At 63.7% G+C, this 55,818-nt stretch carries 56 protein-coding genes and 1 tRNA gene (2 of these 57 only partly in view); 37 read left to right on the forward strand and 20 right to left on the reverse strand.

Annotation, left to right across the window (positions count from 1 at the left end; genetic code table 11):
- The 9 genes from KUV86_RS13160 to KUV86_RS13200 all read left to right on the forward strand — a co-directional run.
- Positions 1–214, forward strand: the final stretch of a protein-coding gene (locus tag KUV86_RS13160) for a CoA transferase subunit A (RefSeq protein ID WP_206940583.1). 605 nt of this gene lie to the left of the window's left edge; the window shows 214 of its 819 coding nt (coding positions 606–819); its start codon lies beyond the left edge, outside the window; it ends in the stop codon at positions 212–214.
- On the forward strand, positions 214–993 hold the full coding sequence (locus KUV86_RS13165; protein ID WP_206940581.1) for a CoA-transferase subunit beta: 780 nt from the start codon (positions 214–216) through the stop codon (positions 991–993). Before KUV86_RS13160 ends, KUV86_RS13165 begins: the two co-directional genes overlap by 1 nt.
- A gap of 68 nt (positions 994–1,061) precedes the next feature.
- A complete protein-coding gene (gene pcaF, locus KUV86_RS13170; protein ID WP_222485125.1) occupies positions 1,062–2,267 on the forward strand; it encodes a 3-oxoadipyl-CoA thiolase in 1,206 nt (401 codons plus the stop codon).
- A 20-nt stretch (positions 2,268–2,287) separates the two neighbouring features.
- A complete protein-coding gene (locus KUV86_RS13175) occupies positions 2,288–3,499 on the forward strand; it encodes an alpha/beta fold hydrolase (protein ID WP_222485126.1) in 1,212 nt (403 codons plus the stop codon).
- 280 nt (positions 3,500–3,779) lie between these two features.
- Entirely contained in the window at positions 3,780–4,217 is a 438-nt protein-coding gene (locus KUV86_RS13180) for a hypothetical protein (protein WP_222163977.1), read from the forward strand.
- A 76-nt stretch (positions 4,218–4,293) separates the two neighbouring features.
- A complete protein-coding gene (gene pcaQ, locus KUV86_RS13185) occupies positions 4,294–5,217 on the forward strand; it encodes a pca operon transcription factor PcaQ (protein WP_222485127.1) in 924 nt (307 codons plus the stop codon).
- Between the two features lie 176 nt (positions 5,218–5,393).
- On the forward strand, positions 5,394–6,119 hold the full coding sequence (pcaH, locus tag KUV86_RS13190) for a protocatechuate 3,4-dioxygenase subunit beta (RefSeq protein WP_206940569.1): 726 nt from the start codon (positions 5,394–5,396) through the stop codon (positions 6,117–6,119).
- Between the two features lie 85 nt (positions 6,120–6,204).
- The gene (gene pcaG / locus KUV86_RS13195; RefSeq protein WP_222485128.1) at positions 6,205–6,840 is read left to right on the forward strand and encodes a protocatechuate 3,4-dioxygenase subunit alpha; all 636 of its coding nucleotides are present in this window, start codon (positions 6,205–6,207) and stop codon (positions 6,838–6,840) included.
- Between the two features lie 131 nt (positions 6,841–6,971).
- Positions 6,972–7,334: a RidA family protein gene (locus KUV86_RS13200; protein ID WP_222238853.1), complete on the forward strand. Its 363-nt coding sequence runs from the start codon at positions 6,972–6,974 to the stop codon at positions 7,332–7,334.
- 61 nt (positions 7,335–7,395) lie between these two features.
- Here the strand turns inward: KUV86_RS13200 and KUV86_RS13205 are convergent, their stop codons facing one another.
- Positions 7,396–8,298 (reverse strand): LysR family transcriptional regulator, encoded by a 903-nt coding sequence (locus KUV86_RS13205; RefSeq protein WP_222238854.1) that lies wholly within the window; start codon positions 8,296–8,298, stop codon positions 7,396–7,398.
- Positions 8,299–8,506: 208 nt separating this feature from the next.
- On the opposite strand from KUV86_RS13205, the gene KUV86_RS13210 reads away from it, so the two are divergent.
- The 14 genes from KUV86_RS13210 to KUV86_RS13275 all read left to right on the forward strand — a co-directional run bounded on the left by KUV86_RS13210 (position 8,507) and on the right by KUV86_RS13275 (position 21,856).
- Positions 8,507–9,625 carry a muconate cycloisomerase family protein gene (locus KUV86_RS13210; protein WP_222485129.1) on the forward strand — a complete coding sequence of 373 codons (1,119 nt, stop codon included), beginning with the start codon at positions 8,507–8,509 and terminating at the stop codon, positions 9,623–9,625.
- 35 nt (positions 9,626–9,660) lie between these two features.
- The gene (catC, locus tag KUV86_RS13215; RefSeq protein WP_206940560.1) at positions 9,661–9,951 is read left to right on the forward strand and encodes a muconolactone Delta-isomerase; all 291 of its coding nucleotides are present in this window, start codon (positions 9,661–9,663) and stop codon (positions 9,949–9,951) included.
- Positions 9,952–10,115: 164 nt separating this feature from the next.
- Positions 10,116–11,072: a catechol 1,2-dioxygenase gene (gene catA, locus KUV86_RS13220; RefSeq protein ID WP_222485130.1), complete on the forward strand. Its 957-nt coding sequence runs from the start codon at positions 10,116–10,118 to the stop codon at positions 11,070–11,072.
- 170 nt (positions 11,073–11,242) lie between these two features.
- The gene (locus tag KUV86_RS13225; RefSeq protein ID WP_206940556.1) at positions 11,243–12,616 is read left to right on the forward strand and encodes a Rieske 2Fe-2S domain-containing protein; all 1,374 of its coding nucleotides are present in this window, start codon (positions 11,243–11,245) and stop codon (positions 12,614–12,616) included.
- A gap of 23 nt (positions 12,617–12,639) precedes the next feature.
- A complete protein-coding gene (benB, locus tag KUV86_RS13230) occupies positions 12,640–13,128 on the forward strand; it encodes a benzoate 1,2-dioxygenase small subunit (RefSeq protein ID WP_315900989.1) in 489 nt (162 codons plus the stop codon).
- Positions 13,129–13,148: 20 nt separating this feature from the next.
- On the forward strand, positions 13,149–14,168 hold the full coding sequence (gene benC, locus KUV86_RS13235; RefSeq protein WP_222485131.1) for a benzoate 1,2-dioxygenase electron transfer component BenC: 1,020 nt from the start codon (positions 13,149–13,151) through the stop codon (positions 14,166–14,168).
- 83 nt (positions 14,169–14,251) lie between these two features.
- Complete coding sequence (locus tag KUV86_RS13240) at positions 14,252–15,469, forward strand: ABC transporter substrate-binding protein (RefSeq protein ID WP_222485132.1); 1,218 nt, start codon at positions 14,252–14,254, stop codon at positions 15,467–15,469.
- 66 nt (positions 15,470–15,535) lie between these two features.
- The gene (locus KUV86_RS13245) at positions 15,536–16,396 is read left to right on the forward strand and encodes a branched-chain amino acid ABC transporter permease (RefSeq protein WP_222238860.1); all 861 of its coding nucleotides are present in this window, start codon (positions 15,536–15,538) and stop codon (positions 16,394–16,396) included.
- Positions 16,397–16,455: 59 nt separating this feature from the next.
- Positions 16,456–17,541 (forward strand): branched-chain amino acid ABC transporter permease, encoded by a 1,086-nt coding sequence (locus tag KUV86_RS13250; RefSeq protein WP_222485133.1) that lies wholly within the window; start codon positions 16,456–16,458, stop codon positions 17,539–17,541.
- Positions 17,538–18,347 (forward strand): ABC transporter ATP-binding protein, encoded by an 810-nt coding sequence (locus KUV86_RS13255; protein WP_222485135.1) that lies wholly within the window; start codon positions 17,538–17,540, stop codon positions 18,345–18,347. Before KUV86_RS13250 ends, KUV86_RS13255 begins: the two co-directional genes overlap by 4 nt.
- Entirely contained in the window at positions 18,344–19,126 is a 783-nt protein-coding gene (locus KUV86_RS13260; protein ID WP_261397643.1) for an ABC transporter ATP-binding protein, read from the forward strand. Before KUV86_RS13255 ends, KUV86_RS13260 begins: the two co-directional genes overlap by 4 nt.
- Before the next feature lie 81 nt (positions 19,127–19,207).
- Positions 19,208–19,981 (forward strand): benzoate diol dehydrogenase BenD, encoded by a 774-nt coding sequence (benD, locus tag KUV86_RS13265; protein ID WP_222485136.1) that lies wholly within the window; start codon positions 19,208–19,210, stop codon positions 19,979–19,981.
- Between the two features lie 15 nt (positions 19,982–19,996).
- Positions 19,997–21,223: a benzoate/H(+) symporter BenE family transporter gene (locus tag KUV86_RS13270; protein WP_222485137.1), complete on the forward strand. Its 1,227-nt coding sequence runs from the start codon at positions 19,997–19,999 to the stop codon at positions 21,221–21,223.
- Between the two features lie 168 nt (positions 21,224–21,391).
- Positions 21,392–21,856 (forward strand): hypothetical protein, encoded by a 465-nt coding sequence (locus tag KUV86_RS13275; RefSeq protein ID WP_222485138.1) that lies wholly within the window; start codon positions 21,392–21,394, stop codon positions 21,854–21,856.
- A 27-nt stretch (positions 21,857–21,883) separates the two neighbouring features.
- Here KUV86_RS13275 and KUV86_RS13280 read toward each other — a convergent pair whose 3' ends face one another.
- The 4 genes from KUV86_RS13280 to adhE all read right to left on the reverse strand — a co-directional run bounded on the left by KUV86_RS13280 (position 21,884) and on the right by adhE (position 27,848).
- On the reverse strand, positions 21,884–22,255 hold the full coding sequence (locus KUV86_RS13280) for a DnaJ family domain-containing protein (RefSeq protein ID WP_222485139.1): 372 nt from the start codon (positions 22,253–22,255) through the stop codon (positions 21,884–21,886).
- Positions 22,256–22,324: 69 nt separating this feature from the next.
- The gene (locus tag KUV86_RS13285; protein WP_222485140.1) at positions 22,325–23,770 is read right to left on the reverse strand and encodes an amidase; all 1,446 of its coding nucleotides are present in this window, start codon (positions 23,768–23,770) and stop codon (positions 22,325–22,327) included.
- Positions 23,771–23,888: 118 nt separating this feature from the next.
- Positions 23,889–24,827: a helix-turn-helix domain-containing protein gene (locus KUV86_RS13290; protein WP_222485141.1), complete on the reverse strand. Its 939-nt coding sequence runs from the start codon at positions 24,825–24,827 to the stop codon at positions 23,889–23,891.
- Between the two features lie 261 nt (positions 24,828–25,088).
- On the reverse strand, positions 25,089–27,848 hold the full coding sequence (adhE, locus tag KUV86_RS13295; RefSeq protein WP_222485142.1) for a bifunctional acetaldehyde-CoA/alcohol dehydrogenase: 2,760 nt from the start codon (positions 27,846–27,848) through the stop codon (positions 25,089–25,091).
- 518 nt (positions 27,849–28,366) lie between these two features.
- On the opposite strand from adhE, the gene KUV86_RS13300 reads away from it, so the two are divergent.
- The 4 genes from KUV86_RS13300 (at position 28,367) to KUV86_RS13315 (ending at position 31,852) form a co-directional block, all read left to right on the forward strand.
- Positions 28,367–29,830 carry an aldehyde dehydrogenase family protein gene (locus KUV86_RS13300; RefSeq protein WP_222485143.1) on the forward strand — a complete coding sequence of 488 codons (1,464 nt, stop codon included), beginning with the start codon at positions 28,367–28,369 and terminating at the stop codon, positions 29,828–29,830.
- Positions 29,831–29,979: 149 nt separating this feature from the next.
- Entirely contained in the window at positions 29,980–30,177 is a 198-nt protein-coding gene (locus tag KUV86_RS13305) for a hypothetical protein (protein WP_206940522.1), read from the forward strand.
- 234 nt (positions 30,178–30,411) lie between these two features.
- The gene (locus KUV86_RS13310) at positions 30,412–31,155 is read left to right on the forward strand and encodes a carbonic anhydrase (RefSeq protein WP_222485144.1); all 744 of its coding nucleotides are present in this window, start codon (positions 30,412–30,414) and stop codon (positions 31,153–31,155) included.
- A 175-nt stretch (positions 31,156–31,330) separates the two neighbouring features.
- The gene (locus tag KUV86_RS13315) at positions 31,331–31,852 is read left to right on the forward strand and encodes a hypothetical protein (protein WP_222485145.1); all 522 of its coding nucleotides are present in this window, start codon (positions 31,331–31,333) and stop codon (positions 31,850–31,852) included.
- Positions 31,853–32,080: 228 nt separating this feature from the next.
- On the opposite strand, the gene KUV86_RS13320 is transcribed toward KUV86_RS13315, so the two are convergent.
- On the reverse strand, positions 32,081–32,911 hold the full coding sequence (locus KUV86_RS13320; protein ID WP_222164003.1) for a Tim44 domain-containing protein: 831 nt from the start codon (positions 32,909–32,911) through the stop codon (positions 32,081–32,083).
- Between the two features lie 137 nt (positions 32,912–33,048).
- Here KUV86_RS13320 and KUV86_RS13325 point away from each other — a divergent pair, with 137 nt between their 5' ends.
- Positions 33,049–33,630 carry an isochorismatase family protein gene (locus KUV86_RS13325; protein ID WP_222485146.1) on the forward strand — a complete coding sequence of 194 codons (582 nt, stop codon included), beginning with the start codon at positions 33,049–33,051 and terminating at the stop codon, positions 33,628–33,630.
- Positions 33,631–33,833: 203 nt separating this feature from the next.
- On the opposite strand, the gene yaaA is transcribed toward KUV86_RS13325, so the two are convergent.
- Positions 33,834–34,610 carry a peroxide stress protein YaaA gene (gene yaaA / locus KUV86_RS13330; RefSeq protein ID WP_206940511.1) on the reverse strand — a complete coding sequence of 259 codons (777 nt, stop codon included), beginning with the start codon at positions 34,608–34,610 and terminating at the stop codon, positions 33,834–33,836.
- A 205-nt stretch (positions 34,611–34,815) separates the two neighbouring features.
- Entirely contained in the window at positions 34,816–35,847 is a 1,032-nt protein-coding gene (locus KUV86_RS13335) for an NADP(H)-dependent aldo-keto reductase (protein WP_222485147.1), read from the reverse strand.
- A 248-nt stretch (positions 35,848–36,095) separates the two neighbouring features.
- Between KUV86_RS13335 and KUV86_RS13340 the strand changes: the two genes are divergently transcribed.
- Positions 36,096–36,641 (forward strand): tetratricopeptide repeat protein, encoded by a 546-nt coding sequence (locus KUV86_RS13340; RefSeq protein WP_224852123.1) that lies wholly within the window; start codon positions 36,096–36,098, stop codon positions 36,639–36,641.
- Positions 36,642–36,811: 170 nt separating this feature from the next.
- Positions 36,812–37,312, forward strand: a complete 501-nt coding sequence (locus tag KUV86_RS13345; protein ID WP_206940507.1) for a hypothetical protein — start codon at positions 36,812–36,814, stop codon at positions 37,310–37,312.
- A 64-nt stretch (positions 37,313–37,376) separates the two neighbouring features.
- On the opposite strand, the gene KUV86_RS13350 is transcribed toward KUV86_RS13345, so the two are convergent.
- The 7 genes from KUV86_RS13350 to KUV86_RS13380 all read right to left on the reverse strand — a co-directional run bounded on the left by KUV86_RS13350 (position 37,377) and on the right by KUV86_RS13380 (position 41,873).
- Positions 37,377–38,345 (reverse strand): NAD(P)H-quinone oxidoreductase, encoded by a 969-nt coding sequence (locus tag KUV86_RS13350; protein ID WP_206940505.1) that lies wholly within the window; start codon positions 38,343–38,345, stop codon positions 37,377–37,379.
- Between the two features lie 61 nt (positions 38,346–38,406).
- On the reverse strand, positions 38,407–38,964 hold the full coding sequence (locus tag KUV86_RS13355; RefSeq protein WP_206940503.1) for a TIGR00730 family Rossman fold protein: 558 nt from the start codon (positions 38,962–38,964) through the stop codon (positions 38,407–38,409).
- A 66-nt stretch (positions 38,965–39,030) separates the two neighbouring features.
- A complete protein-coding gene (locus tag KUV86_RS13360) occupies positions 39,031–39,552 on the reverse strand; it encodes a DUF501 domain-containing protein (RefSeq protein ID WP_206940501.1) in 522 nt (173 codons plus the stop codon).
- Complete coding sequence (locus KUV86_RS13365) at positions 39,536–39,850, reverse strand: hypothetical protein (protein WP_206940499.1); 315 nt, start codon at positions 39,848–39,850, stop codon at positions 39,536–39,538. The genes KUV86_RS13360 and KUV86_RS13365 overlap by 17 nt, the downstream gene beginning before the upstream one ends.
- A 133-nt stretch (positions 39,851–39,983) precedes the next feature.
- Positions 39,984–40,451, reverse strand: a complete 468-nt coding sequence (gene ybaK, locus KUV86_RS13370) for a Cys-tRNA(Pro) deacylase (RefSeq protein WP_206940497.1) — start codon at positions 40,449–40,451, stop codon at positions 39,984–39,986.
- Positions 40,452–40,561: 110 nt separating this feature from the next.
- Complete coding sequence (locus tag KUV86_RS13375) at positions 40,562–40,972, reverse strand: acyl-CoA thioesterase (RefSeq protein ID WP_206940486.1); 411 nt, start codon at positions 40,970–40,972, stop codon at positions 40,562–40,564.
- Positions 40,973–41,045: 73 nt separating this feature from the next.
- Positions 41,046–41,873, reverse strand: a complete 828-nt coding sequence (locus KUV86_RS13380) for a hypothetical protein (RefSeq protein ID WP_222485148.1) — start codon at positions 41,871–41,873, stop codon at positions 41,046–41,048.
- 58 nt (positions 41,874–41,931) lie between these two features.
- Between KUV86_RS13380 and KUV86_RS13385 the strand changes: the two genes are divergently transcribed.
- Positions 41,932–42,267 (forward strand): hypothetical protein, encoded by a 336-nt coding sequence (locus KUV86_RS13385; protein ID WP_206940481.1) that lies wholly within the window; start codon positions 41,932–41,934, stop codon positions 42,265–42,267.
- A gap of 27 nt (positions 42,268–42,294) precedes the next feature.
- Here the strand turns inward: KUV86_RS13385 and KUV86_RS13390 are convergent, their stop codons facing one another.
- Complete coding sequence (locus KUV86_RS13390; RefSeq protein ID WP_206940852.1) at positions 42,295–42,729, reverse strand: hypothetical protein; 435 nt, start codon at positions 42,727–42,729, stop codon at positions 42,295–42,297.
- 83 nt (positions 42,730–42,812) lie between these two features.
- Here KUV86_RS13390 and KUV86_RS13395 point away from each other — a divergent pair, with 83 nt between their 5' ends.
- Complete coding sequence (locus tag KUV86_RS13395; RefSeq protein ID WP_222485150.1) at positions 42,813–43,997, forward strand: MalY/PatB family protein; 1,185 nt, start codon at positions 42,813–42,815, stop codon at positions 43,995–43,997.
- Positions 43,998–44,102: 105 nt separating this feature from the next.
- Here KUV86_RS13395 and KUV86_RS13400 read toward each other — a convergent pair whose 3' ends face one another.
- Both KUV86_RS13400 and KUV86_RS13405 read right to left on the reverse strand, forming a co-directional pair.
- Complete coding sequence (locus tag KUV86_RS13400; RefSeq protein WP_222485151.1) at positions 44,103–45,047, reverse strand: thioredoxin family protein; 945 nt, start codon at positions 45,045–45,047, stop codon at positions 44,103–44,105.
- A gap of 307 nt (positions 45,048–45,354) precedes the next feature.
- A tRNA-Met gene (locus KUV86_RS13405) sits at positions 45,355–45,431 on the reverse strand.
- A 393-nt stretch (positions 45,432–45,824) separates the two neighbouring features.
- Between KUV86_RS13405 and phbB the strand changes: the two genes are divergently transcribed.
- Complete coding sequence (gene phbB, locus KUV86_RS13410; RefSeq protein WP_206940469.1) at positions 45,825–46,571, forward strand: acetoacetyl-CoA reductase; 747 nt, start codon at positions 45,825–45,827, stop codon at positions 46,569–46,571.
- 194 nt (positions 46,572–46,765) lie between these two features.
- Here phbB and KUV86_RS13415 read toward each other — a convergent pair whose 3' ends face one another.
- On the reverse strand, positions 46,766–49,540 hold the full coding sequence (locus KUV86_RS13415; protein ID WP_222485152.1) for a DUF349 domain-containing protein: 2,775 nt from the start codon (positions 49,538–49,540) through the stop codon (positions 46,766–46,768).
- 275 nt (positions 49,541–49,815) lie between these two features.
- Here KUV86_RS13415 and minC point away from each other — a divergent pair, with 275 nt between their 5' ends.
- The 4 genes from minC to sbcB all read left to right on the forward strand — a co-directional run bounded on the left by minC (position 49,816) and on the right by sbcB (position 53,435).
- Positions 49,816–50,580: a septum site-determining protein MinC gene (gene minC, locus KUV86_RS13420; RefSeq protein WP_222238887.1), complete on the forward strand. Its 765-nt coding sequence runs from the start codon at positions 49,816–49,818 to the stop codon at positions 50,578–50,580.
- 85 nt (positions 50,581–50,665) lie between these two features.
- Complete coding sequence (gene minD / locus KUV86_RS13425; protein WP_206940463.1) at positions 50,666–51,487, forward strand: septum site-determining protein MinD; 822 nt, start codon at positions 50,666–50,668, stop codon at positions 51,485–51,487.
- On the forward strand, positions 51,484–51,735 hold the full coding sequence (minE, locus tag KUV86_RS13430) for a cell division topological specificity factor MinE (RefSeq protein WP_206940461.1): 252 nt from the start codon (positions 51,484–51,486) through the stop codon (positions 51,733–51,735). Before minD ends, minE begins: the two co-directional genes overlap by 4 nt.
- 209 nt (positions 51,736–51,944) lie before the next feature.
- Positions 51,945–53,435 carry an exodeoxyribonuclease I gene (gene sbcB, locus KUV86_RS13435; protein ID WP_222164012.1) on the forward strand — a complete coding sequence of 497 codons (1,491 nt, stop codon included), beginning with the start codon at positions 51,945–51,947 and terminating at the stop codon, positions 53,433–53,435.
- A gap of 149 nt (positions 53,436–53,584) precedes the next feature.
- On the opposite strand, the gene KUV86_RS13440 is transcribed toward sbcB, so the two are convergent.
- Positions 53,585–55,818: the 3' portion of an insulinase family protein gene (locus KUV86_RS13440; protein WP_261397644.1), read on the reverse strand. Its footprint extends 703 nt past the window's final position; the window shows 2,234 of its 2,937 coding nt (coding positions 704–2,937); its start codon lies beyond the right edge, outside the window — the gene reads right to left on this strand; the stop codon is at positions 53,585–53,587.

Below are 55,818 nucleotides of genomic sequence, written 5' to 3' on the forward strand. Positions count from 1 at the left end.
CGACCTGGGAGCCCACCCCAATGCCTGCGTGATCCCTGGCTGGGCCATCGACGCCATCGCCGTGGCGGAAAAGGGCTCGCTGCCGTCCTACGCCCACGGTTACTACCCCCGGGACAACCGCTTCTACAAGGAGTGGGACGCCATTGCACGGGACCGGGATGCCTTTACCCGGTGGATCGACGACAACATCATCCAGACAGGGGGGCACGCCTGATGAACACCGCTACCGACTACACCTCCGCCGAGATGATGACGGTGACCGCCGCCCGCGCGCTGGAGAACGGCATGACCTGCTTTGTCGGCATTGGTCTGCCCTCCGAAGCCGCCAACCTGGCACGCCTGACCCACGCTCCCGAGGTAGTGCTGATCTACGAATCCGGCACCCTGCAGACCAAGCCCGATGTGCTGCCGCTGTCGATTGGCGACGGTGAGCTGTGTGAGTCGGCGCTGACCACCGTGTCCGTGCCCGAGATGTTTCGCTACTGGCTGCAGGGCGGCAAGGTCAGCGTCGGCTTTCTGGGCACGGCGCAGATCGATCGCTACGCCAACCTCAATACCACGCTGATCGGTGACTACACCGCGCCCAAGGTACGCCTGCCGGGCGGTGGCGGGGCGCCGGAAATCGCCACCAACGCCGGCGAGGTGTTCATCACCTTGAAGCATTCGCCACGCGCCTTCGTGCGCGACGTGGACTTCATCACCACCCTGGGCTTCGGCCGCGACGGCAAGGGACGCGATGGCGTGCCCAACATCGGCAAGGGGCCGACCCGGGTGATTACCGATCTGTGCGTGATGAAGCCCGATCCCGTCGATCGCGAGCTCACCGTCGTCTCGCTGCACCCTGGGGTGAGCCGCGAGCAGGTGCAGGAAGCGACGGGCTGGGATATCCGCTTTGCCCCCGAGCTTGCCGCGACGCCCGAGCCCAGCGACCACGAACTGGCTGTGCTGCGCGAACTGAAGGCCCGCACCGAGCGCGCCCATAGCGGCCAGTAAGGGCCCCGGTTTTCCGTCTATTTCCGACAAGCCCCGCGCCGATGCGCGGGGACAGCAAGGAGTCCGCCATGAGCGACGTCTATCTCTGCCATCCTCGCCGCAGTGCCATTGGCCGCTTCGGCGGTACCCTGTCCAGCGTGCGCCCTGATGATCTGGCGGCCGATATCTTCAAGGCAGTGCTGGCTCAGGCGCCCGATCTTGACCCTGCGGCCATCGAAGAAGTCTTCATGGGCTGCGCCAATCAGGCCGGTGAGGACAATCGCAACGTGGCGCGCATGTCGTCGCTGCTGGCGGGGCTTCCCACCTCGGTACCGGGTACTACCATGAACCGGCTGTGTGGTTCCGGCATGGATGCGGTGGGGACCGCCATGCGTGCGATCAAGGCCGGCGAGATGGATCTGGCCCTGGCCGGTGGCGTCGAGTCCATGTCGCGGGCGCCTTACGTCATGGGCAAGGCGGAGGGGGCGTTCTCCCGCGGACAGACGATCGAGGACACCACCATCGGCTGGCGCTTCGTCAATCCACTGATGAAGAAGGTCTACGAGACCCACTCGATGCCGGAAACCGCCGAGAACGTGGCCGAACAGTTCGCTATCTCGCGGGCCGACCAGGATGCCTTCGCCGTGCGCTCCCAGGAGAAGACCGCGCGGGCTCAGCAGCAAGGGCGTTTTGCCCTGGAAATCACGCCCATCGAGATTCCCCGGCGCAAGCAGCCGCCGCTGGTCTTCGACAGCGATGAGCACCCGCGAGCCGGCACCACCCTGGACAAGCTGGCGAGCCTGCCGACACCCTTCAAGCAGGATGGCAGCGTCACCGCCGGCAATGCGTCGGGGGTCAACGATGGCGCCTGTGCGATGCTGGTGGCCAGTCAGGCCGCGGTGGAGCGCCACGGCCTGACGCCGATGGCGCGCATCCTAGGAATGGCCACCGGCGGGGTCGAGCCGCGTATCATGGGCTACGGCCCGGTGCCCGCGGTACGCCGCCTGCTGGCGCGTACCGGGGTAAGTATCGATGAGATCGACGTGATCGAGCTCAACGAAGCCTTCGCCGCTCAGGCGCTGGCCTGCATGCGGGACCTGGGCATTGCCGACGATGACCCCCGGGTCAATCCCAATGGCGGCGCCATCGCCCTGGGGCACCCCCTGGGGATGTCCGGTGCGCGGCTATTGATGACCGCCGCCCACGAACTGCACCAGCAGCAAAAGCGCTATGCCCTGTGCACCATGTGTGTGGGTGTGGGTCAGGGGATTGCCACCCTGATCGAGCGCGTTTGATCCCGCCAACGGAGACCGCCATGAGCTTTGCCACGATCCACCACCGCACCCTGAGCTATCGCCTGCTGGGCAGTGAGGCGCTGCCATTACTGGTGTTGGCCCATCCGCTGGGCATGAATCAGTCGGTCTGGGATGAGCTGCTGCCGCGCCTGATCTCACGCTATCGGGTGCTGACCTGGGACCTGCCGGGGCACGGGGCCAGTGGGCCATTGGAGCCCGGCGGCGCGATCACCCCGCAGGACCTGGCGGATGAGCTGCTGGCGCTGCTGGCCGAGGTGGGGATTGCTGACACCACGCGCCTGCATTTCGTCGGCACCTCCATCGGTGGTGTCATTGGCCAGGCGTTGATCGCGCATCATCCCGAGCGACTGGCCTCGGCCAGCCTGACCAATACCGGGGCGCAGATCGGCAATCTCGAACTATGGTCGACCCGCGCCGGACGCGTGCGCGCTGAGGGGCTTGCCGCCATGTCCGGTGAGATCGTACCGCGCTGGTTCGCCGCCAGGGCGTTTGAGGCCAACCCGGCGCTGGCGCCAGGCTGGCAGCTGGCCATGGGCCGTGGCGATGATGAGTCCTACGCCCAGCTGTGCGAGATGCTGGGGCAGGCGGATTTCCGGGGCCGCCTCGGCGACGCGGGTCATCACCATCCAGCGCTCAAGGTCAACCTGCTGGCGAGCAGTGAGGATCTGGCGACGCCTCCCGCCTCGCTAGAGGCCTTGGCCGAACACATCCCCGGTGCTGAGCTGACGGTATTCGATGGCGTCGGCCATGTGCCCTCGGTGGAGGCACCCCAGCGCTTGTGCGACTGGCTGCTCGATGCGCTGGCGCCGGAGCTGGGCGATGTGGCCGAGCACGGTGTTGCCTATTCGGTCGGGATAGAGACGCGCAAGCAGGTGCTGGGGGAGGCGCATGTGGCGCGCTCCACCGCCAAGGCCACGTCGCTGGACGCGCCGTTCCAACAGATGATCACCCGGCTGGCCTGGGGCGAGCTGTGGTCCAATGACGACCTGACGAGACGCGAGCGCAGCATGATCACCACCGGCATTCTCGCCGCCCTGGGGCGCGAGGAGCTGACCCTGCACTTGAACACCGCCAAGCGCATCGGGCTGAGTGAGGCGGAACTGCGTCAGGTACTGATGCATGTCGCCATCTACGCTGGCGTACCGGCGGCCAACCACGCCTTTGCCCTGGCCAAGGAACTGGGCTGGGGCGCCTGTGAAGGTGAGGGCTAGGAAGGGTAGGGCAGGGATAATCTGCATCTGCCGCACGGTTGTCGCCGCAGGGGAAGAGTGATACATAGCTGTCACACAATGGCAGCGCTGAATGTTCCAGTAGGGAGTGCCGAGTCCTTGCTGTCTGCTTCCCTCTATTCCGTCGTTCACTACATGGCCGAGTGCCCGTGATAGTGGCCTAACGTTTCGGGCCGTTGCTAGACTGGAACGGGGACGGATGCTGGGCATGAGGGCGCGGCCCGGTGCATGCCCTTATTTGGCGGCAAGAGGTAACTCCTAGATGCGGTTCATGACGTGTGTGGCAGCGTTGCTCGGTGGGCTGATGGCCCACTCGGCGGCGGCCGATTGGCGTTTCACCCAGGCCCACCAGATGTTTGGCGATGCGCCGGCGGCCAAGGTAGAAGATGGCGACGGTCATTCGCTGGCGCTGGTGTGCTTCAATGGGGTGCCCATGGTGTCGGTGGCGGGTTACGCCTCCGGCATGGGTGCAGACCGGCGTAAGCCTCTGGATGTGCTGGTGGATGGCATCGGCTATCGCCTGGAGTCTCGTCATTCACCCAAGGATGGCGTCTGGTTCGCGCCTTCGCCGGCTCGCCTGACGCGCACTCTGCAGTCAGGCAACGTCGCCGTGATCACTCCCCAGGACACGCTTCCAGCGCGCTTCTCGCTGATGGGATCTGGCGAGCCCATCGAACGCGTGCTCGCTGCTTGCCAGTGAGCCCTGTCATCCCTCGTCGCCGAGATGGCCAACGCCCTCACGCTCAACGCCCTGACGCTCAAAGCCATGACGTTTTATGCTCAATCACCGTATCAAGCTGCGTCATCTCAACGCCTTTCTTGAGGTCTCTCGGCGCCGCAGCTTTGCGCGGGCTGCCGACTCCCTGGCGATCACCCAGCCGGGCATTTCCAAGGCCATCCGCGAACTCGAGGAGATCGTCGGTGCCACGCTGTTCGAGCGTAGCGCCCAGGGCGTCAGTCTGACCCAGGCCGGGCTCACCCTGTTAAGGCACGCCGGCCCCGCGCTGAAGGCCCTCGAGGAGGGCGTGGGTGCTCTGGCGGATGTCCATGGTGGCCATGCCTGGTTGAGGATCGGTGCGCTATCCACGGTGGAGTCACGGCTGATGCCTGCGGCTCTCGGCCGTTTCCAGACATCGCCTCACGGCCGCACTACCAGCGTCACGGTGGTCACGGGCGCCAGCGCCTATTTGCTGTCTCGACTGTCACTTGGCGAGCTGGACATGGTGGTCGGACGGATGACAGAAGCCCGCGAGATTCGTGACCTGGCCTTTGAGCACCTCTACTACGAGTCACTGCGGCTGGTGGTACGTCCCGGCCATGCGCTGGCCGGACACGCGCTTGAGGATACCGCCCCCCTGGGGGAGTGCCGCTGGGTACTGCCGCCCCAGCAGACGACCCTGCGACAGCAGGTCGACAGCTTCTGTGTGCGTCACGCCATCAGCCTGTCGTCGCCCTGTCTCGAGACCCTGTCGCTGACGCTTAGCCGTCGCTACACCCTGGAGAATGACGCCATCTGGGTGGCGCCCTTCGATGCCGTGGATGACGACCTGCAGGCAGGCCGTCTGGTGGAGCTGTCGCTGGCCTTCGAGCACCAGGGGGGATCGGTGGGGCTCTGTACCAACGCGTCAGTGGACACTAGCCTGGCGCTGGATGATTTCGCCGAGTCACTGCGCCAGGCCGCCGCCGAGCGCCAGCACTGAACGTTAGGCCATAGTGATCGGTGCCAGGATCGGCTGGCCATAACCTCTGGGTTATGGACGCTCGTCAAGGTCTCAATTGGCAGTCCGCGAGGGCCTGGTCACACTGGCGTCATCGCCTTGCCGGCGAGACGTGTCTGAACAACCAATAATCATCCCTTACGTCAGGACCTGGCCCTATGACTCTTCGTCGTCGTTTTGTCGAGCGCGATCGCCAATCGCATCCGCCCGCCTATGCTCCCGGTTACAAGACCACGGTGCCGCGCTCTCCTTCCCAGGCCTTGGTCAGCCTGCAGACTCCCAGCGTGTCGGAATTGACCGGCCCGGACTTTCAAAAGCTGCGCATGGGACCCCATGACAACGACCTGTTGCTCAACTTCCGCGATGGCACCGCCCCCGGCCTGCCAGTGGGAGAGCGGGTCATCATGTTCGGGCGGGTCATCGACCAGTTCGGCAAGCCCGTGCCCCACACCCTGGTTGAAATGTGGCAGGCCAACGCGGGCGGCCGTTACCGCCACAAGAAAGATAGCTACCTGGCCCCGCTGGACCCCAACTTCGGCGGCGTGGGGCGCTGCCTGACCGATGAGGACGGCTGGTATCACTTCCGCACCATCAAGCCAGGCCCTTACCCCTGGCCCAACGGCATCAACACCTGGCGTCCGGCGCATATCCACGTCAGCGTCATGGGGCCTGCCATCTCCACTCGCTTGATCACCCAGATGTACTTCGAGGGCGATCCACTGATTCCGATCTGTCCGATCGTGCAGACACTCAACGACAAGGAAGCCGTCGGCACCATGATCGGACGTCTCGACATGGCGCGCTCGCGTCCGATGGACGCGCTGGCCTATCGCTTTGACCTGGTCGTACGCGGCGAGCTGCAGACCTATTTCGAGAATCAGTGACACGCTCGGCAGCAATGCTTCCGGCAACCAACAGTGATATGCCCTGCGGACGTGTGGCTATGGCGTCCGACGGCAAGGAGATTCCATGCAACAGCCCAATTTCACCCCCACCGCCAATCTGATGCTGCGTGAGACGGCCTCCCAGACAGCGGGCCCCTACGTGCATATCGGTCTGGCACTGGCCGTCGCCGGCCTGCCCGAGCGCGACGAAGAAATCTGGAACGAACTGGCCAAGGACAGTGCCAGCGGCGAGCGCATCGAAGTGGTAGGACGGGTCATCGACGGCAACGGCGACCTGGTCCGCGATGCCTTGCTTGAGGCGTGGCAGGCCGACAGCAGCGGCCACTATCAACCCGCCTTCGACCTCAAGGCGCCGTTCAACAGTTTCGGGCGCACCGCGACCACCGCCGAGGGTGATAGTGAATGGCGTTTTGTGACCGTCAAGCCCGGTGCCATCGCCCGTCCCGACGGCCGCACCATGGCCCCTCACATCAACCTGGCGATCTTTGCCCGGGGCGTGAATATCCATCTGCAGACCCGCCTGTACTTTGACGACGAAAGCGAGGCCAATGCCGACTGCCCCGTGCTGGGCGCGATTGAGTCACCCAGCCGTCGTCAGACCCTGATCGCTCGTCGTGAAGACAGTGAAGGCGGACTGCCGCGCTATCGCCTGGATATCGTGCTGCAGGGGGAGGGGGAAACGGTGTTCTTCGACTTCTGATCGTGTTCGCTTGACCACACGGACGTCGCGGCCTGAACCGCGACGTCCGTGTCGCTATTTGCCCGCGTTTGCAGCGACGCTCCCATGGCCTATGCTAGCGATCCTTTCCTCCCAGGCATCGAGGCTTCTCCATGGATATCCATCGCATCAACCCCACTCCCCGCTGGTCCGACATCACCGTGTTCAACGGCATGGCTCACTTCGTCGAAGTCGCCGAAGCAGACACCAGCGCCGACATCACCGGTCAGGTCGAGCAGATCTTCGCGCAGGCCGAGGAGTCGCTGGCCAAGGTGGCCAGTGACAAGACTCGGATCATCTCGGTGACCATCTACCTGACCGACTTCGCCAACTTCGATGCGCTGAACGTCGCCTGGGAGCGCTGGTTCGAGCCCGGCACCGCCCCCAGCCGTGCCTGCGTCAAGGCCGAGCTGGCCAACCCCGAGCTGCTGGTCGAAATGGCCTTCGTGGCAGCGGCGGGGGATGATTTTCGGTAACACCTAAGCGTTAGCCACCCGCCACAGGCAGGGCCTTGGCCCTGCCGCCCCGCGACGTTTTTCACGGATACTTCCCCGTTCTGCGATTCTCCACCAGTACCTCGAGGATGGCGTTGGCCGCCTGCATCGTCTCGCTGGGCGCTTCGCCACGTCGGCGGCTGCACACGATCGGTGAAGTGATGTGCTTTTCGGCCAGGTAGAGGTAGCGGATACCGTCGCGGTTCTGTCGCTTGACCTGTTCCGGTACCAGGGTGATGCCGAAGTCCGATACCACCAGGCCCAGCGCCGTCTGCATCTCGTTGGCCTCCTGGGCCACCGTGACCTTGAGGCCGCGCCGGCGAAACAGCCCCAGCACGATATCGGCAAGGCTGGGGCGTGGGCTTGCCGGGTACAGCACCAGCGGATAACTCGCCAGCTCGGCCATGGTCGGGGTGGTGCCCACCAGCGGGTGTCCTTCCGGCACCGCCGCCATCATCGGCTCCTCGAACAGGACTTCCTGTTCCACATCCGGGTCGTCGAGACGCAGACGCCCAAAGCCGATGTCGATCCTGCCTGCCTTCAGCGCCTGCACCTGCTCCACCGTGGTCAGTTCGGCCAGGGTCAGCTCTACCTCGTCCTTTTGTCGCAACTCCCTCACCAGCAGCGGCAGCTGTCCATAGAACAGCGATGGCACGAAGCCGATACCGAATAATTCCTTGTGGCTGCGGGACATGCGGCGCACGGCGGCCACGGTGGTGTCCAGCTTCTCAAGCATCTGCAGGGCATGCTCATGGAAGAACTTGCCGGTGGGCGTCAGGGCCAGGCCACGGGGTCCACGGATAAACAGCTGGGCCCCCAGCTCTTCCTCCAACTGATTGATCTGCCGCGTCAATGGGGGCTGCGCCATATGCAGCCGAGCGGCGGCCCGGGTGATATTCAGCTCTTCTGCTGCAGCGCAGAAATAGCGTAGGTGTCGAAGCTCCATAATACCTCCAGGGTATGCCTGCTTACCCAGACCATATTGGTTCCGCGGTCCGTAGACAACCAGAATTCGTGAAGACGCCGTAAACAGGGGGTTTCGCATCATGGGCCACAAGAGATGGCGTGTGAGAGAAGTCGCCTCTAAGTAAGAAAAAACTTACTCAGGTATGGCTTGTTCACCCGTTTCCGTTCTGTCACGTGCCGGAGTTCCTATGAGCATCACCATTGCATCCATCGAGACGTTGCTGGTCGATCTTCCGACCATCCGGCCGCACAAGCTGTCGATGGCCACCATGGCCACCCAGACCCTGGTGATTGTGCGATTGCGATGCTCCGACGGCATCGAGGGGCTGGGTGAAGCCACCACCATTGGTGGTCTGGCCTATGGCCCGGAAAGCCCCGAGAGCATGAAGGTCAACATCGATACCTATCTGGCGCCGGCGCTCGAGGGCCTGCCAGCAGACAACATCAATCTGGCCATGGCGCGACTGGACAAGCTGGCCAAGGGCAACGTCATCGCCAAGTCGGCGCTGGAGACCGCGCTGCTGGACGCCAAGGGCAAGCGCCTCGGGGTGTCGCTGGCATCGCTGCTGGGCGGCCCTCGCCATGACCACCTGCCGGTGCTGTGGACGCTGGCCAGCGGTGACACCGATAAGGACATCGAGGAGGCCGAGCGGCGCCTGGAGCAGCGTCGCCATCGCGACTTCAAGCTCAAGATCGGTGCCAATCCGGTGGCGCGTGACGTCAAGCACGTGGCCGCGATCAAGGCCGTGCTGGGAGATCGCGCCAGTGTCAGAGTCGACGTCAACCAGGCCTGGGACGAAGCCACCGCGGTGCGGGCGATTGCCGAGCTCGAGGCCGCCGGCGTCGAGCTGATCGAGCAGCCCATTCCCGCCCACGAGCGGGCCGGACTGGCGCGTCTGTCCAGCCGTTTCGAGGTGACCATGCTGGCCGATGAAGGCGTTCAGGACCTGCGCTGTGGCCTGGCGCTGATCGACTCCGGCTTCAGCGGCGCCTTTGCCCTGAAGATTGCCAAGAGCGCCGGGCCCCGGGGGGCACTGCGCCTGGCCCACCTGGCCGAAGCGGGCGGAATCGGGCTCTACGGCGGCACCATGCTCGAAGGCAGCATCGGCACCGCCGCCTCGCTGCATGCCTGGGCCACCCTGCCCGAGATGGCCTGGGGCACCGAGATGTTCGGCCCCTTGCTGCTGACCGACGACATCGTCACCCGACCGCTGCACTACACCGACTTTGGCGTTGCCTTGCCGGATGGCCCCGGCCTTGGCCTTGAGCTGGACGAAGACAAGCTGCGCGAGTACGCCCGCCGTTAAGGGCGCCTTACCCCACGATCACCAGGAGACACGCCGTGCTATTTCACGTCGAAATGACCGTCAAGCTGCCGCCGGACATGGACCCCAGCCGGGCCGCCGAGATCAAGGCCACCGAGAAGGCCTATTCCCAGGAACTGCAGCGCGCCGGCAAGTGGCGCCACCTGTGGCGAGTGGCGGGCAGCTACTCCAACGTCAGCATCTTCGATGTGGAGGACAACGCCGAACTGCAGGAGCTGGTCGCGAATCTGCCGCTGTTTCCCTACATGGAGATCCGCGTCAAACCGCTGTGCCGCCACCCGTCCTCGGTACGCGAGGACGATCGCTGAATCACGTCGGGAAGGGCGTAACGCTCCCTTCCTGGTCATCCCCGAGCCCGGCCGGCCCCCTGACGAGCCTACGGCAGATGCCGTCCCGGCCAGCTCACCCCGCGCCAATGTCAACGAAGACGTCAATAACAACGATAACAGCGCCATCCCGTGAGGAGTGTGAGATGAACAAGCTAACCACCACCACGCCAGTCCGTATCTTTGACACCCCGGAGGTCCAGGACTTCCTTAACACCGTTGCCGGCTTCGACAAGAACGGCGGCGACGAGCGCGCCAAGGAGATTCTGCATCGCCTGCTGTCGGACCTGTACAAACTGATCGACGACTATGACGTCACCCCGGAGGAGTTCTGGGCGGGTATCAGCGTGCTCAACGCACTGGGTGCCGGCACCCAGTTCGGCCTGCTGGCGCCGGGTCTTGGGTTCGATCATTACCTGGATATGCGTATGGACGCCGAGGACGCGGCCCGCGGCCTTCAGGGCGGCACCCCGCGCACCATCGAAGGGCCGCTGTATGTGGCCGGCGCACCTGAGTCAGAGGGCCAGGCGCGCATGGACGATGGTTCCGACACTCAGGCCGAAGTGATGTGGCTGACCGGTCAGGTCCGTGACACCAGCGGCCAGCCCATCGCCGGGGCCAAGGTCGAGATCTGGCACGCCGACAGCAAGGGCAACTACAGCTTCTTCGACCCTTCCCAGTCGGACTATCACCTGAGGCGCAGCATCTTCACCGACGCCGATGGCCGCTATCGTGCCCGCAGCATCATTCCCTCCGGTTACGGCTGCCCCCCCGACAGCCCGACCCAGCAGGTGCTGGACCTGCTCGGCCGCCACGGCCAGCGCCCGGCGCATATCCACTTCTTTATCTCGGCGCCAGGCCACAAGCACCTGACCACCCAGATCAACCTGGCCGGTGACCCCTACACCTTCGACGACTTCGCCTTCGCCACCCGCGAGGAGCTGGTGGTGGACGCCAGTCGCATCGACGACCAGGCCGAGGCCAGTGCCCGTGGCATTGAAGGACCCTTCACCGAGGTGGTGTTCGACATCGAGCTTGCCGCCACCAGTGATGAGGCCCTGCAGGCGCGCCACAGGCGCCCGCGTGCCCTCGAAGACGTCTGAGACGCGCACCCACTGCCCGATCGCCGGACCCGTGCCGGCCCCTGACTCACAAAGGAGCGTCTCGTTCGCGGACGGAGCCTTGCCCCTGACCGGCCCGACAGGCCGACAAGCGATGGGCGAGGCGAGGACGAGATAAAGGACGAGATAGAGGACGAGAGAGGAGAACAACGATGAGCAATAAACTCGATCAGATCGAAGCCCGCGTGCGCGGTGCCGTCGAAGACAACCCCGAGAAGGGCGTCTTCCGCTGCCATCGCAGCATGTTCACCGACCCCGAGTTCTTCGAACTCGAAATGAAACACATCTTCGAGGGCAACTGGCTGTTCATGGCCCACGAGAGTCAGGTCGCCGAGCCCGGCGACTACTTTACCCTGAACATGGGGCGCCAGCCGGTGGTGATCACCCGCGACAAGGACGGGGAGCTGCACGCGCTGATCAACGCCTGCGCCCACCGTGGCGCCACCATCTGCCGCCGCAAGCAGGGCAACAAGGGCACCTTTACCTGTCCGTTCCACGGCTGGACCTTCAAGAACGATGGTCGCCTGCTCAAGGCCAAGAACGAGAAGGTCGGTGCCTACCCGGATGCGTTCAAGCAGGACGGCTCCCATGATCTCAAGCGACTGCCGAAGTTTGCGAACTACAAGGGCTTTCTGTTCGGCAGCCTGAGCGCCGACGTCATGCCCATCGAGGACTACCTGGGCGAGACCAAGAAGGTCATCGACAACATCGTCGACCAGGCTCCCGAAGGCCTCGAGATCCTACGGGGAACTTCCTCCTACACCTACACCGGCAACTGGAAGCTGCAGGCGGAGAACGGGGCCGACGGCTACCACGTCAGTACCGTGCACTGGAACTACGCCTCCACCATGGACCGCCGCAACTATGACGAGGGCGGCACCAAGGCGGTGGACGCTGACGGCTGGTCCAAGTCGAAGGGCGGTTTCTACTCCTACGAGAACGGCCACATGATGCTGTGGACCCGGCTGCTCAACCCTGAGGTGCGCCCGGTGTACGAGCACAAGGAGCGCATCGAGCAGGAGCTGGGCGAGGCCCGCGCCGACAACATCGTCAACCAGACCCGCAACCTGTGCCTGTACCCCAACGTCTACCTGATGGACCAGTTCTCGACCCAGATTCGGGTGCTGCGGCCGCTGGCGGTGGACCGCACCGAGGTCACCATCTACTGCTTCGCGCCCAAGGGCGAGTCGGCGGAGAACCGCCGGGTGCGCATTCGCCAGTACGAGGACTTCTTCAACGTCAGCGGTATGGGCACGCCGGACGACCTGGAGGAATTCCGCGGCTGCCAGAACGGCTACAACGGCGCCCTGGCCGAGTGGAACGACCTGTCCCGCGGTGCCAAGCAGTGGATCGATGGCCCGGATGAAGACGCCGCTGCCATCGACATGAAGCCGCTCAAGAGTGGTGCCTCGCCAGAGGATGAAGGGCTCTACGTGCTGCATCACCAGCACTGGGTCGAGGAAATGCTGCGCGCCATCGACAAGGAACGCAGCCAGTTCATCGCGACCACCACGGCCACCGCCTGAGCGCCACACAGAGGAGCATGATCATGAGCATCAGCTATCACGATATCCAGGCCTTTGTGTACCGCGAGGCGCGGCTGCTGGACGACCGCCAGTGGGACGAATGGCTGACCCTGTATGCCAAGAAGGCCGAGTTCTGGATGCCCTGCTGGGACGATGACGACACCTTGATCCAAGACCCCCACAGCGAGATTTCGCTGATCTACTACCCCAACCGTGAGGGGCTCGAGGATCGCGTCTATCGGATCAAGACCGAGCGCAGCGGCGCCAGTACCCCTGAGCCGCGTACCACCCATCAGATCACCAACATCGAGGTGCTGAAGGACGAGGGCGATGTGGTCGAGGTGCGCTTCAACTGGCATACCCTGAGTCACCGCTACAAGCAGACCGACAGCTACTTCGGGGTGTCGTACTACACCCTGGACGTGTCCGGCGAGAGTCCGCTTATCACCCGCAAGAAGGTGCAGCTCAACAACGATTACATCCACCAGGTGATTGACGTGTACCACGTCTAGCGCGTCGCAGGAGAACGGCCATGAGCTACACCATTGCGCTCAACTTCGAAGATGGAGTGTCGCGCTTCATTAACTGCAACGAGGGCGAGACCGTCCTCGATGCCGCCTACCGCAACAAGGTCAATCTGCCGATGGACTGCTCCGATGGCGTCTGCGGCACCTGCAAGTGCCACTGCGACCAGGGCGAGTTCGAGCTGGGTGACGAGTACATCGACGAGGCGTTGTCCGACGAGGAGCTGCACGAAGGCCAGGTGCTGACCTGCCAGATGGTGCCGTCATCGGACTGCGTGCTGTCGGTGCCGGTGGCCTCGACCCTGTGCAAGACCGCGGTGGACACCCGCAGCGCCTCGGTGGTGCACGTCGAGTCGCTGTCCGAGGACTCCATCGAGCTTGCCATCGACATCGAGGGCGAACCGCTGCAGTTCCTGCCCGGTCAGTACGTGCACCTGGAGGTGCCGGGAGCCGAGCAGCATCGGAGCTACTCGTTCAGCTCACTGCCAGGGGAGAGCCGTGCCAGCTTTCTGATTCGCAATGTGCCTGACGGCTTGATGAGCGGCTATCTCAGCGGGCGCGCCAAGGGCGGTGACGCCATGGCGGTGACCGGCCCCATGGGCAGCTTCTATCTGCGCGCCATCCAGCGCCCGATCCTGATGCTGGCCGGCGGTACCGGACTTGCGCCCTTCCTGTCGATGCTCAAGCAGCTGGCGTTGCTGGAAGCCCGGGGCGAGGGCGCCGGCCAGCCGATCCACATGATCTACGGGGTGACCAAGGACGATCACCTGGTCAAGTGCGAGGAGCTGGACGCCGCCGCCGAGGCGCTGCCCGACTTTGACTATCTGACGGTGGTCGCCGACGAGGGTAGCAGCCACGAGCGCAAGGGCTACGTCACCCATCACATGGACGAGAGCAAGCTGCATGGCGGGGATGTCGATGTCTACCTGTGCGGCCCGCCGCCGATGGTGGACGCGGTGCTCAAGCACTTCGACAGTCAGGGCATCAAGCCCGCCAGCTTCCACTACGAGAAGTTCACCCCCAACTGAGTGAATCGCCAGCCAGGCCAGGGACCCACGCCGATGGTGTCCCTGGAGACATAACGACAATCACAACCTGACGAGAATCGACCATGACAACCATTAAAAAGCGCTCCGGCGCACGTTCTCTCTTCGGTCGTCGAGCCGCGCTCGGCGCTCTGATCCTGACGCCGGCCCTGGGCCTCACCCTGGGTGCCTCCAGCCCGGCCCAGGCCGACCATGACGTCAAGCTGGGCCTGATGCTGCCCTATTCCGGTACCTACGCGGCCCTTGGTGAATCCATCACCAACGGGCTCAAGCTTGCCATCGAGCAGGAGGGCGGAAGCCTCGGTGGCCATGGCGTTGAATACGTGGCCCTGGATTCCGAAGCCAACCCCTCCAAGGCGCCACAGAACATGAGTCGCCTGGTCAAGGGCGACGGTGTCGACGTGGTCATCGGCCCGGTCCACTCAGGCGTTGCCATGGGCATGCTGCGGGTGGCCAAGCAGACCGGCGCGATCACCATCATTCCCAACGCCGGGCTCGAGGCCGCCACCAACCAGCTGTGCATGCCCAACGTCTTTCGCACCTCGTTCAGCATGTGGCAGAACAGCTACCCCATGGGCCAGGTGGCCTATGACCAGGGCCATCGCCGGATCGTCACCATCACCTGGGACTATGCCGGTGGCAAGGAGGATCTGGCCGGTTTCGAGCAGGCCTTCACCGAGGCCGGCGGCGAGATCGTCGAGCAGATTCTGGTGCCCTTCCCGAGCACCGAGTTCCAGACCTACCTAGCCCAGATCGCCAGCATCGCCCCGGATGCGGTCTACACCTTCTTCGCCGGTGGCGGTGGAGTCGGCTTCGTGCGCGACTACGCCGCGGCCGGGCTCAACGACAGCATTCCGCTGTACGGTTCGGGCTTCTTGACCGACGGCAACCTGGTGGCCCTGGGCGATGCCGCCGACGGCGTGCAGACCACCATGCACTACGCCGAGACTCTCGACACTCCGCAGAACCAGGCCTTTGTCGCCGCCTATCAGGAGGCCTACGGCGAGGTCCCCGACACCTACGCGGTGCAGGGCTATGACGCCGGCAAGATGCTGGCCCAGGCCTATGGCGCGATCGACGGCGAGCCGACCCGGGAGGCGCTGATCGCCGCGCTCGGCTCGGTGCAGCTCGACAGTCCGCGCGGACCGGTGAGCTTCTCCGAGTCCCATCACCCGATCCAGAACGTCTACCTGCGCGAGGTCAAGGACGGTGAGCACCACGTCACCGCCATCGCAAGCCCGCAGCTGGAAGTTCCCGACAGCGCCTGCCCGATGAAGAGCTGAGCCCAGCAGGCGGCTGCGCGAGCGTGCGTACTGCCGCCTGCCCTCATCCAGACGAGGAGAACGACGATGGATCTTGCCTTCTTCGGGGTACAGCTGCTCAACGGCCTGCAATACGGCCTGCTGCTGTTCCTTATCGCCAGTGGCCTGACGCTGATCTTCGGCATCATGGGCATCATCAATCTGGCCCATGGCGCCATGTACATGATCGGCGCCTACCTGGCCTTCGACCTGACCCAGCGGCTCGGCAATTTCTGGCTGGCCATCCTGATCGCGGTACCCATCGCGGTGCTGCTCGGCCTGGTCATCGAGCGACTGTTTCTGGACACCCTGTACAAGCGTGACCACCTCTACCAGGTGCTGCTGACCTTCGGCCTGATCCTGGTGCTCAACGAGGCCCAGCGCATCATCTGGGGCGGCGACGTGCACTCGGTGGCGCTGCCGGCACCGTTCGACGGCTCCATCGCGCTGACCGACAACCTGCAGTACCCGGTCTATCGGCTGTTCGTCGCGGCGGTATGCCTGGCGCTGGCCGGCGCCATCTACTGGGTCATTCGCCACACTCGGCTGGGCATCGTCATCCGCGCCGGTGCCGTCAACCGCGAGATGGTCGAGGGCCTTGGCATCAATATCCGCACCCTGTTCACCCTGATCTTCAGCGTCGGCGTGGCGCTGTCGGCCTTCGCCGGGATGATGGCGGCGCCGCTGTCGTCGATCACTCCGGGGATGGGGGATTCCATCCTGATCACCTGCTTCGTGGTGGTGGTCATCGGCGGTATCGGTTCGATCAAGGGGGCCTTCTTCGGTGCCCTGTTGATCGGCATGGCCGAGACCTTCGGTCCGGTGCTGATTCCTAGCCTCGCCAGCATGCTGATCTACCTGATCATGGCGCTGGTGCTGTTGATCAAGCCGCGCGGGCTGTTCGCCTGATGCAGGCCTCACCCTGACACGACCTTGACGGGCGAGTATCCGCCCGGAGGAGAGGGACCATGTTGCACCGTTATCCCAAGCGCGTGACGTTTCTGCTGCTGGCGGGACTTGCGCTGTTGATCGCCTATCCGGCCTGGGGGCCGGCGGTATTCGGGGAGTCCAGCGCCTTCTTCATGGAGAAGCTGACTCTGATGCTGATCTTTGCTCTGTTCGCCGTCAGCCTCGACCTGCTGGTCGGCATTCTTGGTCTGGTGAGCCTGGGCCATGCGCTGTTCTTCGGCCTTGGTGCCTATACCCTGGCCATGGCCAGCCCTGACTTCAGCCCAGCTTCGCTGTGGTGGATGCTGCCGCTGGTGATGCTGGTCACCGGAGCGGTGGCGGCCATCGTCGGCGTGCTGGTGCTGCGCACCAAGGGCATCTTCTTCATCATGACCACCCTGGCCTTTGGCCAGATGCTCTTCTACACCGTCAGCACATCCAGCATGACCGGTGGTACCGATGGGGTCTTCATCATGTTCAGGCCGAGCCTCGCCATGGCTGAGACGCCTCTTGTCGATCTCGACAATCCACTGACCTTCTTCTACTTCTGCCTGGCGCTGTTGGTGGCGGTCTATCTTATCCTGCGCGCCCTGACCCGTTCCCACTTCGGCCAGGTGCTCGATGGCATCCACGACAACGAGCACCGTATGCAGGCGCTGGGCTACGCCACCAACGGCTACAAGCTGATCGCCTTCGTGGTGTCGGCGATGATCGCCGGTGTCGCCGGCATGCTGGCAGCGATGCAGTACGGCTTCGCCAATCCCGCGCAACTTGGCTGGCACCACTCCGGCGAGGTGCTGATGATGGTGATCCTTGGCGGCATGGGCACCATCTTCGGGCCGATCCTCGGCGCTTTCGCCTATGAACTGCTGCTGTACTTCTATGAGCACCTGACCAACCACTGGCCGATCCTGATGGGGATGACCATCATCGTCGCGGTGCTGGTGCTGCCCCGGGGCATCGCCGGGCTACTGCTCGACCCGCCAGGGCGGAAGACGTCGCTGTTCGGGCGCTGGAGCGCGGCCAGAGATGCCCAGCAGGCAGAGCGTGTGGCCTCGGCGTCGCAGGCGTCGGCGGGCAAGTCCGCCGGGGAGGTGTCATCATGAGCAGCATGCTGTCGACCCGCGGCCTGACCCGCAGCTTCGGAGGCCTGCTGGCGGTCAATGATGTGGACTTTCAGGTCGAGCGTGGCGAGATTCACGCCATCCTGGGACCCAATGGCGCCGGCAAGAGCACCCTGATCAATCTGCTGTCCGGGGAGATTCCCCCCACTCGTGGCGAGATCGTCTATCGCGGCAGCGCCATCCAGGGCAAGAAAGCCCACCAGGTCGCGCGACTGGGTATCGGCCGCAGTCACCAGAAGACCAATATCTTTCCGCGCCTGACCTGCCTGCAGAACTGCCAGCTGGCGGCGCGCATTCACCATGGTGGGGTCATCGGTAGCTGGCGCTCGCGCAAGCGCGCCAAGGAAGTGGACGAGCGGGCGCTGGCCGCCCTTGAGACCTGTGGCCTGGTGCCCCGCGCCCATACGCTGTCCTCCGGTTTGAGCTACGGCGAGCAGCGCCAGCTGCAGATCGCCATGGTGCTGGCCACCCAGCCGCAGCTGATGCTGCTGGATGAACCCATGGCCGGCATGGGCCGCGAGGAAACCGACCAGGTCGCCGATCTGCTCAAGCGGTTGTCCAGCGACTACACCATCGTGCTGATCGAGCACGACATGGACTCGGTGTTCCGCCTGGCCGATCGCATTACCGTGATGGTCGACGGCTGCGTGCTGGAAAGCGGCAGCACCGACAGCATTCGTGCAAGCGACAGCGTGCGCGACGTCTACCTGGGTCGCCATGACTCGGGCCAGGACGAAGCCTCTGACGATACCGATGACCGCCCCCACCGCCGCGAGGTAGCGCCATGAACGCCCGTCTTGATCGCACCATGAATGGCGCTGGCAGCGGAAGTGGCGCGGTTACGATCGACACCAGCGCGCCGTTGATCGATGCCCGTGGCCTGCACACCTTCTATGGCGAAAGTCACGTGCTGCACGGCGTGGACCTCAGCCTGAAGGCCGGCGAAACGTTGAGCCTGCTCGGCCGCAACGGCATGGGCAAGACCACCACCCTGAAGTCGATCCTCGGCTTTGTGCCGCCGCGCCATGGGGAGGTCAGGATCATGGGCGTGGACACCCGTAAGCGGCGGCCTTGGCAGGTGATTCGCCAGGGGATCGGCTATGTGCCGGAGGGGCGGGGCATCTTCCCTGGCCTCAGCGTGCGTGAACACCTGGTAATGGCCGCCCGCACCGGCGTCGATGGCCGCAGCGACTGGGACATCGAACGGGTGCTGGACACCTTTCCCCGGCTCAAGGAGAGGATCAGCCACGATGGCTCGCTGCTGTCCGGCGGCGAGCAGCAGATGCTGTCGATCGGTCGGGCGCTGATGCTCAATCCCCGGCTGGTGATCCTTGACGAGGCCACCGAAGGGCTGGCGCCGCTGATCCGTGACGAGATCTGGTCGATCATCCGCACCATCAAGGCCTCGGGCATCGCCAGCATCATCGTCGACAAGAACATCGACAACCTGCTCGAGGTGGGCGACCGCCACCTGTTGATCGTCAAGGGCAAGGTGGTGTTCGACGGCAGCAGTCAGGCGCTCAGGGATGACCCCTCGATTCTTGATACCCACCTTGGCGTGGGGTGAGTCGTGCCCATCGCTGGACCGTAGGCATAGGACTGTAAGTACAGGACCGTAAGCACAGGACCGTAAAAACAGGACCGTGAGATGAAACGATTTGAACAGAAAGTGATGCTGATCACCGGCGCCGCCCAGGGCATTGGGCGGCGGCTGGCGGAAAGGGCCGCACAAGAGGGCGCCCGGCTGGTGCTGGTGGACCGCGCCGAGCACGTGCATGACGTGGCGGGTGCGCTGGCCGACCAGGGCGCCGAGGCGCTGGCGCTGACGGCCGATCTGGAAACCTGGGACGCTGCCGAGGCCGCCATGGGGGGGGCCATCGAGCGCTTTGGGCGCATCGACGTGCTGGTCAACAACGTCGGTGGCACCATCTGGGCCAAGCCCTACACCCACTACGCGCCGGAGCAGATCGAGGCCGAGGTGCGCCGCTCGCTGTTCCCGACCCTGTGGTGCTGCCGTGCGGCCTTGCCTTTTCTGATCGAGAGCGGCGGTAACATCGTCAACGTATCGTCGGTGGCGACGCGGGGCGTCAACCGAGTGCCCTACGCCTCGGCCAAGGGTGGGGTGAACGCCCTGACCGTGGCGCTGGCCATCGACATGGCCGAGCACGGAATACGGGTCAACGCCACCGCCCCCGGTGGCACCGAGGCGCCACCGCGGCTGACGCCGCGCAACGCCGAACCCCAGAGCGAACAGGACGCGCTGTGGTACCAGCAGCTGATCGACCAGACCAAGGCATCCAGCCTGATGCATCGCTACGGCACCCTGGATGAACAGGTGGGGCCGATCCTGTTTCTGGCATCCGATGACGCCAGCTACATTACCGGTAGCGTGCTGCCGGTGGCTGGCGGTGACCCAGGCTGATCAAGGAGCCCAACCATGCGCCATCCCTCTGCTGATACCGGGAACGACCGGGCCAGCGCTTCCTGGCTAGGTTCCCTGGCGCGGGATCTGTCGCTGTCGGCGGTGACGGCGGGCTTCGTGGCGGTACTGATTTCCTATTCAGGGCCGCTGGCGATCTTCTTTCAGGCCGGGGCAGCGGCGGACATTTCACCCGCCATGATGACCTCCTGGGTGTGGGCCATCTCCCTGGGGGCGGCGGTCTCCGGCATCGTACTGAGCCTGTGGCTCAGGGTGCCGGTGGTGACTGCCTGGTCGGCGCCGGGCACGGCGTTGCTGGTCAGCCTGTTTCCCGAATTGTCCCTGGGCGAGGCGGTGGGGGCCTACCTGAGCGCGGCGGTACTGATGCTGGTCATCGGCGTCAGTGGCAGCTTCGATAGGTTGATGGCGCTGATTCCCAAGGGCGTGGCCGCCGGAATGATGGCCGGCATCCTGTTCCAGTTCGGGCTGGACGCCTTTGCGGCCATCGAAATCTCGCCGTCGCTAGCCCTCGGCATGCTGGTGGCCTATCTGCTGTTCAAGCGCGTGGCGCCGCGCTACTGCCTGATTCTGCTGCTGGTCACCGGTATTGTGCTGGCCGTGCTGCTGGAGGATGCCAGCCTGGCTGGCGTCGGCCTGCACCTGGCGGTGCCGGTGTGGATCACCCCGGAATGGAGCCTCGCCAGCACCCTGAGCCTGGCGCTGCCGCTGGTGGTGGTCAGCCTGACCGGCCAGTTTTTGCCAGGCATGGCGATCCTGCAGGGGGCGGGCTATGACACCGAGGCCAGACCAATACTGACGGTGGCGGGCGTGACGTCTCTGGCGACCGCATGCTTTGGCGGTATTTCCACCGTGGTCGCCGCCATCACCGCCGCGCTGTGCACCGGCAAGGAGGCCCACGAGGACCCGGGACGGCGCTATGTGGCGGGGGTCGCCAATGGTGTCTTCTACCTGGTCGGCGGGCTGTTCGCCGGTACCATCGTGGCGCTGTTCAGCTCGCTGCCGGGGGCCTTCGTGGCGGTGCTGGCAGGGCTTGCGCTGATTGCTGCGATCGTCAGCAACCTGGCTGCCATGATCGCCGCCGATGATCACCGCGAGGCCTCTGTGATCGCCTTTATGGTCACCGCCTCAGGCATGAGCCTGTTCGGACTGGGCGCGGCCTTCTGGGGCGTGGTGATCGGCGGCGTTGCGGTGAAGCTGTTGCATGGCGCAGGTAGCAAGAGCTGAGACCTGCCCGCAAAGATCAGCGTCACATGTCTGGTACCTCTGGCCGGGGGTGCCGGCCCCCGCATGCAGCTAGGGTTGTTGTACGGGGCAGCCAAGTGGCCGACTCTCACCGGTGTGGCGGGCAACGATTCCCCGCTGCGTTTGTGTTCGCAGCACCAGGATGACGTCATGCAGCGCTATTCACGATGTTCCCTTGCCTGCCATTCTCTGGCGGCGTTGATCCTTGTCGCATTCGGCGTCGTCTATCTTTCGCGCAGTGAATTTATGCCTTACCACGCGGCGGCCATGGGGTCGGATTGGGTGTCGGTGGACGGCGGGACCCAGCAGGTGCTGCTGGCGTTGATGCGCGCCCTTGGCGGTGCTTGCCTTGGCGTGGCGGTATTGGTGGGCACCCTGTTGTGGGGGCCCTTCCGCCGGGGAGAACGCTGGGCAACCCTGGCGATACCCATGGCAGGGCTGCTGCTGTGCGCCACTTCGCTGTATGCCCAGCTTGGGGTGGCTCTGAAGACCGCCGCCTCTCCGCCGATGTTGCCGGTGCTGGTCGCCGGGGCGCTTCTGTTGGTGGGGCTGTGGCTGTCGTGGCGCTGGCGCCGACGCCACGTCCCGTCGAGCGCCCGGTCGGACTCACGCTAGCGCACTGTGCTGATACCAACCGCAGGGTCAGTCTTCCTCCCACCTCTCCACCAGTCGGTCGTGATAGTGCCCGAGCTCCAGCAGCCGACTGGCACCCCGCCCGCTTTCGGCAAGCCGTGCGCGCAGAAGGCGCAGGCGCTTGTCGCAGTCGCCTCGCTCGGCGGCTTCCTGTGTCTGTGCCAGCAGGTCTTCCACCTCACGCATTTCGCGCTGAAGCTGAAGCTCCGGGGGCAGGTAGCCCGCATTTTTCAGCAATCGATAACCCGCCCGCAGCGTCTCGGGAATCATGCTGTCGTCGTCGAGTTCGATGGGCTTGCCGCGGTCCGGCAGATTATCGAAGGCGCCTTCCTGCTGCGCCTTCTGGATGCGTGTCTCGGCCAGTTGATCGAGCAGCGACATGGGGCACCTCGTGGCGTAAATCGGGTCTGTTGACCCGACTTTAGGCCATCGGCGTCATTCCATCAGCCTTCACCGGGTGCCAGCAGAAGCCAGCGAGGGGAAAAGGCTCGAGGGCGACAGGTCTGGATGTCGACGATGCCAGTCGGTGACCTGCTGGAAAGCCCAGCCGGCGCGTACCAGCATCGCTTCCTCGAACATCGGTGCGATGAACTGGAAGGCGATGGGCCCGCCCTGTTGGCTGAAGCCCGCCGGCAAGGTAATGGTCGGATGCCCGCTCAGGTCGAAAGGACAGGTATAGCGCAGCATGCCGGAAAACAGTGCTTCATCCTCGCCGAACTTCTCCATAAAGGCCATCGACGGGGCGGCGTAGGCGGTGACCGGGGCAATCAGCAGATCGACGCTGGCCAAGAGGCGGTCGACCCGGCCCTTGAACTCGGCCCGGCGCAGCAGTCGTTGCTGGTGGTCCATAGCGCTCTGGGCGCGCCCCAGGTCGATCAGGCCGGCAAGACCAGGGCCGTACGCTTCACGCTGGCTGGGGAAGGTCTTGGCGTGGGCGACGGCGGTCTCCACGCCGCACAACGGCGCCCAGTCGAATACCGCCTGCTGGGTGTCGGGGAAGTCGATTTCCTCGATCTGGGCACCGAGCTGTTCCAGGCTGGAGAGTGCCTGTTCGAGGACGCCTCGGGTCTCGGCATCCACCGCTTCGATGGCCCAGCGAGGGTCGAGCCCGATACGCACACCCTTCAGGCCGCGTGTCATGCCGGCCAGGTAATCCGGCACGGCGAGGGGGACAGCGGTGGGGTCACGTTCGTCGGCACCGGCAATAGCGCCAAGTAGCGCCCCGGCATCGGCGGCGCTGCGGGCGATCGGCCCGATGTGGTCCATCGAGGCCGCCAGTTCGAAGGCGCCGTGTCGGCTGACGCGGCCCCAACTCGGCTTGAGGCCGGTGACGCCGTTGGCGGCGGAGGGGAAGCGAATCGAGCCTCCGGTGTCGGTGCCCAGCGAGCCAAAGCACAGCCCGGCGGCGGTGGCCACGCCGGAACCGCTGGACGAGGCGCCTGACCACAAAGCCTCACCCCAGGGGTTGGTGGGCGGCGTGATGTCGGGGTGATGATCGGCGAAGGCGCCTTCGGTCTGCTGCAGCTTGCCCAGCAGCACGGCCCCGGCCTGGTCGAGGCGTGTAACCACGCTGGCCGTTTCTCGGGGCACGTGGTCACGGTGCAGGGGCATGCCGTGGGTCGTTGGGGTCCCCTTGGTCCACAGCAGATCCTTGACGGCCAGCGGAACACCCTGAAGCGGCCCCTTGTGGTTGCCGGCGGCCAGATCTCGGTCTGCCTGGGCCGCCTGCTGAAGTGCGCTGTCGGCCATGACGGTAACAAAGCTGTTCAGGGTGGTATCGATGCTGTCGATGCGCTCGAGCATGGTGCGAGTGACCTCGACGGCGCTCAGCTCCCTGGACTGGATACGACGGCCGATCTCGATAAGGCCGTCAAAGTGCAGCGGATGGTCTGTCATTGTTGTCATCCTGATGGTCAGAAAAAATGCACACCTTCAGGGTAGGCAGCGGGCAGGGCGCAGGTTTGCCTGAGCGGGCCAAGCGTTGGCCCGAGAGGGCCAGGACGTGCTTGTGGGGTCACATCGTCTCGGGTGCGTGGCGAGTTGCGCGCAGCAAGGTAGAGGGCGAATGGCCATAGGCCCGACGGAAGCTACGGCTGAAATGGGAGACACTGGTAAAGCCATGCTCCAGAGCGACCTCGGTGATGCTGCGGGTACCACCTGCTCGCAGGGTGGCGCGACTCTGCTCCAGGCGAATCGCCCACAGTGCTGCCATGGGCGTCTGACCATGCCGAGCGAACAGGCGGGTGAGGGTGCGGCGAGAGACATGGTTGTCCCGTGCGATGCGCTCAAGGCTCAGCGAGCAATCCTGGTGCTGTTGTCGCAGGTAGTGACAAAGGCGTCGGTAGAGAGCGTCGTTGCGATCGTCTCCCGCGCCGCCAAGCCCCTCGAGCACCAACGCCGCCAGATCGACCATCGCCTCGCCGAGCCCAGTCGACGACGCCCCGGCGTCCAGCCGGGCGCCGTCGTGGATCAACGCCTTCAATGAGGTGGCGCCCGGCAAGGTCGTCGGGATAGGCCGCGCGGTCAGCGACTCGGTGGAGGCCAGGCGACGCATCAGGGGCGCCCGAGGCAGGCGCACAAGATGAAGCGCGCTGGCGCTCAGGCACCATTCGAACGGGCGACAGGCATCGTATAGCACCAGGTCGCCGGGCCCGATGGTGATACGCCGCTGATCCTGATCGAGCCTTGCCGTGGCGCTCTCGAGAAAGCCGAGCCACAGGTCATCGTCGCTGTCGTGGGACAGGTGATGGGACTGCCGGCGCCAGCGGTGGGAAGAGGCGGCCATCGTGCTGATGGCGACGTCGCCGTGTTGCCTGACGCTGAGACTGCCATGGAAGGGCCGCTCGTCGAGGCATTGACTGTCCGCGGGAATGCAGTGACGGCAGACGACGTCGTGCCAGAAGGCGAAGCGCTCTCGGGAGTCGATCTGTCGGGTGGTAAAGGCGGCCGTCATGCGGGTGTCCTTACGGGCGGGGCGACCACAAGGTCTCGCAATGGACACCGATGTCGCCATCTTTCCGACACTATAGCGCAGGTATCGCGCAGGTGGGTTGGCTGGCGGCATGCACGTCGGTTGGCCGCTTGGCTCAGGGGATGTGGTCTGGCGAATGTCTGCAAGACGCTAAAGCCCCCGCGAGTCACTCTCGCGGGGGCTGTGGTTGTGGCGGGACACCGTCGATCAAGCCCTGCCGAGGAGCCAGGCGCCAGCCTGGACTCAGGCGTCGGCCTTGGCCTTTCTCGCCTTGCGTGCCGGTGTCTTGGCTGCCTGATCCTTGGCGCCCTGATCCTTCGATGCAGGTGCACTGGGGACCTTTGCGTCGGCCTTGGGCTCCTCGCGCTTCTTGATCACGGTGGTGCCGGCGAAGGTCTCACCCTCCACGTAGACCTCACCGTAGTAGGAGGCCCGCAGCACTTCCTTGAGTTCGCTGATCAAGGGGTAGCGCGGGTTGGCGCCGGTGCACTGGTCATCGAAGGCTTCTTCCGCGACTTCATCGAGCTTGGCCAGGAAATCCGCTTCGGCTATCCCTGCGTCCTTGATCGAGGCGGGGATATCCAGGTCGCGCTTGAGCTCGTCGAGCCAGTTGATCAGCCGCTCGACCTTCTGGGCGGTGCGGTCTCCGGCCTGTGACAGTCCCAGGTGATCGGCGACTTCGGCATAGCGACAGCGCGCCTTGGGCCGATCGTACTGTGAGAAGGCGGTCTGCTTGGTCGGGTTGTCGTTGGCGTTGAAGCGCACCACGTTGGTGATCAGCAGGGCGTTGGCCAGGCCATGGGGCAGGTGGAACACCGCGCCGAGCTTGTGGGCCATGGAGTGACACACGCCCAGGAAGGCGTTGGCGAAGGCCATGCCGGCGATGCTGGCGGCGCTATGCACCTTCTCGCGAGCGACGGCGTTGCGCTCGCCCTCGGCGTAGCTGACCGGCAGGTACTGCTTGAGCAGCTTCAGCGCCTGCAGCGCCTGGCCATCGGAGAATTCATTGGCCAGCACCGAGACGTAGGCTTCCAGCGCGTGGGTCACCGCGTCGTAGCCGCCGAAGGCGGTCAGCGACTTCGGCATCTTCATCACCAGGTTGGCGTCGACAATGGCCATGTTCGGGGTCAGCTGATAGTCCGCCAGCGGGTACTTGATCCCTGTCTTGTCGTCGGTGACCACGGCGAAAGGCGTCACCTCGGAGCCGGTGCCCGAGGTGGTGGGAATGCACACCAGGCTGGCCTTCTCCCCCATGGTGGGGAACTGGTAGATGCGCTTTCTGATATCCATGAAGCGCATGGCCAGCTCCTCGAAGTGTACCTCCGGGTGCTCGTACTTGACCCACATGATCTTGGCGGCGTCCATCGGTGAGCCGCCACCGAGGGCCAGGATCACATCTGGCTGGAAGCTGGCCATGGCCTCGGCGCCCTTGTCGACGATGGACAGGGTGGGGTCGGCCTCGACGTCATAGAAGGTGTGGACCTCCATGCCCTGGGCCTTGAGCAGTGCGGTCAGTTCATCGACGTAGCCGTTGTTGAACAGGAAACGGTCGGTGACGATGAAAGCTCGCTGCTTGTCCTTGAGGTCGGTCAGGGCCACCGACAGGCTGCCGCGACGGAAGTAGATCGACTCGGGGAGCTTGTGCCACAGCATGTTTTCCGCCCGGTTGGCCACCGTCTTGGTGTTGATCAGGTGCTTGGGACCGACGTTCTCCGAGATGGAGTTGCCACCCCAGGAGCCGCAGCCCAGCGTCAGCGACGGCGCCATGTCGAAGTTGTACATGTCACCGATGCCACCGTGGGAGGTGGGGATGTTGATCAGGATGCGCGCGGTCTTGAGACGGTCGCCAAAGTAGCGAATGCGCTCCTTTTGGGTGTCCTGGTCGGTGTACAGGCCCGAGGTGTGGCCGATGCCGCCGAATTCGACCATGGTGCAAGCCTGGTCCACGGCGTCCTCGAAGGAGCTGGCGCGGTACATGCCAAGGGTCGGCGACAGCTTCTCGTGGGCGAAAGCGTCGTCGATATCGACCCGCGGGCCCTCGCCGATCAGGATCTTGGTATCGGCGGGTACCTGGATGCCGGCAAGCCCGGCGATGGTGACCGCCGACTGGCCGACGATGGCAGCGTTGAGGTGGCCATTCTTCAACAGGATCTGGCGCACCTGGTCGGCTTCAGCGGGCGACAGCAGGTAGGCGTTGTGGGACGCAAAGCGTTCGCGTACCTCGTTGTAGACCTCGTCCAGCACGATCACCGCCTGCTCCGAGGCACACACCACGCCATTGTCGAAGGTCTTCGACATCAGCACCGAGGCCACCGCCCGTTTGATGTCGGCGGTCTCGTCGATGATCACCGGCACGTTTCCGGCGCCCACGCCAATGGCCGGCTTACCGGAGGAGTAGGCCGCCTTGACCATGCCGGGGCCACCGGTGGCCAGGATCAGGTTGATGCCCTCGTGCTGCATCAGGGCTTCCGAGAGTTCCACCGAGGGCTGGTCGATCCAGCCGATGATGTCCTTGGGCGCCCCTGCCGCCACCGCTGCCTCCAGCACCAGCCTGGCCGCCGCATTGGTGCAGTGACGGGCCCTGGGGTGGGGCGAGAAGATGATGCCGTTGCGGGTCTTCAGCGAAATCAGCGCCTTGAAGATGGCGGTGGAGGTCGGGTTGGTGGTGGGCACGATGCCGCAGATCAGACCCACCGGCTCGGCGATGGTCATGGTGCCGGCCTCGTCGTGGGTCGCGATCACACCGCAGGTCTTGTCGTCCTTGTACTTGTTGTAGATGAACTCCGAGGCAAAGTGGTTCTTGATTACCTTGTCTTCGAGCACGCCCATGGCGGTTTCTTCCACCGCCTGGCGGGCCAGCGGAATTCGAGCGTGGTTGGCAGCAAGCGACGCCGCTCGAAAGATCGTGTCGACCTGCTCCTGGGAGAAGCTGGCAAAGACGCGCTGCGCGGCCTTGACCCGTTCCACCAGGGCATCGAGTTCAGCAAGATTGGTAACCGCCATCAGAGGCCTCCAGACAAGAGATAGACAGACAAAAAGCAACCTGCGAAACCTCCTCCAGCTCCCTGGTTAGGCGTGCCACGGAGGAGGCTTGAAAAGCGGCTTTGTACGTACCTGTCCCCGTCAGTCTATGGCTGTCACGATTCAGCGCTGCTGATAGAGGTCAGCTTTTTCGCCGCTTATATACCGTTTCGAACATCATGATGATCGCAAGCATGGGGTCGGCCTATCCGTGGACCGGGGTATGAGACGTGCGTTTGGCGAGATTTAGTGGTGGCCGCGAGAGGTAGTCATCGAGGCTGGCATGACCCACCTGCGGCACTGAAGAGACGGCGGAGCGGTACAAAATGTCACTGTTCGCCCCCTTGCGAGGGATCGGCGAGCTGTCTAGGATTCTGTGACGATAGTTATACGAAAGTTGTTCGCAACGAAAGCTTTGCGACATAAAGCTGTGCGACGCATGAGCTGCGCGACGCGAGAGCTGCGCGAAACGGACGTTGTGCAAAACGGAGGGAGTCGGTATGTGGAGCCTCAAGGATTTGCAGTTGCAGCCCATCGCCGGGGAATGGCGAGACGGGGGATCTGGAAAGACACTGGAAGTGTACGATCCCTATCATCAGACGTCGTTGATCAAGATCGTCCAGGCGGATCGTCATGATGTGGATCGGGCGTTCGAAGCCGCGCAACAGGCCCAGCAGCAATGGTCTGCCACCAGTGCCATCGAGCGGGCAGCCGTACTGAGAAAGGTGGCCGAGCGTCTCGAGGCGCGTAAGGACGAGTTGATCGAATGGTTGGTTCGTGAGTCCGGGAGTACCCGTATCAAGGCGGAACTTGAATGGAACAATGCCCGGGAAATGTCGCTGGAAGCTGCCGCCATGGCGACCCGCGTGCAAGGATCGATGGCCGCGTCCAGCGTGCCGGGCAAGGAACATCGCGTTTATCGCAAGCCACTGGGCGTCATCGGCGTCATCAGTCCCTGGAACTTTCCCTTTCACTTGACCCAGCGCACCATCGGACCGGCGTTGGCCTTGGGTAATGCCGTGGTGCTGAAGCCTGCCAGCGACACGCCGTTGACCGGCGGACTGTTATTGGCTCGGCTGTATGAAGAGGCGGGCCTGCCGGCCGGGCTGCTCAGTGTTGTGGTGGGCTCTGGCAGTGAGTTGGGGACGCCCATCGTCGAGCATCGGTTGGCCAAGCTCATTTCCTTTACGGGGTCAACGGAAGTCGGACGGCAGATTGCCAAGGGCGCTGTGGGCGGTCGCTTCATCAAGCCGGTGGCGCTGGAGCTGGGCGGTAATAGCCCCTTTGTCGTGCTCGATGATGCAGACATTGACCAGGCGGTCAGAGCCGCCGTGGTGGGCAAGTTCATGCACCAGGGGCAGATCTGCATTGCGATCAATCGGCTGATTGTCGATGCCACCATCTACGATGAGTTCGTGGAGCGCTTTGTCGAGCGGGTCAAGGGGCTCAAGGTCGGAGATCCTGCCGAGTCCGACACGGTCATTGGTCCTATCATCAATGAGCAACAGCTCGAGGGCTTGAAAGAGGTCGTGCACAAGGCTCGGCAGTCGGGAGCCAAGGTTGCCCTTGAGGGGTCTTTGGAAGGGCCCTGTCTACGGCCTTGGGTATTTCGCGACGTCAGTGAACAGATGGATATGGCCTGCAATGAGATCTTCGGGCCGGTCGCCGGGATCATCAAGGCCCATGGTGAAGATGACGCCATACGTATCGCCAATGCGACCGAGTACGGCCTTTCCGCAGCCGTCTTCAGCGGTTCCCTGGAGCGCGGCGAACGCGTCGCTCGGCAGATCGACTCCGGCATGGTGCATGTCAATGACATGCCGGTGAATGACGAGCCTCATATGCCCTTCGGTGGCGAGAAGAACTCGGGCATCGGCCGCTTCAATGGTGACTGGGTGCTGGAGGAGATGACCACCGTGCAATGGGTCAGCGTTCAGCGTGAGCCCCGACAGTATCCGTTCTGATGTGGCTGACGAAATGAAGCCACGCAGTGTCAGTTTTACTTAGCTCTCGAGCAACTGCTCCGCTGGTGGGCCGCTCGCCCCCTAGCCAGTGTCACATTGGCGCGCTAGGGTGGTAGTGAACTTCGACCAATGTTGTACAAGGAGATGTTATGAAGAACAGCATGATGCGTCGTTTTGGTATGGCTTTCGTGATCGCCATGATGGCCGGTGGCCTGGCAGCCTGCGAAGAGGAAGGACCCGCGGAGCAGGCCGGTGAAGAGATGGATCAGGCGGTGGAAGATGCCGGCGAATCCATGGAAGAGATGGGCGAGGAGATGGAAGAGTCTGCCGAGGACGCGACCAACTAAGCCTGTCGATACATCGTTTTAGGTAAGAGTCTTGTCTCAGGCGAGCCGGTATTGATGCCAGTGTTCGCCGACCATCCGGCCGAGGTGGTGATCGATTGAGCAGTCTTTGCTTTATCGATATACAGCCACCGCTCATATGCCAATCGGTCGCGTGAGACCTTCAACGATCAGTAGGATAAAGAGCCTGCCCCATGGGGCAGGCTCTTTTCTTTTTGTTGGACAAGGATGACGAAAATGACTCTGTTGAAGGTCACCAGCTTTCTTAGCTGCGCACTTTTCACCTGCAGCGCGCTGGCAGCCACCGAAGCGCCTCACTGGTCCTACCAGGGTGAGACCGGACCGGCTCATTGGGCGGAACTCAGTGACAGTTACGAGATGTGCGGGCTGGGCCATAACCAATCGCCGGTGGATATCGCCTATGGTGTTGATGCGGCGCTGGCCCCGCTTGAGCTCTCCTATGGCCAGCCTGGGACTGCGGTGGTCAACAATGGACACACGGTTCAGGTGGCCTCTTCTCAGGACAATACCCTGACGCTGGATGGTGACGTCTATACCTTGTTGCAGATGCATTTCCATGCTCCGTCTGAGCACACGGTGGATGGACGTCAATTCCCGCTGGAGGCGCACCTGGTACATGCCAACAAGGAGGGAGATCTGGCAGTCGTGTCCGTGATGTTCGATGAAGGTGAGCAAAATGCCGTGTTTGACGGACTTGTGGCGAGTTTGCCCAGCAGTGCCGGAGATACGGCGGAAATAGATGGCGGCATTGACTTCGCCCAGGTGCTTCCGGAAGACCAGGAGTATTTTCGTCTGAATGGTTCGCTGACCACCCCTCCTTGTACCGAAGGTGTTCGCTGGTTGGTGATGAAAGCGCCGCAGTCGCTGTCCTCTGACCAGATCACTGCCTTTGCTCAGGCCATCGGCGTTGACAACAACCGCCCGATTCAGCCGCGCAATGCGCGGGTGGTGATCGAGTAACCTGTGGGTTGGCGGGCGCATGCTGGCATGTGCCCGCCTGTCGCTGCAGTGGCGCCGTTTCCTTGGAAACTGCACGGTCTTTGCGGAATACGCGCAAGGAGAGGGCTAGCCAAGACGCGCCCAGGCTTCTAATGTAAATGGGGAGTTCATACTCATCATTCCCTGGAGGTGTTACATGAAGCAAGGAACGTTTCGTCGCCTGGCCCTGGCTGCTGCTATTTCGTCGTTGATGTTGGCCATGGCCGGTTGTGAGGATGATGCAGCCGAGGAAGCCGGCGCCAAGGTGGATGACACTCGCGAAGCCGTCGAGGAGCAGGCTCAGGAGCTTGCAGCGGATGCCGAGCAGGCCATGGATGAAGCCGCAGAGGGCATGGCGGAAACCGCTGACGACGCGGAACAGGCCATGGATAACGCCGCCGCCGAAGCCGAGCAGGAAGCCGACGAGGCCGCCGCCAGCATGGCGGAAACCGCTGACGACGCGGAACAGACCATGGATAGCGCCGCCGCCGAGGCCGAGCAGGAAGCCGACGAGGCCGCTGCCAGCATGGCTGACGCTGCTGACGATGCGGATCAGGCCATGGATGAGGCTGCCGCCGAGGCCGAGCAAGAGGCCGACCAGATGGCGGACAGCGCCGGTGAGGCGGTCGAAGAGGCCGGCGATGAAGTTGAGCAGGCCACCGACAAGGCTGCGCAGTAATCTGTCTGACGCCGCTGCGCTGTTGCCTGGGGGCCCTGTCACGGCTAGGCACCAAGTGCCGACTCACGCCGCCATCCTCCAGCTGAATAGTGCGGGGTTGCTCGAACCGCTCTATCGTTCACGCGGCAAATGAAGAAAAGGGGCCGAGATCCTAGGATCTCGGCCCCTTTTGCGTTCGCTGCCGATAAGCGTCGACCGCTTGCCGGCAGCGGGTAGCACAGACTGCCGTCAGGCGTTTTGTTCGATGCCCTGCACGTACCAGGGGGCATCGTCACGCATTTCGCGCACCAGGTGCCAGGTTTCGTTGAACTCTGTTTCGGTGCCGTTTTCGTTGAGCACTCCATGGAACAGCACGCGGGCTTCGGCCTGGGTGCCCAGTTCCTGCACCCCACCGAGTTCCGCAAACAGACGCACGATCTCGGTCTGGTTGTTGGCTGGCTCGCTGGCGCGCTGCTCGCGCAGCAGGTTGTAGAGCTCCGGTGTCACGTACTCCTGGATGCGCGGGAGGTCATTGTTGTCCCAGGCCCGCTGCAGGGTCATGAAGTGCTCCTTGGCACCACCGAGGAAGCGCTCACGGTCGAACCACTCTGGGTCGCCCTGAGGACCACCGAAGGCGGCACCGGAAGTACCGGAGCTGCCGGGCATCTGGAACGGAGAAGAGGGGGCCTGCTCGCGCTGCATGCCATGTCCGCCACCTCCGGCCGATGCCGTTGCCGAACGACGCCGGGCCAGCAACTTGAACGCCAGAAAGGCGAGGCCCGCCATCAGCAGGATATCGACCATGCCAAGCCCATCGAAGGCACCGCCGAAGAACAGTGCGCCGAGCAGGCTGCCGGCCAGCAGGCCGCCTAGCATGCCTCCCATCAGGCCGCTCTTCTTGCCCGCGGTGGGTGCCGCGTTCGGACGCGCCGTGTTTTGCGTCTGGGTGGCGCTGGGGCTGGCCTGACGCGAGAAGGAGCCGACACTCTTGCCGCCGCCCAGGCGACGGGCATCGGCGCTGTCGACGGCGAGGCCGAAGCCCATCACGCCGACAAGAATCATCACGAGAAGGTGACGCATCTAGACATCTCCATAATTCGGCCTGCGTTGGCCTGTCTTTACCGGTGTCCCTGGTGGTCACCGGTGAGTCGCTCGTCCATTCTAGCGATAACGAGCTTCGCGGGAAGCCGTGTACAACGAAAAGGCGAGGAGAGAGTATGCTGATCGAGCGTAGCGACAGTCTACTACTGGTGGTCGACGTACAGACGGCCTTGATGCCGGTGGTGGCGAGGGGGGACCAGGCGATCACCGAAATTGGCTGGCTGGCAGCCGTGGCGGAGCGCCTGGAGGTTCCGGTGTGGGTGACCGAGCAATACCCCCAGGGGCTGGGGACGACGGAGCCGCGCCTGACGTGCGCCCTGCCACAGAGCGCGCGCTGGTTTACCAAGAGTCACTTCAACGCCTGTCGAGAACGCGAGGTGGCGCAAGCCCTTGAGGCGGCAACGCCGCGTCAGGTGGTGATCGCCGGAGCCGAGGCCCATATCTGTGTGCTGCAAACGGCGCTCGGACTGTTGAAGCAGGGGGTCGAGGTATTCTGGCTGGTCGAGGGTTGCGTCAGCCGACGCGGGGAGGAGGCCAGACTTGCAGGCGAGCGGGCCCGTAAGGCCGGCGCCCAGTTGGTCAGCGCTGACATGGTCGCCTACGAATGGCTCGAGCGCTGCGATGACCAGGCCTTTCGTGAGGTGCATCGTGAATTGCTGCGACCCAGGGCGTCGCGGCCGCTGCGACTCGGGACCTGAGGATCCGGAGCTGAGGACCTTGAACCGAGGATGGTGACTAGAGTCTCTTGAAGGCAGGGCTTTGAAGGCAGGGCTTTAAAGACAGTGCCTTGGTAGAGAGGGGGCGGAAAACAGCCCCTGAAACTGGGCCCTTGAAAAAAGATCCGGTAAGCCCTCCCGGAAGAGGGCTTGTCATGCCGGGCCCCGGCGCTTCGGCCGCTGCCTCAGGCGGGGGTGTCGCGGGTGAACACCAGGGTGTTGCCCTCGGATTCGGCGGCGCTGAAACGGTAGCCGGCCACGTTGAAGTCCTTGAGGCCTTCCTTGTCATCCAGGCGCTGCTGAATCATCCAGGCGGCCATCAGGCCACGTGCCTTCTTGGCATAGAAGCTGATGATCTTGTACCGATCGTTTTTCCAGTCCTTGAACACCGGTGTGACCACGTCTGCGTTGAGGCTCTTGGCGTCGATGGCCTTGAAGTACTCGTTGGAGGCCAGGTTGACCAGCACCGGGGAGCCACTGCGCGTGACTGCGGCATCCAGCTCGGCGGTCAGCAGCGGCTTCCAGAACGCATAGAGGTCCTTGCCGCGCTCGTTGGCAAGCCGAGTGCCCATTTCCAGTCGATAGGGCTGAATCAGGTCGAGCGGGCGCAACAGGCCATAGAGACCAGACAGAATCCGCAGATGGTCCTGAGCGAAGGCATTGTCGTCATCGCTGAAGGTGTCTGCCTGCAAGCCGACATAAACGTCGCCCTGAAAGGCTTGGGCCGCGACCTTGGCGTTGTCCGGCGTGAAGGGTGTCTGCCACTGACCAAAGCGCGCTGCATTGAGGCCAGCGATCTTGTCACTGACTCCCATCAGCTCCGAGATCCTGGCCGGGCTGTAGTCCCGCAGGATGTCGATCAATTCGCGAGAATGCTCGAGATAGTCGGGCTCCGTCCAGGTGGCAGTGGTGGCCGGGGTCTCGAAATCCAGCGTTTTGGCAGGTGAGATCACGCTCAGCATGGGCGGGCTCCTGGGGTCGTTATAGGCCGTCAATCAAAGAGGGGTAGTGTATCAAGCCCCGGCGAAGGCCGGGGCTATGATGCAGATAAGGCCAGAGTATCAGGCTAGCTGGCTCACGCCCTTATGCCTGGGACGTCATGGCAAGGGCGTGCGCCAATGGTGTGTCGAAGGAAAGTCGCAGCTCACGACAAAGCCTAGGCCTTGATCAGGGGCTAGGGTTCGGGATCCGCTGGTGGATCGCCTCGATGCCCTCCAGCACTTCTTCCGACAGTGTCAGTGCCTCCGAGGCCAGGTTGCTCTCCAGCTGATCCATGGTGGTGGCGCCGATGATGTTGCTGGTCAGGAAGGAGCGGGAGTTGACGTAGGCCAGTGCCATCTGGCCCGGGTCGAGGCCGTGCTCGCGTGCCAGCGCCACGTAGGCTTCGGTGGCGGCCGTGGCCTGTTCGGAGCTGTAGCGGCTGAAACGGTCCCACAGCGTCAGGCGTGCGCCCTCTGGGCGAGCGCCGTTCAAGTACTTGCCCGTCAGCACGCCGAAGGCCAAGGGAGAGTAGGCCAGCAGGCCCACCTGCTCGCGCTGGGCAATCTCCGCCAGCCCGACTTCGAAGGTGCGGTTGAGCAGGCTGTAGGGGTTCTGGATCGATGCCACCCTGGGTACGCCGAGAGTGTCAGCCAGTTGAAGACAGCGCATCACCCCCCAGGGCGTCTCGTTGGACACGCCAATGGCACGTACCTTGCCCGCGTCGACCAGTTCTTTCAGGGCCGACAGCGTTTCCTCTAAAGCGGTAGCCTGCTCGTCCTCGTCGTGGGTGTATCCCAGGCGGCCGAAGAAGTTGGTGGAGCGATCAGGCCAGTGCAGCTGGTAGAGATCGACGTAGTCCGTGTTCAGCCGCGACAGGCTGCCATCGATCGCCTCGTGCAGATGCTGGCGGTCCAGGCGAGGGCCGCCGCGGATATGGCTGATACCGGGGCCTGCGGCCTTGGTGGCAATCACCACGTCATCGCGGCTCTGGCGGCCCTTCAACCAGGAGCCGATGTAGGACTCGGTCAGCCCCTGGGTCTCGGCCTTGGGTGGCACCGGGTACATCTCGGCGGCGTCGATGAAATTGACCCCAAAGGCCACGGCTCGGTCGAGCTGGGCGTGGGCTTCTGCTTCCGTGTTCTGTTCGCCGAAGGTCATGGTGCCAAGACAAATGCGGCTGACGTCGATACCGGTAGTGCCGAGAGGGCGGGTCTGCATGGGAGCTCCTTGTGTCGGTGCGTGCACAATGGCACGACCGAACGGTGAATGCTGCATAGCACCGAAATGTTACCTTTGCCCGATATACGTCGCCACCCTCAGGGGTTGAGTCCTCTTCGGGCCAGGCGTATGCTTGCCAACCCGTTGCCCCGGAGGAGTCCGTGGCACCGCAGATTGAACCAGAAGAGCGCCCGTGACACAGGAGGTGTCCGGTCCGACTTCCACGCTTTGGATTCAAGGTTGTTGCCATGCAGCAGGCATCGTCACTGAAGACGCGGCTCGAGTATCGTCTGGCCCAGCAGTTGTTTCATACCCGCTGGCTGCCCCGCTCGCCGCGAACCCAGAGGCTGACCATGCGTCTGTTTCAGCGTTGTGCGGACGCCGGCCATCCGGCGGCTCTATCCCTTTATGGGCACATGCTGTTTCACCGGTCACGGGCTCCCCAAGACAAGGCACGTGGCGCCCGCTACGTGCTTCAGGCCGCTCACGGCGGAGACGCTCGCGCCCAGTATCAGGCCGGGCAAATCCATGAGAATGGATGCGCCCTGTATCCCGCCCGTCACGACCATGCCGTCACCTGGTACGCCAGAGCCGGCGAGGCTGGTCATGCGCTGGCCGCCGCGCGTCTTGAGCGGGCCTACCGCCATGGAGAGCTGTCGCTGCCTGTTGATCGGGAGCGCGCTGACTACTGGGCATCCTTGGCCCGCCCCGGCCAGGCGCCGGCGACAAGCGACGGTGGAGACGATGTCGCTACCGCTTCGCTGGACAAAGCAGAAGGCCAGCAGCGACACTAGGGTGATCTAGCGCGACCACGGGTTGCGCGCGGGTCCCGGTAAGGCCGATGCGAGCGGCGGTTCAGGCTACCCTGACCGCCGCTGACAGTTTGGGCGTCGGGAAGGGTTTTCGTTGTCGGATAACGTCGAGTCGGCGTTTCGGCCGGCAGTCACTTCGAGGTTCTCAGCCTGTGGCGTTACCGACTCTGCTCGATATCGAGGCGTCTGGTTTCGGGCGCGGTAGTTATCCCATCGAGGTTGGGCTGGCCCGCCCTGATGGCAGTTGCTGTGCCTTTCTCATTCAGCCGCTTGATGAGTGGACCCATTGGGATCCCAAGGCCGAGCTGTTGCATGGCATCTCCCGCGCACGCTTGCAGCGGGAAGGCTACCCCGTGCGGCACGTGGCGCGCTGGCTGAATGATGAGCTGCATCAGGTGGGTATCGCCTATAGCGACAGCTGGGGCTATGACAACACCTGGCTGTCACTCCTCTTTCATCATGCCGGAATGATCCCCGCTTTCCGTCTGGAAGCCTTGAGGCGTTTGCTGGACGAGGCCCAGATGGCCATGTGGAGCGACGTCAAGGAAGCGATGATTGCCGAGCAGGGTATTCAGCGTCACCGAGCCGGTGACGACGCCAAGCTGCTGCAGATGACCTTTGCACGGACCCAGGCGCTCAGTGCGCGACGCTGAGCGCTGGCGTCAGTCAACTTGTCCACAGTGGCCAGTCAGTGACTGTCTGTGGGCAAGTCGTGTTTCAGAGCTCGGCCACCTGGAGCAGCACCTTGCCGGTGTTGGCGTTGGCGTCGACGTGGCGATGGGCGGCCTCGACTTCCTGAATGGGCCATTGGGCATCAATCTGCGGTGTCAGATCCCCGCGCTCTATCCTGGGCCATACGTGGCGTGCCAGCTGATCCAGTATCTTGCCTTTGGCCTGGGGGGATTTGGCGCGCAGGGTGGAGCCGATCAGGCGCTGGCGTTTCATCAGCATTCGCCCTAGATCCAGCTCGGCGTGGCGCCCTCCCATCAGGCCGATGAGCACCAGTCGGCCATCGGCGGCGAGCACGCGCTGGTTGTCTGCCAGATAGCTCGCGCCTACTGGGTCGAGAATCACATTGATCTCGCCAAACGCCTTCACCGCTTCGACAAAACTTCCGTGATGACGATTGACCCCGGACTTGGCGCCCAACGCGAGGCAGTGCGCCAGCTTGTCGTCGCTGCCCACGGTGACAAAGCAGGGGTGGTCGAACTCTCGGCATAGCTGAATGGCGGCAGTACCGACGCCGCTGGCGGCCGCGTGGATCAGCACGCGCTCTCCCGGCTCCAGCGCCCCCTCCATGAACAGGTTCAGCCAGGCGGTGGCATAGACCTCCGGCAAGGCAGCGGCCTCGCGCAGGTCCACACCGGCCGGAACGGGCAGGACCTGGCGCTCGTCGACGCACACGCGCTCGGCATAGCCACCGCCGGCCAGCAGGGCACATACGGGCTGTCCACGTCTGAGCTGCTCGACGTCGGGACCGACGGCTGCCACGCGGCCACTGACTTCCAGCCCCAGCACGCTGGAGGCCCCCTCCGGGGGAGGATAGTGCCCGGCGCGCTGCATCAGGTCGGCGCGGTTGACGCCGGCCCAGGCCACCTCGATATGCACCTCTCGACCTTGCGGTGGAGCGAGATCCTGGCTGCGTTGCCACCGTAGCTGGTCGCCGTCTGGTTGAATGGCGTACATGTGACATCCTCCTTGTCGGTGTTCAGTGGTGGCGCAAGGCGCCGAGCCGACGGCTCTGCGCTCAGCCCGGCAGATGGGCCAGCCGTTGCTCCAGTCGGTCCAGTAACTCGTCCGGGGTAGCGGCCGTGACCAGCGTCTGCAAGGTACGGGCGTCCAGGAAGCCCTGGGCAACGCCGGCTTCCAGAAAGTCCAGCAGCGGACGGTAGAACTGGCAGCTATCCAGGATGCCGATCGGCTTGGCGTGCAGTCCCAGGTAGTGCCAGGTCCAGGTCTCGAAGAATTCTTCCAGCGTGCCGATGCCACCAGGAAGCATGACGAAGGCGTCGGCACTGGCTGCCATCTGGGCCTTGCGCTCGTGCATGTCGGCGACCCTGATCAGCTCGCTGAGACCCGTGTGGGCCAACTCCCGATCCACCAGGTGATGGGGCATGACGCCAACGACCTGGCCACCGGCGTCCAGCGCTGCATTCGCCAGCGCCCCCATCAGGCCGACGCTGGCGCCCCCGTAGACGAGTCCATGTCCGCGCTCGGCCAGGCGACGGCCAAACACGCGTGTGTCGTCGATAAAGCGTGGATCCTCTCCCTGGCGCGAGCCGAGATAGACGCAGATCTGGGCCATTTGAGGCCTCCCTGAGGTAATGATGGGGTCGCGAGGAAGGCCCGAGATGAGGCACGGGCCAGGGGATTACGGCAGCAGGTCGATGATGCCGTAGTGCTCGTCGACCCATTGTCCGATCACATTGTGGCCGCACAGGTGGTGGGCGTACTGCGTGTGCAGGCAGCGAACCTGGTCGTGGTTGGCGATGCCGCCGATTCCTCGCTCGCGCAGTACCCGGTCATAGCCCAGGCGCTCGACCTCGGCACGCTGGGCGTCGCTCATCAGCGCCCAGCGGGTGTCGATGTAGTCCTGGTGGCTGGCGTGATAGGCCGCGCGAAATTCCTCGTCTTCCTGCAGGCGCGCTTCCAGCGACTTGATCACGCCGGCGGCTTCGATTCTCGACAGCTCGACCTTGAGCAGGTCGGAGCTCAGCCAGAACAGGGTCGGGAAAGGCTTGCCATCGACGATGGGAGCCATGCGCAGGACCAGAGGAGTGCCTTTGCCGTCGGTGGCCGCCAGGGCCTCGATGCCGCGAGGCTCGCGTCCCAGCTGCTCGGCGATGATGGCCATCTGGGCAGCGTCGGGAGTCGTGTCAGGATGGATCACCATCGGGGTTGTCTCTTACAAATTTGGTGGAGCGGCCCACGGCACGGAAGAACGCGCGATTGAGCTGTTCCGGGGTGGGTACATAGGCATGTTCGCGCTCGAGGTACTCGCTGCCTCGTGCGATCAGAACGTCGTAGAGTCGATTGAAGGGCGCATCATAGTCGTAGGGATCAGCACCGAACAAGCGGATGTGCGGGTAGTCCGCGAAGCGCTCGAGAAAGAAGGTCTCGAGGCTGGTCTCAGCCGCGCGGTGGCGCACCTTATCGTCCGGATCGAGCCAGAGGGTATAGCGGATCGCCATGCAGTGCATCCTAGTTGACGTTGCGCCAACCTAGCATTTTTTGCGCCTTAGACCCAGCGTATCAGGACCTCCGCCATCGCCTGGCCGCCGCGCCAGACCCCGTGGCTTCGGGTAGCGCACTAGTGGCAACGGACTAGCGCAAGAGCGGAGCCACGGTTGCCCGCGTCAACACCACCAAGTCCTCCGGGGCCAGGCAGATTTCAAGGCCCCTACGTCCTCCGCTGACGTGCATCTGGGGCAGCCTCTGGCAGCTGTCGTCGATGAAGGTAGCCAGGCGCTTCTTCTGCCCAAGGGGACTGATTCCCCCGACGATATAGCCCGTGGCGCGCTCGGCGTCGGCGGGGTCAGCCATGCTGGCCTTGCGGGCGCCCGCCGCGCGGGCCAGCGCCTTGAGGTCGAGCTTGGCAGAGACCGGGACGATGGCCACTACCAGTCGATGGCCGTCCAGGTTCGCCAGCAAGGTCTTGAACACACTCTCGGCGTCTAGCCCAAGCTGTTCGGCGGCCTCTTCGCCGTAAGCCGCCGAGCGGGCATCGTGTTCATAGCTCAGTACGCTGAAGTTGACCTTGGCCCTTTCCAGGGCCTTGATGGCGGGGGTCATGGCGATGAAGGTTCCTTGGGGTGGGGCAGGCAGGCCATTATCCGCGAGGCCAGGCGAACGGCCAACCGTACCCTTATCGGATGATCTGGCCTGCCATCGGGGCAACGTGCTCAGGCTTCGGTCATTTCCGCCTCGTGCAGGTGTTCCATCAGCGCCTCACGCAGCGCGCCGGTAATTGGTACCGACGCCTTAGTGTGATGGTCGAAATGCACCAGCACGGTATGGCCGATGTTGGTCATGACCCCTTGCTGGTGCGCTTCCTGGGTCACGGTAAAGGAACTCTTGCCGAGTCGCGACAGATAGGTGCGGATCTCGATGTCGTGACCGTAATGAAGCTCAGCCCGGTAGTCGATCTCCATGCGCGCCATGATCAGCCGCCATTTGGCGGGATCCAGGTCTGGAGTGAACAGCCGGAACAGCTCGTTGCGGGCCAGCTCGAACCAGGCCGGCAGGCGTGTGTTGTTAATGTGGCCGAGGGCATCAGTGTCGTAGAAAGCGGGCTCGATGGTGCGGGTCAGCATGGACATTCTCACGTGCAGGAAGGTGTGCTTCAGGATTGACCCAAGCAAGCGCTAGGTCAAGCCCGCTTCCAGGTCACGACGCGCGCTGCTGGCGCCGCCGATGGCGGCGAGCTGCCCACCACTGTTGCAGTCGCATCCAGCCCAGCAGCCACAGCGTGGCGGCGACGAAGCCCAGCAGCGTGCCCTGCCAAAGTCCCATCGTCGCGTAGGTCAGCGATACCACCAGGGCATAGCACAGCAGTGAGCCAAGACCGGCAGGGTAGTGCTTGATGACCGTGGCCACTGGAGCGGTACCCTGGGTCAGGTGCAGAATCACCAGAAAGGGGTACATGGTCACCGGGAAGGCGGCCATGACCCCGGCCCAGGCGCTGGGAACGGCGTGGGCAAGACCGGTGATCAGGAAAATGATGGCGGCAGCGAGCCCAGCCCGGAGTGCCAAGGCAGGCCAGGAAAAGCCACCCTTGGGACTGGCCTTGATGTCCGGGACCGCGCGATAGAGCCAAGTGAATAGCGCAATGGCGACGAGGGTGATCAGGGTTCCGCTGATGCGATTGAGGTCGAGCTGGGTCAACAGACTGCTGGCGGCCAGCCAGGCAACGAGCCCTCCCGCAGTGCCCGTCAGGACTCCTTTGAGGCCATCCCCACGGGCCGCGAGCAGGTAGCCGCCGCCCAGCGCCAGGGTGGCCGTGAAGCCTGCCAGGGTATGCACGGCGCTATCTGCGGCAAACTGGGGGGAAAGCTCCAGCCCGATAAAGAACAGGGCGATGGCCGTGCCCAGGGGATAGCCGGAGAGCAGTCCAGCGACGCGAGTGCTGACTCTTTCGGCGATGACTGACAGGCCGAGCACGACGCCGATGGAAATGAGCAGCTTGGCCAGCTGCCAATGGAAGGGAACGTCCATAAGAAAAATGCGATCCTTAAGCTATCGTTAAAGCATGATGCCGATCCGGGAGGTCGACATGACAGAGCTGTCGCCGCCGCCGCGCCCCGAATGTTGCGAGCTGTGTGAGCGAGCCGCGCCCTTGACCAAGCACCATTTGATCCCGAGGTCACTACACGGCAAGGCGCGCTATCGACGGCGGCACGACCGCGTCGAGCGACTGACGGCCATCCTGTGGGTATGTCATGGTTGCCATCGCCACTTGCATGCGGTGCTCAGCGAGAGGGAACTGGCGGACCATTATCGCAGTCGAGACGCGCTGCTGGCACACCCTGATATTCGTTCCTTCGTCGAATGGCTGGCGACCAAGCCCGCTGGATTTCGGCCGAAGCGACCGACCCGGCGGCGGCAATGATCTGGTCGCGACGGCGACGCGGCGGGGTTATACCAGGCGCAATCCCTGACGGTCCGTCCAGGCTGCTGTCAGGGCCGGTGCCAGGGATTCCCGGAGGTGCTCCGGCAACGCATCCAGGGCCTGGTCGCGGCTGGTGAATTCACGATTGCGCAGCCAGCAGTAAGCCCATGCGCAGGCCTCGTCTTCATCTCCTGGCGTCGGGCGAGCGGGCATCTGGACCAGCAGGAACAGCGCGGTGCGCACCGCCCAGTGAGGGGGAAGGTCCTCGTCCTGGCGGTCTGCCCACAGAGCAAGCGTCGCGCCGTCGGGAGTTTCGCCCGGCTCGCCGAGTCCCGCCACCCTGGCCGTTTCGGCCAGGATCAATGCCAGTCGATCGGGATCACCGCGACCCAAGGCCAGCCATTGGCCAATCAGCGCCGGCATTCCGCGACACACCTTGGCGAAGAATCCGTGATGCGGCATGGTGCTTGTCATGGAAAATGCGTCCTTCAAATACTTGGCCAGGGTAACCTGGTAATCGAACAGCCATCGTCAGGGAGATGACCATGAACTTCGATTTTGCCACGCCGATTGATCGACGGCAGCCCCGGGATGCCGATCAGTGCCCGCCGTGGCCGTCACAGAAGTGGCATCGCTACGCCGATGACGTGCTGCCGCTGTGGGTGGCCGATATGGACTTTCGTTCACCCCCTGCGGTGATTGATGCCCTGTCAGAGCGCGTCGGTCACGGGGTCTACGGCTACGGCAAGGTGCCAGAAAGCCTCGAGCAGGCGCTGGTCGATTGGAGTCGCGAGCACTACGGCTGGGAAATCTCCCCCCGCTGGCAGCACTGGTTGCCGGGGGTGGTGCCTGCCCTTCATCTGGCGAGCTTGGCATTTACCGAGCCAGGCGATGGGGTGCTGACGATTACCCCGATCTATCCTCCTTTCCTGCAGGTGGCCGAACGAACCGGTCGCCTGGCGCAGCAGGCCGAGATGACGCCGCCGGGGTCACCAGGAGAGTCCTGGACGCTGGACCTGGATGCCATCGAGGAGGCCATCACCGAGCGCACACGACTGCTGTTATGGTGCCATCCCCATAACCCCACCGGGCGCCAGTGGCGACGGGAAGAGCTCGAAGGCCTGGCGGCGCTGGTAGAGCGCCATCAACTGATCGTGGTGTCCGACGAGCTGCATTGCGATCTGCTGCTTGAAGACGGGGCGCGGCACGAGCCACTGGCGGCCGCACTGCCGCAGCTTGCCGAGCGCACCGTGACGCTGTGGGCACCGTCCAAGACCTTCAATCTGGCGGGACTCACCGCTGCCTGCGCGGTGATACCCGATGGGCGATTGAGGCAGCGTTTTCGTGATCGGGCAAAAGGGCTGATGCCGGACGCCAATGTGTTGGGACTGGTAGCGGCAGAGGCCGCCTATCGTCACGGCGAGCCCTGGCGCCAGGCGCTGCTGGAAGTGCTTCGAGAAAATCGCCAGCAATTGGCCGAACATGTGGCCGGCTGGCCGGGCGTGGTCTGTGCGGCTCCGGAATCTACCTATCTGGCGTGGCTGGACCTGCGGCAGTCGGCGCTGTCGGGCCAGGAGTCACCCGCCAAGGTGCTGCTCGAACGCGCTGGCGTGGCGTTGTCTGACGGGGCCGACTTTGGCTGGCCGGGCTTTGTCAGGCTCAACTTTGGTACCACCGCCGCCCAGCTGGGTGAAGCCTTGGCGCGGATGGATCGTGTGCTCGCTGGCTGACCATGTCGGCAGCCGTGCACCCGCTAAATGCCAGCAGGGCCCATCAAGGGCCCTGCTGGTGGTTGCTGGCAGACGCTGCCGGGTGAGGGGGGTGGTATTCAGCCTTCAGTACAGCAGGGCGAACAGCTTGCGCCGGTAGCTGACGGTCAGCGGATGGTCTGCCCCCAGGGCGTCAAACACCCGTAGCAGGGTCTTGCGAGCCAGGTCATCGCCGTATCCACGATCACGCTTCATGACCGTGAGCAGTCCTTCCAAGCCGTTCTCATAGTCACCGTCGGCGACCTGGCGCAGGGCCCTCTGGTAGTGGGCTTCACTGTCAACGCGCCCTTCCAGAGACGCGAGTGTGGCCGCATCGGGGGCTTCCTCGCTGAACTCGATGCTGGCACGAACGCCCCGGGCTTCGGGGCCGTCGCGATCCTCTGGCGCTAGGGCGTCGAGCAGCTGGCGTGCCTCGTCATTGCTGCCCTCTGCGACCAGAACCTTGGCCAGCTGGATACGATAGGCCACGTGGTCAGGATATTGCTCGCTCAGCTCCTGGTAGATGCCGCGCGCCGTCGCGGTATCGCCGGACGCCAGGGCCTGCTCTGCCTGTTCCTCGGGACTTGCGGGGGCATCTTCGGGAGCCGGAAAGTAGCGTGCGAGCCACTCACGGATGTCCTTTTCAGGCAGCGCACCCTGGAAGTGGTCGACCAGGCCGCCCTGGCTGATCAACTTGACGTCGGGCACCGAGCGCACGCCCAGCTGGCCTGCGATGTCCTGGTTGTCGTCGATGTTGAGCTTGGCCAACAGAAAGGTGCCGCGGTACTCGCGCGTCAGCTTTTCCAGCACCGGCATCAGGTTCTTGCAGGGTTCGCACCAGGGGGCCCAGCAGTCGAGGAGGATCGGCACGCGCATGGACAGTTCCAGCACCTGCTGAATATTGCTGCGATCAACGTCGAAGATCAGATCGCTGTCGGCCGGCCCCTGGGTAGCGGCCTCTGCTTGGCCAGCGCTTTGCTGGGCGGGTTCGGTGCTCAACGGCTCGCCGGTGCGCGGGTCGACGATTGGCATGGGGACGCAACCTTGTCTGATAAGTGGATAGAGCTAAGAGATGCGGTCGCTGGTCGCCGACTTCAAGGCCTGTCGCAAGGCCGTTGATGAGCGCTATGCGACTAAAGATGGAGGTCAAATGGGACTTAGTCTTCTGCTAAATAGACCCATGTTTCGCGTGGGGCGGCATAACACTCGCAGCCGAGTGAACGTGCGTGTCGAAGGATGGGGCTGCGCCGGCCCGGTGTCCGATCAGCAAGGCGTCGAGATAGCAGTGGCGCACAAGAAAACGGGGCAATCTCAAGAGATTGCCCCGTTTCATGATGTTTGGTAGCGGGGACCGGATTTGAACCGATGACCTTCGGGTTATGAGCCCGACGAGCTACCAGACTGCTCCACCCCGCATCAACGAGGACGAAGTATACGGATTTTTTGGCCCACGTCAACCCTGTGCGAATTCGCGTGAGATGGCTCGTACCGGTTGAGCGCAGTGGTCCATACTGGGGGGGCTGTCATGGAAATGTCAGTGGCGGACGCTAGCCTGAAGATGACCGTCGGCTTGCCCCGAGGCGTGTGACGTCCACGACGTGTTGCGCGTCATCCGTGACAGGGCTGTCGTCAGGTGTCAGGTTGGTGGCAGGTGGGCGCAACGTGGCAGGAGGCCACGCGCGATGCCTCGACACACTGTGATGAGGATCGTCTCCCGCCGATCCGTCCCAACGTGCTTGCTACAACGTGCTTGTTACAACAAGGTCCGTCGGCAAACGGCGGAAGCATAGACAATCAGGGAGGTCGTCAATGACTCAGCAAAAGCCCGTCGCATGGGTCACCGGTGGCACAGGTGGTATTGGAAGTGCCATCTGTCGCGAACTGGCGGATGCCGGTTATCAGGTGCTGGCCGGTTACAACAACCCCGAGAAGGCCAAGTCCTGGTTGGAGGCTCAGAAGTCTGATGGTTACGACAATATCGACGTTGCCGGTATTGATCTGACCGATTTCGAGGCGTGCCAGAACGGTGTAAAGAAGATCGAGGAGCAGTATGGTCCGATCGCGGTGCTGGTGAACTGCGCTGGCATCACCAAGGACGGCACCATGAAGAAGATGTCGCCCGATCAGTGGAACCTGGTCATCGACACCAATCTGAATAGCGTCTTCAACACCTGCCGTAGCGTCATCGAGAGCATGCTCGAGCAGAATTACGGCCGCATCATCAATATTTCGTCCATCAATGGGCGCAAGGGGCAGTTTGGACAGGTCAACTACTCCGCCGCCAAGGCGGGTATGCACGGTCTGACCATGGCGCTGGCCCAGGAAACCGCCACCAAGGGGATTACCGTCAACACCGTCTCTCCTGGCTATATCGCCACCGACATGATCATGAAGATTCCGGAGAAGGTGCGTGAGGCGATTCGCGAGACGATCCCGATGAAGCGCTACGGCACGCCGGAAGAGATCGGGCGCCTGGTCAGCTTCCTCGCCAGCAAGGACAACGGCTTTATCACGGGTGCCAACATCGACATCAATGGTGGCCAGTTCATGGGCTGAACCCTCTCGTGTCGGAGCCTGGCAGGCTCCGACGTCATTTGGGCGGTCGGCCATGTCGTCGACGACAACCCGCGAACGCCAATGACAGAGCGGCAACAAGAGAAAAGCGAGGCGCAAGCCTCGCTTTCCTGTTGTTGGGCGCTGGAGGGGGGGCTGCGACGTCGCCTTGTCTCCCCGAACTTACCGCAGCGCTATCACGGCGGCGGCAGCTGGCGCAGCCCATCAAGCAGCGCGTCCAACTCCTGAACCTCCTTGTCCCACAGCTGGCGGGATACCGGCCCGGTGGCCAGCAACCCACACAGTACCGACAACAGTTCTTCCTCCCGTGCGGGCATCTGGCCAAGACTGTCGTTGAGACGGTCTACCTGGATGGCCAGGCGCAGGGGTTCGTCATGCTGGCCGATAGGTTGGCCCGCCAACAGCGCCAGGTGCACGCGCAACCGCGCCAGCCGCTCGGCGACGCTATCCAGAGAGTCCGGGGAGCGGCGTGCGGCATTGCGTTCGGCGTGTGCGGTGGCCAGTTCATTGGGGAGCGTCAGCGTGTCGGGAATCAACACATCCCCGCACTGCTGTCCGGCGAGACAGGCATCGTCGGCTTTCAGGTGCTCCAGGATAAGCGGCTTGAGCTGGTGCCAGCGGCTGACCGTTTCTGCTACTGCGATGCGTTCAAGCCGCTCGCGGCGAGCGCGGACGATGCCCGTCCAACGTTTACGCATTCCCTCGCTGCGTCGTCCCGAGGGCAGCGGTTCCAGAGCGTTGGCTTCGTCGACGGCCTTGTCGAGCCAGTCCTCCTCCTCACTGCTGGTCGGTTGCCAGGCGTCGATGCGATCGATCAGCGCCTGCATGCGATCCAGTCGATCCTTTGCTCGCTGAGCCCGGTCGTCTCGTTCCGCATCGCGCTGGGCAAAGATCTGATCACATAGCTGGCGGAATTCGCGCCACAGGGTCTGCTCTTCACCCTTGGGTGCGCGCCCGAGTTCGCGCCAGCGCTGTTGCAATGCCTTGGCCTGTTCGCCCCGTTGGCGGGCGGCCAGTGACGTCTCCAGCAGCGACCTGGCCTGGTCGATAAGCGCGCGCTTAGATTCGGCAATCTCGTTGGCACGACGATCGATCAGCGCCTGCAGCTGATGACGGATGCGGCCAAACCGCCGGCCGATAGCCTCGGCTTGATCCCGGGGCACCGGGGCAGTGCGTCGCCATTGATCGCGGGCGTGTTCGCGAATGTCCCGCAGGGCATCTGGGTCGGCGTGGTGAGAGGGCTGCGCCAGCAATGCTTCGAGCTGTTCGCACAGGGCGACGCGCTCAGCCAGGTTGGCCTCCCTCAACTGCTGCTGCTGTTGGCGCCAGCCAGCCAGGGACTCGCGAATGCGGTCAGAGGCGGCACGAAAGCGCTCTGACTGCTCCTTGTTGGCTGCGGCATCGGCCAGGGCTTTCCATTCCTTGACCAGCTGGCGGTGTCGGCGGTCCCGATCCCGATCGCTCAGGGTGCTGTCCTGCTCCAGAGCCTCGATGGCCTGGCACAGTTGCTCACGTTTGGGGCCTGCGACGAAACCGCGCCAGTCGCGTAGTTCTGCCAGCCTGGCACCCAGGCGCTTGAGCCGGCTTCGTTCCGACTCGGCTGAGGCGGGCAGGGCCTCGGCCAGGTGACGCAGGCGTTGATGCAGTCGGCTGGCCCCCTTGAAGGAGCCCTCATCCAGCAGCGCGTCAAGGCGGTCGAGTTCTTCAGCGAAACGTCCCAGCTGCTCTGCCGACGGCGCCGGGGCGGCCAGGTCGCGTTCCAGCCGCAGGTAGTGACGAGCCCGTGCGAGCCGCGGCTCTGGCGGCAGGTTATCAGGCCAGCGGCAGGCCTCCACGAGCTGTCTGAGGGTGGCTTCGTCGCCGCTCTTGATGGCCTCTTCCATTGCCGGAGAGCGCTCCACCAGGCGCTGATACGCCTGGTTGATGTTGTCAAAGGTCTTCAGGGCGGCGTCGTAGCGCTGGCGCAGCGCGTCGTCGGCCAGGTGAATCTCCGATAGCGCCTGCCAGCGGCTGGCCAGCAGCTGCTTCTGTGCTCGCAGGCTGGCCAGATCCTGCTCGCCCACATGGTCGCCCTGATACAGCGCGGACAAACTCTCTTCCAGCGCCATGACCAGCGCTTCGCGATCGTGGTCGGCCTGCTCGCGGCGCTGTCGATCGGCACGCAGCGCATGCTCCTGGGCTTCGTGATCGTGGATGACCTTGCGACAGCGTAGACAGGCTTCCTGATAGCGCCTTTCCTGCTGGTCCTCGGGCAGATCGGGCAATTTGAGCCACTCGCGCTCCAGATGGCGGAAGCGACCGGCATATAGCGGCTCCCAGGCGGCCCGAGCATGCTGCTCCAGACTCTGCAATAGCTGCTCGCGTCGCTCCTTCGCCTCGGCCACGGCGTCAGCGTCGGCGCGCAGGCGTCCTAGCCGTTCCTTGGCATTGCGGGCGACATGGCGATCACGGCGAGCTGCCTGCACCAGCTGCTTGAGCCCCTCTTCGGACGTCACTCGCTCGGCGGCAGCGTGGCGCACAGCGGCGATGCCGTTGTCGCAGGCCTGGCGGATCAAGGCCTGTTCGTCATCGAGTCGAGCCAGGGCACTGAGCCGAAGCTGCTGGTTATCACCCTGGAGGGCAATTTGCTCAAGCAGCTGGGGATCGTCCAGGCCGTCTACCACGCGCTGGCGCTGGCTGAGCTCGATACCGCCCTGGCGGCCGATCAGCAGGCTGATCAGCTGGCGGTCGAGTTCGCGGGAGCCATGACGCGCTCTCAGCGCCAGCAACTGCTGCGGGTCTTCCAGGCGTGCCACGGCTGCCTGCCGAACCTCGGGCTCCGGGTCCTGCACAAGGGTTTCGAGCGCATCGCGCTGGCCATGGGGGTCGAGCCGCTCGGCAGCATCGCGTCTTACCTTGGGATCGGGGTGTCGCCAGCGAGGCGAAAAGAGTCGGCGGAGGAGTCCAGACATGGGGCTTCCTGAAGAAAAATAGACGGTGACGAGACTGCCTCATCATCTTGTTGTAGCGACCGGCTTGTCATGGCAGCCCTGGGTGCCAGGCGTGGAAGACGGTAGAGATCAATCTAAGCATGCGCGCCAGCATCAGAAAAGGTCTCTGCCGAGGCGTGTGGCTGATTGGAGACACTGACAAGGACCCGTTAGAGGCTTATGATCGGTTGCAGGACCGGGTGCTCTGGCATAGCTTGAGAGCAATCCCCGACCAACACCCGACGTGGAGTTCGGCAATGAGCCTCAAAGTGGACAGGGACAGCATGGCGTTTACGTTCAAGGGCGGGATGCTGCCCATGACGGTGATGGAGCTTTCCAGCGCCGATCCCGAGGAAATTCGTGATCAGCTGGCGGGCAAGTTATCGCAGTCGCCTGCTTTCTTTCAGCATACGCCGGTAGTGCTCAGTGTCGAGAAGCTCGACGAGCCGCACCTGGCACTGGAGCGCATCTGCGCCGTGTGTCGCGCGCACAAGCTGCTGCCAGTGGCGGTACGTGGGGGCACTGACCCGGTCAAGCAGTCGGCATGGGCACTAGGCCTTGGCTGGTTTCCTCCCCAGGATGCGGCGCGGGCACGCACGCTGGAAAGCGTGCCCACCCAGGATGACGAGCCCGAGGTGGCGGATAGCGAGGTCGCTGACATCGGGGCCGAGGACGTCACGACGGCGTTGCCCCGTGGCGGACGCGTGTTTCGTGGCACCGTGCGTTCCGGCCAGCAGATCACTGCTCCCGATGGCGACCTGACCGTGATTGGCGCCGTCAACGCCGGTGCCGAAGTACTGGCGGCGGGCAATGTTCACGTCTATGGCGCGCTGCGAGGACGGGCGCTGGCGGGCATCCATGGGGATCATCAGGCAGGCATCTTCTGCCGTGAACTGCACGCTGAATTATTGTCCGTCGCGGGCAACTACAAGCGTCTTGAGGACATTGATCCTCAGCTGCTGGGGTCATCGGTGCAGGTAGTGCTGAGTGACGACCAGCTAGGGATTACCGCGCTCAAGTAGGCCCACGATGGCATGAACCGTTAATGGCCTGGCCACCCGAGTGGCCACACAGGACCAACAACATTACGACGACAGGATGCGACACTTGGCCAAGATCATCGTTGTGACCTCCGGAAAAGGTGGGGTCGGCAAGACAACCAGTGCGGCAGCCATAGCGACTGGCTTGGCGCTGCGAGGCAACAAGACCGTGGTGATCGACTTCGATGTCGGTCTCCGAAATCTGGACCTTATCATGGGCTGCGAGCGCCGTGTGGTCTATGACCTGGTCAACGTCATTCAGGGCGAGGCAGGTCTCAATCAGGCGCTGATCCGCGACAAGCGGGTCGACAACCTGCATATCCTGCCGGCCTCACAGACCCGGGACAAGGACGCTCTGACCCAGGAAGGGGTCGAGAAGGTGCTCGAGACCCTGACCAAGGATTTCGATTACATCCTGTGCGATTCGCCTGCCGGGATCGAGCGCGGTGCTCAGCTGGCCATGTACTTCGCCGATGAGGCGATCGTGGTCACCAACCCGGAAGTCTCGTCGGTACGGGACTCCGATCGTATTCTCGGCCTGCTGTCGTCGAAGACGCGGCGCGCGGAGCAGGGCAAGGACCCGATCAAGGAACACCTGCTGATCACCCGCTACAACCCGGGTCGTGTCGATCAGGGGGACATGCTCAATCTTGATGATATTCGCGAGATCCTTGCCATCGATCTGGTCGGGCTGATTCCCGAGTCCGAGGCCGTGCTGCGGGCGTCTAACCAGGGCGTTCCTGTGACCCATGACGATAGCAGCGATGCTGGCCAGGCCTACATGGACACGGTCAGCCGCTTGATTGGCGAAGACGTGCCGCTGCGCTTCCACGAATACCAGAAGAAGGGGCTGCTGAGCCGTATGTTCGGAGGGGGAGGTCGCCGGTGAAACTACTCGATTTCCTGAAGCGAGAACGCAAGAAGTCCGCGTCTGTCGCCAAGGAGCGGCTGCAAATCATCGTCGCCCACCAGCGTAGCCAACGGGGCCAGCCCGATTTCCTGCCGATGCTGGAAAAAGAGCTGCTGGAAGTCATCCGGCGCTACGTTGAAGTGGATGACGATGCGATCAATATGTCGCTGGACAGCGAAGACAACTGCTCTGTGCTTGAGCTTAACGTGACGCTGCCCCGCAGCTGAGCCTGCGGAGCCCGCCATCGGCGGGCAAGCGGTTGCGGCGAGTCGCTCTGGCGAGCGGCTCGCCGTTTGCGTTTGATGGCGCCGACAACTGCCCCGAGCTTGGGCGACTCTGTGGCGACGCGTGGTGATGGGTGGTTATCTGGCTGAGTCAGGCGCCTGCCTGTGCTAGGCTGGCGGGCTCAAGCAGCCCGCGTGGAGACACTATCGCCATGGCGCAGCCGAAAGCCGCTCCGCTCACTTTTCTGTGGCACGACTACGAGACCTTTGGTGCCGATCCTCGGCGTGATCGCCCCTCGCAGTTCGCTGCTATCCGTACCGATGCCGAGTTCAATGAAATAGGTGAACCGGTGGAGCTGTTCTGCAAGCCTGCCGATGACGCTCTTCCCCATCCGATGGCGTGCCTGATTACCGGAATCACGCCTCAGCAGGCCCGGCGCCAGGGCCTGCCGGAGGCCGAGTTCGCGGGTGCCATTCAAGATGAGATGAGCGTGGCTGGCACCTGCGCGGTGGGTTACAACAGCCTGCGCTTCGATGATGAAGTCAGTCGGCATCTGTTCTATCGCAACCTGCTGGACCCCTATGCCCGAGAGTGGCAGAACGGTAACTCACGCTGGGATCTGATCGATGTCGTAAGGGCGTTTCACGCGTTGAGACCTGAAGGTATCGAATGGCCGACCCGGGAAGATGGCAGTCCCAGCTTTCGCCTCGAGGACCTGACCGCCGCCAATGGTATCGAGCATGTAGGCGCCCATGATGCTCTGGCCGATGTGCGCGCCACCATTGCCCTGGCGAGACTGCTGCGCAACGCCAATGCCAACCTGTTCGACTACCTGCTGTCATTGCGGGCCAAGCGCGAAGTGCGCAAGCGCCTGGATGCGACCCAGCGCAAGCCGATCGTGCACATTTCACGTCGCTACCCGGCCAGCCGCGCCTGCGGGGCTCTGGTGCTGCCTCTGGCTGAACATCCCACTAACCCCAACGGGATCATTGTCTACGATCTGTCGTTGGATCCAGAGGATCTGCTGCGGCTATCACCCCAGGAGATTCGTGCCAGAGTGTTTGTCAGCAACGACGACCTGGCGGAAGGAGAAAGCCGTATCCCACTGAAGGTGGTGCACATCAACAAGTGTCCGGTGATCTTCCCTCCCAGCGCGCTCAAGGACGTGTCGGGTCCTCAGCAGGGAGAGTACGGCGATATCGTGGCACGTATGGGCTTGGACATGGAGGCCTGTCGTGGTCACTATCAACGTCTTTCCCGCGATCCGGATATCGCCGCCAAGGTCCAGGAGGTGTTTGCCGAAGGGCCGCCGGAGCCGCCGCGCGATCCTGATCTAATGTTGTATTCCGGTGGGTTTTTCTCACCGGCAGATCGACAGCAGATGGAGCGGGTGAGGGCAGCTAATCCTTGGGATCTGGTCGATGCCCATTTTGCCTTCCAGGATCCACGTCTGGAGGAAATGCTGTTTCGCTACCGTGCGCGCAGCTACCCCGACACCCTGACGGGGGAGGAGCAGGCGCGCTGGGAGAGTTTCCGCTGGGAACGCATGAACGATGCCGCGCTGTCGAGCCTGACTCTGAAGGACTTTGCGCGGGAGATCGAGCGTCTCAATCAGACCTCGCTGAGTGATCGTGAGCGTCAGGTCCTGGAGGAAATGGTGATGTTTGTGGAGTCCATTATGCCGGCACAGGCGTTCGGATAACGGCGACGTCGCAACCGGCGACATCACGCGACCGGTGGAGCTATCTGTGCCATCAAAACGCCCGGCCTGGACGTCATCGTCCGAGCCGGGCGTTGTCGTGTCTGACGGTGACGCTGGGCGCGCCACCGCCATGTCAGCGGCCTGTCAGGTCAGGGGGTGTCGACCTTGACCGCCTGGGCGGACTCCTCTTCGCCGCGCGGCGATAGCGGTGCCTCTTCGTTCCCCGGCAGCACTTCCAGCTCGCCCTTGAGCGCCATGATATCGCTGGGAGTGGCGCCCGGATCGAAGGCGACGTCCACCACCGCGTTGTCGCGCAGTGCCTGCCAGCTAGGCAGCAGGTCGGCAAGCGTCACGTCCAGCACCGCTGCTGCCAGGCGCTCACGGCGGTCGAAGTGGGTATCGCCGAAGGATAGTGCACGCCACAGCCGATTGGTGCGCTCTTCCAGCCCGGCATCGCGCTGGGTAATTTCGTCATGGACCGCTTGACGGTAGGTGGCCAGGGTCGCTTCGTCGAGTCCCTCAAGCTGGGCGGGGACCTGGTCAAGAAAGTCATCGACGTGGGTTTTCAGCTCCTCGCTGGGGGTCGAGGGGGACTGCACCAGCAAGCTGATGCCGGGTGCATGCAGAAGCGGGGAATAGCCCGCATTGACGATATAGCCGAGCTGCTGCTCGGTGCGCAGTCGCTGGTAGAACGGGGTTTCCAAGAGCTTGCCGAGCACCGCAATGCGAGCCTGGGTAGGCAGGCTTTGATCGGGTCCTTGCAGGTAGCGCAGCAGTAACGACTCTTCGCGCTCCGAGTCGGGCGTCAGGCTAGGCAGGTCGGTGGCCTTGAGCACTTCTAGATCGGCGATGGCGTCAGCACCAAGGCTGGGTTCGAGGGCTTCGATGGCGAGTGAGGCTTCTTCTTCTGCGAGGCTGCGAGAGAGGTTGCCGACAGCGAGAAGCTGCAGGTGGAGCTCGCTCAAGAAGAGATCGCGATAGTCGCGCAGGTCCTGCGGTGTGACCTCGGCCAGCGACTCGAGCAATACCTGGGGCGACCACTGCGGGCGGATCAGCGCCTCGGACAGGGTGCGTTGTCCCTGGTGGTAGAGGGGATCGCGAGGGGCGTTACGCCATTCACGCTCCAGCCCGAAGCGGACCCGCGCGACGCTGTCATCTTCGATGCTGCCTTGCTTGAGCTGGTCGATGACCTCGGCCATGACGCGATCCTGCCGGTCGCGCCAGCCGGTAAAGGACAGGGTCATGCCGCGAGAGTGGGCGTAGGCTTCATACTTCTGCCCGGCCAGCCGCGCCGCGTAGAGGCGTTCATTGAGGCTGTCATTCAGCCAGCCCGCCAGCAGTTGCGTCAGCACCGCCTGGCGTGGCGTCTGGCTGGCGCCTGGATGCTGAAGGCTAAAGCGCCAGGACGCCTTTGGCGTGTCGAACTCGGCGTCCGCCTTGTACCACGCATCCGCCTGATCGGTGTCGGTGATGAGAGTGGGTCGTTCGGCGTGATCTTCCAACAGGGCAAGATCTTCGGCGATGAACGGGTTAGGAGCGGGCAGCGCCAGGCCGTCGAGCGGCTCCGCCGTCGACGTCGGCAGCGCTACCTGCTGCCAGCGGGTGTTGTAGTAGGTGGTGCGTTGCTCGCCCTCCACCTCTGGGCCGCTGTACAGCCGAATCATGTTGTCAGGACGCAGCGCGCCAAGCCATTGTCGAACCTCTTCGACGTCCAGCCCATCCATGCGGTAGCCGGCGCGATTGACGTCTTCCAGCGGGTAGTGCGTCAAGCTGATGGACAGGCGCATGGCCTCATCCAGCGCATCGCCGTGCTGCTGGAACTGGAACGCTTGTTCCGAAAGACTGGCCTGTTCGTCATAGCGATCATCGCTGACGCCCTCTTCGCGAATGCGCTCGATGGCGGCAAACAGGCTGGCCTGAATGCGCTCGAGCTGCTGGCGGCCTTCCGGTGTCAGGCTGATATCCACCGCCAGCAATGCATGCTGGCCATCACCGCGGGTCACTCCCGCTGACAGGCCATCGGCCCAGCCAGCATCACGCAGTCGACTCAGCAGGCTGCCGGGCCCCTCGTGGCCGATCAGGTTGGCAATATAGCTGGCGGGCTTGCGCTGATAGCTGAGGACCGGGTCGGGTACCGGAAACAAGAAGCTGACGCGACGGGCGTCACGCAACGAGTGGGCCTCCGCCGCCAGCGGCAGTTTGGCCGTATCCACCAGCGGTGTGGTGATCTCGGGCGCCGTCAGGCCGCGATTTGGCACCTCAGCGAAGCGCTCTGCCACCATCCCCTGCAATTGATCGAGGGGCATCGGCGCGACCACCGCCAAATGCATGACGTTGGCGCCGTAGTGGTTCTGGTAGAAGCTCATGACCCGCTCTCGCAGGC

Origin of the sequence: Halomonas sp. DP8Y7-3 (assembly GCF_019801675.1) — a bacterium.
GTDB classification, from domain to species: Bacteria; Pseudomonadota; Gammaproteobacteria; order Pseudomonadales; family Halomonadaceae; genus Halomonas; species Halomonas litopenaei_A.

Bases quoted from the DNA above. Each gene is read 5' to 3' on its own strand.
- KUV86_RS13165 (WP_206940581.1), top strand. From the start codon at position 214: ATGAACACCGCTACCGACTACACCTCCGCCGAGATGATGACGGTGACC.
- pcaF (WP_222485125.1), top strand. From the start codon at position 1,062: ATGAGCGACGTCTATCTCTGCCATCCTCGCCGCAGTGCCATTGGCCGC.
- KUV86_RS13175 (WP_222485126.1), top strand. From the start codon at position 2,288: ATGAGCTTTGCCACGATCCACCACCGCACCCTGAGCTATCGCCTGCTG.
- KUV86_RS13180 (WP_222163977.1), top strand. From the start codon at position 3,780: ATGCGGTTCATGACGTGTGTGGCAGCGTTGCTCGGTGGGCTGATGGCC.
- pcaQ (WP_222485127.1), top strand. From the start codon at position 4,294: ATGCTCAATCACCGTATCAAGCTGCGTCATCTCAACGCCTTTCTTGAG.
- pcaH (WP_206940569.1), top strand. From the start codon at position 5,394: ATGACTCTTCGTCGTCGTTTTGTCGAGCGCGATCGCCAATCGCATCCG.
- pcaG (WP_222485128.1), top strand. From the start codon at position 6,205: ATGCAACAGCCCAATTTCACCCCCACCGCCAATCTGATGCTGCGTGAG.
- KUV86_RS13200 (WP_222238853.1), top strand. From the start codon at position 6,972: ATGGATATCCATCGCATCAACCCCACTCCCCGCTGGTCCGACATCACC.
- KUV86_RS13205 (WP_222238854.1), bottom strand. From the start codon at position 8,298: ATGGAGCTTCGACACCTACGCTATTTCTGCGCTGCAGCAGAAGAGCTG.
- KUV86_RS13210 (WP_222485129.1), top strand. From the start codon at position 8,507: ATGAGCATCACCATTGCATCCATCGAGACGTTGCTGGTCGATCTTCCG.
- catA (WP_222485130.1), top strand. From the start codon at position 10,116: ATGAACAAGCTAACCACCACCACGCCAGTCCGTATCTTTGACACCCCG.
- KUV86_RS13225 (WP_206940556.1), top strand. From the start codon at position 11,243: ATGAGCAATAAACTCGATCAGATCGAAGCCCGCGTGCGCGGTGCCGTC.
- benB (WP_315900989.1), top strand. From the start codon at position 12,640: ATGAGCATCAGCTATCACGATATCCAGGCCTTTGTGTACCGCGAGGCG.
- benC (WP_222485131.1), top strand. From the start codon at position 13,149: ATGAGCTACACCATTGCGCTCAACTTCGAAGATGGAGTGTCGCGCTTC.
- KUV86_RS13240 (WP_222485132.1), top strand. From the start codon at position 14,252: ATGACAACCATTAAAAAGCGCTCCGGCGCACGTTCTCTCTTCGGTCGT.
- KUV86_RS13245 (WP_222238860.1), top strand. From the start codon at position 15,536: ATGGATCTTGCCTTCTTCGGGGTACAGCTGCTCAACGGCCTGCAATAC.
- KUV86_RS13250 (WP_222485133.1), top strand. From the start codon at position 16,456: ATGTTGCACCGTTATCCCAAGCGCGTGACGTTTCTGCTGCTGGCGGGA.
- KUV86_RS13255 (WP_222485135.1), top strand. From the start codon at position 17,538: ATGAGCAGCATGCTGTCGACCCGCGGCCTGACCCGCAGCTTCGGAGGC.
- KUV86_RS13260 (WP_261397643.1), top strand. From the start codon at position 18,344: ATGAACGCCCGTCTTGATCGCACCATGAATGGCGCTGGCAGCGGAAGT.
- benD (WP_222485136.1), top strand. From the start codon at position 19,208: ATGAAACGATTTGAACAGAAAGTGATGCTGATCACCGGCGCCGCCCAG.
- KUV86_RS13270 (WP_222485137.1), top strand. From the start codon at position 19,997: ATGCGCCATCCCTCTGCTGATACCGGGAACGACCGGGCCAGCGCTTCC.
- KUV86_RS13275 (WP_222485138.1), top strand. From the start codon at position 21,392: ATGCAGCGCTATTCACGATGTTCCCTTGCCTGCCATTCTCTGGCGGCG.
- KUV86_RS13280 (WP_222485139.1), bottom strand. From the start codon at position 22,255: ATGTCGCTGCTCGATCAACTGGCCGAGACACGCATCCAGAAGGCGCAG.
- KUV86_RS13285 (WP_222485140.1), bottom strand. From the start codon at position 23,770: ATGACAGACCATCCGCTGCACTTTGACGGCCTTATCGAGATCGGCCGT.
- KUV86_RS13290 (WP_222485141.1), bottom strand. From the start codon at position 24,827: ATGACGGCCGCCTTTACCACCCGACAGATCGACTCCCGAGAGCGCTTC.
- adhE (WP_222485142.1), bottom strand. From the start codon at position 27,848: ATGGCGGTTACCAATCTTGCTGAACTCGATGCCCTGGTGGAACGGGTC.
- KUV86_RS13300 (WP_222485143.1), top strand. From the start codon at position 28,367: ATGTGGAGCCTCAAGGATTTGCAGTTGCAGCCCATCGCCGGGGAATGG.
- KUV86_RS13305 (WP_206940522.1), top strand. From the start codon at position 29,980: ATGAAGAACAGCATGATGCGTCGTTTTGGTATGGCTTTCGTGATCGCC.
- KUV86_RS13310 (WP_222485144.1), top strand. From the start codon at position 30,412: ATGACTCTGTTGAAGGTCACCAGCTTTCTTAGCTGCGCACTTTTCACC.
- KUV86_RS13315 (WP_222485145.1), top strand. From the start codon at position 31,331: ATGAAGCAAGGAACGTTTCGTCGCCTGGCCCTGGCTGCTGCTATTTCG.
- KUV86_RS13320 (WP_222164003.1), bottom strand. From the start codon at position 32,911: ATGCGTCACCTTCTCGTGATGATTCTTGTCGGCGTGATGGGCTTCGGC.
- KUV86_RS13325 (WP_222485146.1), top strand. From the start codon at position 33,049: ATGCTGATCGAGCGTAGCGACAGTCTACTACTGGTGGTCGACGTACAG.
- yaaA (WP_206940511.1), bottom strand. From the start codon at position 34,610: ATGCTGAGCGTGATCTCACCTGCCAAAACGCTGGATTTCGAGACCCCG.
- KUV86_RS13335 (WP_222485147.1), bottom strand. From the start codon at position 35,847: ATGCAGACCCGCCCTCTCGGCACTACCGGTATCGACGTCAGCCGCATT.
- KUV86_RS13340 (WP_224852123.1), top strand. From the start codon at position 36,096: ATGCAGCAGGCATCGTCACTGAAGACGCGGCTCGAGTATCGTCTGGCC.
- KUV86_RS13350 (WP_206940505.1), bottom strand. From the start codon at position 38,345: ATGTACGCCATTCAACCAGACGGCGACCAGCTACGGTGGCAACGCAGC.
- KUV86_RS13355 (WP_206940503.1), bottom strand. From the start codon at position 38,964: ATGGCCCAGATCTGCGTCTATCTCGGCTCGCGCCAGGGAGAGGATCCA.
- KUV86_RS13360 (WP_206940501.1), bottom strand. From the start codon at position 39,552: ATGGTGATCCATCCTGACACGACTCCCGACGCTGCCCAGATGGCCATC.
- KUV86_RS13365 (WP_206940499.1), bottom strand. From the start codon at position 39,850: ATGGCGATCCGCTATACCCTCTGGCTCGATCCGGACGATAAGGTGCGC.
- ybaK (WP_206940497.1), bottom strand. From the start codon at position 40,451: ATGACCCCCGCCATCAAGGCCCTGGAAAGGGCCAAGGTCAACTTCAGC.
- KUV86_RS13375 (WP_206940486.1), bottom strand. From the start codon at position 40,972: ATGCTGACCCGCACCATCGAGCCCGCTTTCTACGACACTGATGCCCTC.
- KUV86_RS13380 (WP_222485148.1), bottom strand. From the start codon at position 41,873: ATGGACGTTCCCTTCCATTGGCAGCTGGCCAAGCTGCTCATTTCCATC.
- KUV86_RS13385 (WP_206940481.1), top strand. From the start codon at position 41,932: ATGACAGAGCTGTCGCCGCCGCCGCGCCCCGAATGTTGCGAGCTGTGT.
- KUV86_RS13390 (WP_206940852.1), bottom strand. From the start codon at position 42,729: ATGCCGCATCACGGATTCTTCGCCAAGGTGTGTCGCGGAATGCCGGCG.
- KUV86_RS13395 (WP_222485150.1), top strand. From the start codon at position 42,813: ATGAACTTCGATTTTGCCACGCCGATTGATCGACGGCAGCCCCGGGAT.
- KUV86_RS13400 (WP_222485151.1), bottom strand. From the start codon at position 45,047: ATGCCAATCGTCGACCCGCGCACCGGCGAGCCGTTGAGCACCGAACCC.
- phbB (WP_206940469.1), top strand. From the start codon at position 45,825: ATGACTCAGCAAAAGCCCGTCGCATGGGTCACCGGTGGCACAGGTGGT.
- KUV86_RS13415 (WP_222485152.1), bottom strand. From the start codon at position 49,540: ATGTCTGGACTCCTCCGCCGACTCTTTTCGCCTCGCTGGCGACACCCC.
- minC (WP_222238887.1), top strand. From the start codon at position 49,816: ATGAGCCTCAAAGTGGACAGGGACAGCATGGCGTTTACGTTCAAGGGC.
- sbcB (WP_222164012.1), top strand. From the start codon at position 51,945: ATGGCGCAGCCGAAAGCCGCTCCGCTCACTTTTCTGTGGCACGACTAC.